Consider the following 55,865-nt stretch of genomic DNA (forward strand, 5'->3'; position numbering starts at 1 on the left):
AAACGCCCGGTTACATTCCGAACCCGGAAGCTAAGCCTCACAGCGCCGATGGTACTGCAGGGGGGACCCTGTGGGAGAGTAGGACGCCGCCGAACAAATTTTGAAAGAAAACCCCCGTACGGGATTCCTGGTACGGGGGTTTTCTGCATTTCCGGACATATTCAAGACGTAGTGCGGGGCTGTAGGCGTAGTGCGGGGCCGTATATGAGGTGTCGGGTGCGGTAGCCGGGTATTACCGTGGCCTGCATGAACCACGTGATCCGTTCCATACGTGCCGAAGAGTGGGCCGAGGTGAAGGCGCTGCGGCTGGCCGCGCTTCAGGATCCCCTCGCGCCTCTCGCGTTCCTGGAGACGTACGAGGAGGCGGCGGTCCGGGCCGACGCGTACTGGCGTGAACGGGCGGCTGGGGCGGCCGCGGGGACGACCGAGCGGCAGCAGTTCATCGCCGAGGGGACCGATGGGGAGTGGGCCGGGTCCGTGACCGTGCTGGTCGAGGCGGCCGGCGGCACGGATCCCTTCGGACACGCGGTCGAGCAGGCACAGGGACATGTGGTCGGGGTCTTCGTACGGCCGGAGCAGCGGGGGAGCGGGCTGATCGGGGCGCTGCTCGACGCGGCTCTCGAGTGGTCCTGGGGACGCGGTCTGGAACGGGTGCGGCTCTTTGTGCACGAGCGGAACTCCCGGGCCGCGGCGGCTTATCGCAAGGTGGGGTTCGTGGCGTCGGGCGCGACCGTGCCGGTGCCCGGTGGGTCCGGGGAGCGGGAGCTGGAGCTCGTGTTCAAGCGGCCGTGAGCCGGGGGCCACGCCAGTCCAGCAGGGACCGTTCGGAGAGGCGGGCGCTCGGCTGCGTACGCGTCGGAGAGGCGGGTGCCTCGGCTGCGTATCGCGGGCAGAGTGCCGCGGTCAGACCGGGAGTTCGTACTGGGGCCAGCGGGCTCTGCCCTGTTCGTGGGAGCGGAGCAGGGCCAGGGTCGGGAGCCCTCGGTCCGCTCCGGTGGCCAGGAGCTCCGGGAACTGGGGGAGCGGGGCGACTGCCGCCACGTCGTCGAGGACGAGGGCAAGTGGTGGGTCGAGGCGACCGTAGGATGACCGTTCGGCCATGCGCCGGCCGCGCTCGACCACGCTTGAGGCGAGGGCCGTCAGAAGCGGCATCGCGCCGGGGTTCGTCTTGGGGTCTTCGATCGGTTCACCGACCACATAAAGCGTGCCCCCTTCGTTGACGAAGGAATCCAACGTGAGTGCATCAGTTCGGTTTGGGGTGCAGGACTCACGGACGTTGACCGTGAACAGGGAGGACAGCGCACGGGCCGTCAACTCCTGTGCGATGTCCCGGCGTTCGGGGTGCGAGGTGAGGGCGGCCTCGAGTTCGCCGGCGGAGCCCGACGCGGCCTTGGGGTTCGTACGGAGGGTTCGTACGGCGTCCTGGACCTGGGTGCCCTGGGCCCAGCGGTGGACGTGACGGAAGGCTCGGCCCTCCACGGCGGCGGCGTGCAGGTAGCTGCGCAGGAGCGTTTCCGCCACGTCTGCCATCGCCTGGTCCACCTTTGCGGTGGGGCGGACGGGGGAGAGCAGGGCTGCCGCCCTTGCGGTGGCTGTTGCCCTGTCTTCGCAGCCGGCTGCGGGGTTCCAGTGGAGGCGGGCCGGGGTGTCGCACAGGTGTGCGGGGTCGTAGAGCAGGACGGGGCCCAGCTTGGCTCGGGCGTCTTTTGTGTCCGACCAGACGGTCGGGTTCGAGGTGATGACGAGGGCGGGGCCCTCTGCGTCTCGGATCGCCTGGGCGGCGAGGGGGTGGCGGGTTTCGGCGGGGCCGAGGATCAGTGGGCCGCGTTGTGGGGGTACCGGGGGTTTCTCCCACGTGGGTGGGGGTTCCGGGGTGTTCCGCGGCTGCGCCGCCTGGGTTTGTGGGGCGCCTTCGGCGCGATTGTTCTCCCACCCACCCACCGGATCGGTCTGTTCCAGCGGCTGCGCCGCCTCCGTTGGGACGAGCGCGCCTTCGGCGCGATGGGTTTCCCGCCCACCCACCCGTTCGGTTGGCCGATCAGGTTGCGGTTGCGGTTGTGGCTCTGCCGCCTCCGCCCTCCGTCTCGCTCTGCCCGCTCGCCAGCGTGCCGCCGTTCCCAGGACGAAGACCGTGAGGACCAGGAGGACCATCAGCTGGCCGATGAACAGCCCCCAGAAGAGGCCGTATCCGGAGAGTTGGGCGGAGGGGGTGTCCGGCCAGGCGCCGGGGATGTCGTGGGGGCGGCCGATGAGGGAGCGCATGGCCAGGGGGGTGTGGGCGAAGGTGACGTGGGCGGGCCAGGCGCCGTGGGTGAACAGGCCGGCGAGGCCCGTCGCCGTCCACACCATCAGCGTCATGCCCAGCAGGAAGGCGAGGACCCCGATCAACAGGCCGTCGGGGATGCCGCCTTCGCCCCCGTGGCGGTGGTCGCGCTCGTCCTGTCTCATCTCACGCCACCGTTCTCACATCACGCGATCTCAAGCCGCGCGTTCCAACATCGCGCGTTCCAACGTCGCGCGTTCCCACGTCACGTCTCGCGTCGCCGCCGGCCACGACTTCGCTCATACCGGTGCTCATACCGGTGCCCATGCCGGTGCTCATACCGGTGTTCATACCGGTGTTCATACCGGTGCGCGCACCGGCGCCCGTACCGCCGCTCATGCCACCGTGGACTCGGACGAGCCGTCCAGGTCGGTCAGGTGTTGTTCCATGAAGGCCGCCGCTCGTTCCTCGGCCTCCAGTTCGGCGGCGCGCAGGGCCTCGTCGGCGAGATGGTGTTCGGAGGACTCGGTCATGGCGCGGTCGGTGAAGACGAGGGGGCGTTCGGTCTCCGTGATCAGGTGCTTGACCACTTGGACGTTGCCGTTGACGTCCCAGACCGCGATGCCGGGGGTCAGGGTCGGGATGATCTCGACGGCCCAGCGGGGCAGGCCGAGGACCCGGCCCGTGGATCGTGCCTCGTCCGCCTTCTGGGCGTAGATCGTCCGGGTGGAGGCCATTTTCAGGATCGCGGCCGCCTCCTTCGCCGCCGCTCCGTCCACGACGTCCGAGAGGTGGTGAACCACCGCCACGAACGACAGGCCGAGGCGTCGGCCGAACTTCAGCAGGCGCTGGAAGAGCTGGGCGACGAACGGGCTGTTGATGATGTGCCAGGCCTCCTCGACCAGGAAGATGCGCTTCTTCCGGTCGGGGCGGATCCAGGTGTGCTCCAGCCAGACGCCCACGATCGCCATCAGGATCGGCATGGCGATCGAGTTCCGGTCGATGTGGGAGAGGTCGAAGACGATGAGCGGCGCGTCGAGGTCGATGCCCACGGTCGTCGGGCCGTCGAACATGCCGCGCAGGTCGCCGTCGACCAGTCGGTCGATGACCAGGGCCACGTCCAGGCCCCAGGCCCGTACGTCGTCTATGGCGACGTTCATCGCCTCGGCCGACTCGGGCTCGGGGTGCCGTAGTTGCTCGACGATGTCCATCAGCACCGGCTGGCGCTCGACGATGGTCTCGTTGACGTAGGCGTGCGCGACCTTCAGAGCGAAGCCGGAGCGTTCGTCGAGGCCGTGCCCCATGGCGACCTCGATGATCGTCCGGAGCAGCGCCAGCTGGCCGGTGGTCGTGATCGCGGGGTCGAGCGGGTTGAGCCGGATCCCCATGTCCAGGGCGGCTGTCGGGTCGAGCCGGATGGGGGTTATCCCCAGCTCCTCGGCGATGAGGTTCCACTCGCCGACGCCGTCCTCGCCCTGGGCGTCCAGGACCACCACCTGGCGGTCGCGGAAGCGCAACTGCCGTAGGACGTACGTCTTCTCCAGTGCCGACTTGCCGTTGCCGGACTCGCCGAGGACCAGCCAGTGGGGTGCCGGGAGCTGCTGGCCGTAGAGCTGGAAGGGGTCGTAGATGTAGCCCTTGCCGGAGTACACCTCGCGGCCGATGATGACGCCCGAGTCGCCGAGGCCCGGGGCGGCGGTCGGGAGGTAGACCGCCTGGGCCTGGCCGGTCGAGGTGCGCACCGGGAGGCGGGTCGTCTCGATCTTGCCGAAGAGGAAGGACGTGAAGGCGTCCGTCGCGGCGGACAGCGGATCCCGCATCAGAACATCAGCCCCTACCTGCGGATTCCGGTGGCGAACGGCAGTGTGTTCACGAAGGCGCGGTGGTGCTCGCGGTCGCACCACTCCAGCTTCAGATACGACTTGCCGGCCGAGGCGCGGATGGTCCGCTTGTCGCGGGCCAGCGCCTCGGGGGTGCGCGAGGAGACCGTGATGTAGCCGACCAGGTTCACGCCGGCGGCTCCGCTCGCGAGGTCCTCGCCGCGCTGGTCGAGGCGGTTGTGCGAGGCGACGTCGCGCGGGTCCACGGTGCGGTTCATCTTGGCGGCGCGGCTGGCCTCGGCGTCGTCGTTCGTCTTCTCGGTCAGCATCCGCTCGATGGCGACCTCGGTGGGTTCGAGGTCCATGGTGACGGCCACGGTCCGGATGACGTCCGGGGTGTGGACGAGGAGCGGGGCAAGGAAGTTGACGCCCACCGGGGTCATCGGCCACTCCTTCACCCAGGCCGTGGCGTGGCACCAGGGCGCGCGGGTGGAGGACTCGCGGGTCTTCGCCTGGAGGTAGGTCGGCTCCATGGCGTCGAGCTCGGCGGGCCAGGCGTTGCGCTTCGTCATCGCCTGGATGTGGTCGATGGGGTGGTCGGGGTCGTACATGGAGTGGACCAGGGAGGAGAGGCGGCCCTGGCCCAGCGGCTGCCGTACGCGGATGTCGGCCTCCTGGAGCCGGGAGCAGATGTCCGTCAGCTCGCGCGCCATGACGACCGCGAGTCCCGCGTCCCGGTCGAGCTTCCGCCCGCCGTGCGGCCGCGCCGCCCGCGCCATGGCCTGGGCCTCGGCGGCGAGTTCGCGGGAGTAGTGCATGCAGGCGATGAGATACGCGCGATGCTGCTCGCTGCTGGTGGAGACCATGGACTGCAGCTGCTCGTACGACTGCTGGAGCCAGCCGGGTGCCCGGTCGTCGCCGCGTACGGAGACGTCCTTGGCGTGCGCGTCCGGGTCGGCGGGGAGGGTGCGGGCGAGCATCTGGAGGCGGGTGACGAAGCCGTCGCCGTTCGCGACGTGCTTGAGCAGGGTGCCGAAGCGGTCGACGAGGGCTTCCTGGTCCTCGCTGTCCCGCAGGCCGACGCCGGGGCCCTCGATCTCGATCGCTGCCGTGACCGTGCGCCGGTCGGCGTGCAGCAGTACGGCGATCTCGTCCGGTCCGAAGGGGGCGGCGAGCCAGTTGATCCGGCCGATCCCGGGCGGGGGGCCGATCTCGACCTCGCGGCCGTCCAGCCGGGTGCCGGCCTCCATGACGTTGGAGCGGAAGGCGGTGCCCTGACGCAGGGAACGCTTGTAACTGCGGTTGATCTCGAACCACTTGTAGAAGGTCCGCCGCTTGTAGGGGACGTACACGGCGGCCAGCGCCAGCAGCGGGAAGCCCATCAGCAGGACGATGCGCAGGGAGAGGACGGGGACGAGGAGTCCGCACATCATGCCCAGGAACGCGCCCCCGATGATGAGCGCGATCTCGCCTGACTCACGGTTCCTGCCGACGATCGCGTTCGGCCGGGCGCGGCCGATCAGATATGTACGGCGGGGCGTGACCGGATGGGACACGTGGGACTCGGTCGTCAACGCCCTTCACCTCCCGAGCGATTGGTACTGCTGTTGCGGGTGTTGCCGGCGTGCGGGGTGTTGACCGGGCTCGAACGCGGCGGGGGTGCGGCGGAGGGGACAGATCCGCCGCCGCCCCCGGGCGTACGGGTGCTGTGCGCGGCCACACCGCCGGAAGCGGGGTTGGCGGGACGCGCCTGGCCTCCGCCGCCGCCTCCGCCCCCACCGCCGTTGCTGTCGGCGCGGGTGCTGTGGGTCTTGATGCCCTGGGCGACGAGGGTCGCCGGGGAGCTGATCACGGCGGCCGCCTTGCCTTCGGCGCCCTGCATGATGCGGTTGTTGCGCGAGTTCGCGACCTCGTCGCCGAAGCCGGGGACGAAGCGGTAGATCATGGCGCTCGCGAAGATGGCGAGCAGGATGATGGCGAGGCCGGAGACGACGGCGGAGAAGGCGTCGGGGCCGCTGTCGGTGGACAGCGCGCCGGCGAGGCCCAGCACGATCACGATGACCGGCTTCACCAGGATCACCGCGATCATGATCCCGGCCCAGCGGCGGACGTGGCCCCACAGGTTCTTGTCGACGAGCCCCGCGTACACGACGGTGCCGAGGAGGGCGCCCACGTAGAGGAGCGCGGCCCGGATGACCAGCTCCAGCCAGAGGACGCCGGCCGCGAGGATCGACACCAGCGAGACGACGATCAGCATGATCGGGCCGCCGCCGATGTTCTCGCCCTTGCTCAGGGCGCCGGAGAACGTGCCGAAGAACGTGTCCGTCTGGTTGCCGGTGGTCTTGGCGAGCACCTCCGTGACGCCGTCCGTCGCCGATACGACCGTGTAGAGGATCAGCGGGGTGAAGGCCGACGCGAGCACGGTCAGCCAGAGGAAGCCGATCGCCTCGGACAGGGCGGTCGTGAGCGGGACTCCCCGCACCGCCCTCTTCGCGACCGCCAGCACCCACAGCAGCAGGGTCAGGATCGTCGAGGCCGCGAACACGACCGCGTACTGCTGAAGGAACTTGGGGTTCGTGAAGTCGACGTTCGCGGTCGCCTTGACGGCCTCGGAGAGCTTGTCGACGGTCCACGCGGCGGCGTCGGCGCAGCCCTTCGCCAGGGAGGAGAGGGGGTCGAGGGTCGAGCCGAGGCCGGTTGTGCCACCGCCGGTGAGTCCCTGGTCGCCGCTGTCGCGTTCGCAGTACTGCTTGGCGGCGCCGCGGATGAGGTCACACGGGTCGTTGCTCTTCGACGGCGAAGGTCTGGGGGCTGCGTAGGCGCGCGTGGTCAGCAGCACCGTGGTGGCCGGGACGGCCATGACAGCGGCGGCGACCTTGAGTACACGATGGTTAGCGGGCATACGTGAACCCTCCGTACTCCTCGACAGCCTTGGTCATGTCGTCAGCGGTGGAGGCCTTCTGGTCGCGACCGACCGGCACGGGACCGTCCTTCTGCGTGAAGTCGGTGACCTTCCAGTCTCCGCTGATCCACTTCAGCTCGTACGTGGTCGTGTACCAGCTCTCGGACACCGGGTTCGTGGAACCCTGGCCGGACAGGCCGAAGAGCGATGTGTACCAGAGCTCAACGGTGGCGCTGTCGGCGGTGGCGGAGGTGACCTTGGTGCCCACCGGCACGACCCGCGAGATGAACGTCTGGCCGTTGGGGGCCGCGCCGTTCTTGTCCAGGCCGATGTTGGTCAGGAACTTCTCGTTGGAGTACGCCTTGTCGAGGTCGGACTGCCGCGCTGCGGCGCCTTCGGGCGCGTACACGGTGTTCACGATCGCGTGCCGCTGGGCGGCGTCGAACATCCCGGTCGAGCCGAGTACCACACCGTAGTTGGTGGCCGCGCTCTGCGCCCCCTGCTCGTCATGTGCGAACCCCGACGGGATGTCCCCCGTCTTCGACTTCACCGGCCGCTGCCCGGACGCAGCCGTCGGCGCGGAGTCCGGTTTGTTGCCGTCGGCCGTTCCGGAGGAACCGTCGTCGCCACGGTTGGCGAAGGCGATCGCGGCGATGAGGAGGACGACGACGCCGACGACGGTGATCAGGCTGCGGGAGGAGGAACGGCCGCGCCGCGCACCGCCGTAGACGTCGCCGGGGCGGTCGGGAAGGCGGGTGCGGGTCTGCCCGGAACCCCCGTATCCGCCGTCGTCACCGCGTGACGAGTCGCCGTATCCGTGATCGTCACCGAGACTCATGCCGCGCAGCCCCCTCGACCTCGTACCGAAACGCGTAGCAGTACGACGGTAGCCGTGCTGGTTCCCGCGCGGGCGCGGTGTGGTGACTCGACATCAGGGAAACGCAACCTCAGCCGGTGGGCACGACGGATGGATGGGGCGGAGGGGAACCGGGCGGGCCCGGCCGGGGCTGGCGAAGTGCCAGGCCGGGCGGCCCGGCCGGCCCTAGACAGCCATGCCGTACACGATGGTGAAGAGCGTGCCGAGGGAGCCGATGATGAAGACTCCGGTCAGGCCCGCGATGATGAGGCCCTTGCCCTGTTCGGCGCTGAAGGTGTCCCGCAGGGCCGTCGCGCCGATGCGCTGCTTCGCGGCACCCCAGATGGCGAGGCCGAGGCAGAGCAGGATGGCGACCGCCATCACCACCTCGATCATCACCTTCGCCTCGTTGCCCAGGCTGCCGAAGGGACCCCAGTCCGGAGCGATCCCGCCGATGATTGTGGTGATGTCGCCCTTATCGGCTGCGAAAAGCATGTAAGTCACCGCCCCTAGTGGGTAGTTCTCTCCACCCTCTGCCGCTGCGCAGAGGTCAGTTCATTCTCGCCGACAATGACGCTGCCGTATGTCGACTTGACGTCATTGGTTGGCGGGATTCCGTACGAATCCCCTGCCGCCGGTTCGCGCGGACCCCGGGTCAGGGGTGCGAAACGGTATGCAAGGGGTCGTATGGTCACTCTGTGTATCACGGCAGGTCACGCCGGGCAATGAAGTCGAACCGGAACCTGTCGTGTGGTTCGGTCGTTAACCCCTTTTACGCCGTGAGCGCCCTCTCGGGTCGCCCGCGCCGCCGACGCCTCCGGCCCGTCTCGTTCCGGGCGGTACCTGTCCGCTGTGAAGGTTATCGCCGGATTCGGCGTCACATGACAACGGACCGCGGCTGGTTGCCGCGGCCCGCTGTGGGTGGCGCCGGGTTCTGCGGGCGGTGCGTCGCAGGGACGCGGGGGTGCTCCGGTGGCCGGGTCAGGCCACGGCGGACGCCAGGGCCCTGGCCGTCTCGGCGACCAGGGAGTCGACGGGCGCGGCGTCCGGGGCGGTCCTGGTCGTCAGTACGGCCAGGACGACGGGGGCGCCGGACGGGGTCCAGGCGATGCCCACGTCATTGGCGGTGCCGTAGCTGCCCGTTCCCGTCTTGTCGGCGATCGTCCAGTCCGCGGGCAGGCCCGCGTGGAAGCGCTTGGCGCTGGTGGTGTTGCCGAGGAGCCAGGCCGTCAGCCGGGTTCGGTCCTCATCGTTCAGGGCGTTGCCCAGGGCGAGTCGGGCGTACGTGCGGCCGATGGCCGCCGGGGTGGTCGTGTCCTCCACCCGCCATGGTTCCGCCGTGTTCAGCTCCGGCTCCCAGCGGTCGAGGCGGGTCGTCGGATCGCCGACCGAACGGCAGAGCCGGGTGACCGCCGCGGGGCCGCCGAGTTCGCGGAGCAGCAGGTTGGCGGCGAGGTTGTCGCTGAAGCGGATCGCCGCGTCGCACAGTTCCTCGACGGTCATGCCGGCGGCCAGGTTCTCCGGCTTGACCGTGACCGACCCGCCGCCCGCGGCCGTCCACTCCGCCTTCGTGTAGTGGATGCGCTTCGCGAGCGTCTCGCCGTGGTGGTCGAGATCCCGCAGTACGGCCGCGACCGCCAGCGTCTTGAACACCGAGCACATCGGGAACAGTTCCGACGCCCGGTAGCGGGCTCTCGCCCCGGTGGCCAGGTTGTGCGCGAACGCGCCCACCCTGGCCCCGTGTTGTTCCTCCAGCTCCCGCAGGCGGGCCCGCGTGTCCCGGCCGCGGGTGTCCGCGTACGCCGGTCCCGCGGCCAGTACGAGGGTGGCGGCGGCGCCGGTCGTCAGCAGGGCGCGGCGCGTCGGGGTCGACTTCCTTGAGCCTAAGATCGTTCTTCCTCCAGTCCCGCAACGAAGTGGTCGAACTCACCTGCCCGTACACCGAGTACGAAGGCGTCCCACTTCTTCCGGGTTGTAGTGACGACGGTGGCGGGGTCGCCGGTTTCACACAGCTGTACGGAGTCGTCCGCGCCGAAGGTGAGCTCGATCCGGGGGCCGCGCGTCACGGGGGCCCCGGGGGCCTCCTTCAGCAGGCGCAGGAAGTCGTGGAAGGCGCCGGGGGCGGCTCCGAGTATGGCTCGACGGGGGTCGCCGCTCTCCGTGAGACGGATCGTTCCGGCGCCGTCTCGGGCTACGTGTACGCATGAGTTGCCCTCAGCGCAGTAGGACGACTTCTGCCAGGGGGATGTGAGCATCGTGAGCTCCCTCAGAGGTCCTTGATGATGTTGTGGATGAAGCTCGCAGACGCCTCAGGGTCGAGGGCCGCGGACTCCATGCGGTCCAGCAGTACGCGGTACTTGTTCAGTTGCGCCTCGGCATCGAGGAACACCGGGCCGTGGGACTGGTCGAGGTTCACGGTGTCGAGTTGCGGTACGGCGCCCTCGACGTAGTAGATCGACTGGCCGGAGCCGGGGAAGACGCTGGCGTCGAACGGGATGACGTGAATCGCGACGTGCTCCCGCTCGTTCAGGTCAAGCAGGTACTTGAGCTGGTCGCGGGTCACGCGGGGGCCGCCGAACTTCATGCGCAGGGCGGCCTCGTGGACGATGACCTGCTGCGGGGTCGGTGGATCCCGGAAGAGGATGGCCTGCCGTTTGACCCGGAAGGACACCCGGTGTTCCACGTCCGGGGGCGGTAGCTCCGGCACGGCCTGGCGGAAGATCTCGCGAGCGTATTCCGTGGTCTGGAAGAGACCCGGGATGTGGACGGTCACGGCAGTTCGCAGCCGTGTGCTGTGGTGTTCGAGCTCGGCGAGGTCCAGCATCCCGGTCGGCAGGATCTCTCGGTACTCCTCCCACCAGCCACGTCTGCGATCCGGGGTCAGGGCGGCGAGGGCTTCGACGAGGGGCTTGTCGGAGCAGTCGTAGTGACAGGCGATGGTGCGCAGGCGCTCGGGGCTTACACCGTGGCGACCGGCCTCCATGTTGCTGACCTGGTTCTGCTTGATGCCAAGGAGCTGCGCGGCTTGCGTCGACGTCAGACCCGCCCGCTCACGCAGCTTGCGCAGTTCGGCACCCAGCCGTAGTTGACGCCCGGTGGGGGTGCTTCTCATGGCCAACCCTCGACTCCCTCGGCACTGCTGTGTCACCCACAAGCGTGAATACTGAAGCAGTTCATGTATCTAGGTCTAACAACTTACAACTTCGCGCTACCTTTTTCTCGAGGCGCCTGCCCCAGAAGCACCCCGCTCGACGGAGCGGCCGCGGTCACTGGGCACCGTAACCAAATCACCCAACTCCCCTCCGAACCGGGAGACTTCCGATGGCAACCGTATCCCCGTCCTGGGCCTACACCCTGCAACTTCCGCATGATCCCCGCGCCCCGGGGATCGCGCGGGCCACCCTGCGGACGATCCTGGCCGCCCACGGTCTGAACGACCTCACCCCCACCGCGGAACTGCTCGCGGCCGAGCTGCTCACCAACGCGCACCTGCACACCAGCGGCCCCTACGCCCTGCGGATCCGCTCGACCGCGCCGGAACGGCTCGTGGTCGCCGTATGGGACACCGACCCGAAGGTGCCGCCCGGCTTCACGGAGGGCGCCTCCACCGCCGTACTGCCGCCGCAGGACGCCGAGAACGGCCGGGGGCTGCACCTCGTGCGGGCCTGCGCGGACGCGTGGGGCGCCTCCGTCCTGCGGGAGCTGGGCGCGTCGAAGGGCGGGAAGCTGCTGTGGGCCGAGTGCACGGGCCGGACTGTCAGTGGGGTGACCTAGAGTGAAATGGCGTGATCGGAGTGTGAGGGAGGGGTCGGGGTGACGGATGTCGAGCAGCGCGCCAGGGGTGCGGTCCGCAGGGCCGCGGGGTGCGGGACAGAGGCGGCGGCGGAGGAGGCGGCACAGTACGGTGGATTCACTGCGGAGCGGGATGTCGGGCCTCCCACCGATGCCGCTCGCGCAGCCGAGGAACCGGAGCCGGAAGGGCGGAGGTCGCGCGTCGTGACGATGTCGTCGGTGCCGCCGATCCGGCCCAAGCCCCGCCCGGGGAACCTGCGCGAGGTCGCCGAAAAGATCGAGGAAGCGACGGGTCTGCGTGTGCAGGTTCTGGGAGGAACACTCGTGATGTCCCCGACCCCGCGTGGCAAGCACGCGGGAGTGATCCATCTACTTGAGGGGATCATCAGGCCGCAGCTGCGGCCGGAGCTTGTCGCGGTGGAGGTGTCGTCCATCGCGATGCCGGATGAACCGGACGACTTCGTGACACCGGATCTCCTGGTCTGCCCCAGGGACTTCCTGGAATCGGACGACTGGCTGCTCGATCCACACGACGTCGAAGTCGCCGTCGAGGTCATCTCCAAGTCCGAGAAGTCCAGGGAGATCAGAGACAAGGCCGACTGGTACGCGGTCGCGGGGGTGGCCGTTCTCCTTGTCGTCGACCCCCGGAAAGGCACCTGGGCCCTGCACACCCGTCCCGACAACGGCGCCTACCGTGACGTGCTGCCCGGCAAGTACGGAGAGCCTGTAGCCCTGCCGGAGCCACTCGGCTTCGAGGTCGCGACGGACGGATTCCCGGTGTACGGGAGCTGAGTCGCGGTGAGTTGCTGTCCGGGTGCGCCCCGGCGCCGGGGGGCCGGGGCGCACTGAGGGTGCGTCAGGGATTCTGTGTCAGTGCCGTATGCGGGGTGAGGATCATGGTGACGTGGTCCAGGCGGGAGATCACGCGGTACAGGTGCTTGGGGTCCGGCCCTGGCGCCGGCGTCAGGTTCCAGCGGGACAGGATCGCGGCGAGGATGACGACCATCTCGGCCCAGGCGAACGTGTTGCCGATGCACTGCCGGGCGCCCTCTCCGAACGGGAGATAGGCGCCGCGGGGGAGATCCTTCACCGAGTGCCGCAGCCAGCGGTCCGGGTCGAAGGCGAGCGGCTCGTCATAGACGGCGGGATCGCGGTGCAAGGTCGAGATGCTGAACAGGACCTCGCTGCCGGCGGGCAGTTGAGTCGTGCCCAGCGTGACGCCGGCCGTCGTGCGGCGCATCAGCAGCCAGGTCGGGGCGTGCAGACGCAGGGCTTCGGTCAGCACGCGCCCGGTGTACTCGAGCTTCGGGAGATCCTCGGCGGTGACCGGACGGCCCTGGAGTACGCGGTCCAGTTCGGCGCGTACGCGGGCCTGTACGTCCGGGTGGCGACCCAGTTCGTGCAGGACCGAGCCGACCGAACTGCCCACGGTCTCGGCACCGGCGAGCATCAACGTGACCAGCTCGTCGCGTACCTGCAGATCGGTCATGCCCTGTCCCGTTTCGGCATCACGGGCGGCGAGGACGAGGGACAGGAGGTCGTCGTGGTCGGTTCCGTCGGCGCGGTACGCGGTGATCACCTGGTCGATGACCTCACGGATCCGCTCGTGAGCGCTGTCGAAGCGCCGGTTCGCCGGGGTGGGCAGCCGGTGCAGGACATCGACCGGCAGGAGTGTCCGCCGGGTGACGCCGTCCACCACGATCGGCAGGCTCTTCTGGATCTCGTCGACCGCGTGCCGGCCGAGGTCGGTGGTGAACAGCGTGGCGGTGACGATGGCCAGCGCGAGCTCGTCGAGACTCCTCATGAGTTCGACCGCCTGTCCGGGTTTCCAGCTCTCCGCGAGTTCCCGGGCCTTTTCGTCCATCACCGTGAAGTAATGGCTGATTTTCTGCCGGTGGAAAGCGGGCTGCAGGAGACGGCGCTGGCGGCGATGGAATGCACCGCCGGACGTCATGATGCCGTTTCCGAGGAAATGCCGGGCCTTGTCGAACAGTTGGCCCTTTTCGAAGCTGTCGGCCTTGGTGACGAGGATTTCGTGCAGGAGTTCGGGCCGGGTGATCACGTACACAGGCAGCGGTCCGAGGTGGACCTGGACGACGGAGCCGAGTTCTCCCAGCTGAGCGAGAAACCGCATGGGGTCTCGCTGAAGAGGTACGGCATGTCCGATCAGGGGGAGCCGTCCCGGGGCGGTGGGTACGGCGGTGGTCGCGGTCATGCCGGCCTCACTTCGTCGAGAGCGTCGACGCTGTTGTAACGGCGCGTCTCCAGGGACCAGTCGAGGTTTCCGGTCATCCAGAACCTCAGGTCGTCGAGATAGCGGTGCAGTTGCGGACCGGCGTGCGCCCGGGCGGTGGTCTCCTGCTCGAGGTACTGGCGCACCGCGTGGTCGTGCATCTGCCCCGCCCGGTGCAGCGCCTCGGGCATGTCGATGCCGTACTGCGCGGAGAGAATGGGAGGCAGGCTGTGCACGCTCCGGCTGCGGGCCACCTCCTTGGGATAGGAGAGGATGTCGTTGGCCCAGCAGGCGATGTTCGTGGCCTGCTGGGCCAACGACATCACGTGGGGATTCGCGAAGTCCTCCTGCGGCAGAACGAACCCTCCCGCCACGTCGATGAGAGCCATGCAGGTGGGGACGGCGCCGCTGTGGCGACGCATGTGGAGGTACTCCACCAGGGTCGGAGCGGTCCGCCGGCTTCGGTTCGCGGCCTCCCAGCACTGGGAGAGGAAGTAGCCGGTGACCGAATGCACGAAGCGCATCCACTGCATGGGGCTCGCGTGGGCGAGAAGGCGGTCCCTGAGGTCGGCCAGTGCACCCATGAACGGATCGGCGTCGTCCGGCACTTGGCCGGGATCCTCGATGATGCGCAGGTAGTCGACGACGGTCCGGGCCAGCAGTTCGGGATCCTCGCCCGTGGCGGACTCGTCGCAGTAGGCGTCGTCGAAGGCGAAGAGCCATAACTGCCAGTCCGCGAGCAGTTGGAGGCCGGCCCGCTCGCTGCGCGGACTGGTTCGGCCGGCCAGGCGCCCGACGCGCAGCCCTGAGTACTGCGCTGTCATCGCGGAGTCGAGGATGTTCATCTGCCTGGCCCAGCCGAAGGCCTGAGCGTCGACCTCGTTCGCGTGCGGGCTGATCTCTGATGCGAACGGGTAGCTCAACTGGGGCAGGGCGAGCGGGGCCCGCAGTTTTCCTTGCATGAGTTCTCCACACAGATCGTGGGCCGGTGGGGGGCAGGACGTGCCGTCGGCACGCCAAGTCGGGTCGTACGGGCTGCCGGTGGCTCTGTGCGGCGGGAGTGGGCAAGCGGAGGCCGGAACGCCTCACGTTCCGTTGGCAGTTGTGGCTTTGCCGACCGATATCTGCGGGATCGGCATGGCGCCATCCCGGCGACTTGATGATCACACGCCTTCACGAATCGCCACAACGGCTCTTCCATTAAGTACGGGGTCAGTACACTTAAAAGTTGATAGTCGATCGGTAAAGAATCGATTCATGGCACATGTGGCGGTGTCCGGGACGGTTCGAGATGCCCCGTCGGCCTCGTACTCATAGGCTCTTCCCAGTGTGCTCCCAGGATTTTTCTCGGATCCGGGGGAAAGGTGTCAGCTGATGAAGCGCACCCCGCGTCCCCTCGGCACCCTGCGCCCGGCCCTGCTCGCCGTGGCCCTGCTGCTGGCCGCCACCACGTCCTCGGTGGCGGCAGCGGACGACGGACCCGGCCCGCTGGGCGTGACCGTGCCGGCCGCCGCCACCGCGGGGAGCGCCCGGGTGGGCGCCCTCTTCAGCGGCGGCAGCGACAGCGGCAGCGGTGGCCTGGACGGCGCGCACTTCTGCACGGCGTCGGTGGTGCACAGCGCGGGACGGAACCTGATCGTCAGCGCCGCGCACTGTCTGGACGGCGGCGGAACGCTCCGCTTCGTGCCCGGCTACCGGGACGGCACGGCGCCGTACGGGATCTGGGAGGTCAAGAAGACCTACGCGGCCGACGCGTGGACCACCGGCCAGGACGAGGACAGCGACGTCGCCTTCGCGGTGGTCGGCGATGTGGGCGGCAAGGCCCTGGAGGACGTCGTGGGCGGCGACACGTTCGCCACCGGGCGGGCGACCGGGGCGACCGCCGTGACCGTCACCGGATACCCCAAGTCCCTTGAGGCGCCGATCACCTGCACCAACAAGCCCACCGTCCAGAGCCCCACCCAGCAGCGCATCGACTGTCCCGCGTTCACGGGCGGGACCAGCGGCAGCCCGTGGGTGAACGGGGACGGCGAGGTCGTCGGGGTGATCGGCGGCTTCGAGCAGGGCGGGAACACCGCGGACATCTCGTACAGCGTCGTCCTCGGCGACGAGGCCGCCGCGCTCTACCGCACGGCGACCGCCGGCTCGTGCCCCCCGACCTCCTCCGCTAGCTCGTGAGCCCCACGGCGAGGAGGGTGACGAGCCAGCCCACGGGGATCAGCGCCAGATAGGCGAGCGGGCGGTGCAGGACGGGCTTGCCCTGGTCGACGGCGATCCCGGTCGGGGACGGCATCGGGTGCGGCAACTTCTTGAGCTTCGTGTGGGCGTACAGGTTCCACAGGAGCGTCAGCGGGGTGAAGAGGACCAGGGACACCGGGCTCCACCAGCCGCCCGCCAGAGTCTTCGTCGTCATGTCCCGGTGGATCGCGGTGGCGCAGTTGCGGCACAGCGGGCCCTCCATCTTGGAGAACCGCATCGCGATCAGCAGGCCCGTGTGCTGACGGATCGTGATGTCGCCGGCGGGCTGCGCGCCACAGGTCCGGCACCCTATGGACGGGCCCTGGCCGTACTGGGGGCCCGGGGCCTGGCCGGGCTGCCCGTACGCGGAGTTCTGCGCGCCGTACGGATTCTGGCCGTACGCCGGATCCTGGGCGTACGGGTTCTGGCCGGGGGCCGGATTCGGTGCCGCGTAACCGGGCTGGGGAGCGGCGTAACCGGGCTGCGGGGTCGCGTAGCCGGGCTGCGGTGCCGCGTTCGGGGCGTAACCGCCCGGTGCGGCAAAGGGGTTGCCGCCGGGCTGGTTCGGATGCTGGGGCGGGGTCGACACGTGAGGATTCTCCTTGTGCGTGATCATCCCGCCGCGCCTGAGCCGCCTCTGCACCGACGTCGGCGGACTCCTGGGCGGCGAGGAGCGGTTGACGTGCGTAGGGCATGGATCGTAGCGATCGCCGCCGACAGGACGGGGCGCGCCCGTTCTCTCTTTGTGCGTGATCATCCCGTCGCGCAGGGTGCGCCTCTACACTGACCTCGGCGGACTCCTGGGCGGCGAGGGGCGGTTGACGGTGCGTAAGGCATGGATCGTGGCGACCGCTGCCGCCGGGACGGGGCTCGCCTTCGTGATGCTGCTCGTCGTCGGCGTCTACATGGTCGCCGGGAACCTCGCCAACGGCATCGGGGGCGGGGCGGTCGGACTCGCCAAGGGTGCCGTTCCCGCCGCGTACCAATCGCTCGTGCAGAAGTGGGGCAATCTCTGCGGCGCCATCAACCCGGCACTGCTGGCCGCCCAGCTCTACCAGGAGAGCGGCTTCAATCCGAACGCGAAGAGCCCGGCCGCGGCCGAGGGAATAGCGCAATTCATTCCCGGGACCTGGGCCACGCACGGAGTCGACGGTGACGGCGACGGCGACCGGGACGTCTGGGACCCGAATGACGCGATTCCATCGGCCGCGTCCTACGACTGCAAGCTCGCCTCGTATGTGAAGGACGCGCCGGGAAACCAGACCGAGAACATGCTCGCCGCGTACAACGCGGGGGCCTACGCGGTCATCAAGTACGGAGGCGTTCCGCCGTACAAGGAGACCCAGAACTATGTGAAGACGATCACCACCCTGGAGAAGAGCTTCGCCCGGCCCGTGGACCGGGTCGACCCCTCCAAGCAGGCGGCCGCGGCCATCTACTACGCGCAGAAGAAGCTCGGCACGCCCTATCTCTGGGGCGGCAACGGCACCGCTGACCAGGGCGGACGGTTCGACTGCTCGGGGCTGACGAAGGCCGCGTACGAGAGCGTGGGGGTCACCCTGCCGCGGGTCGCCAACGACCAGTACAACGCCGGCGCGCACCCCTCGCGGAGCGAACTCCTGCCGGGGGATCTCGTCTTCTTCTCGGACAACCTCACCGACTCCCGGACCATCCGGCACGTCGGAATCTATGTGGGCGGCGGATACATGATCGACGCTCCGCGCACGGGCGCCGTGATCCGCTTCGACCCCATCGACACCCCGGACTATTTCGGGGCGACCCGGGTCACCGAGGATGGCGCGAAAGCATTGCCCACCTCGGTGTGAAACCCTCATCAACCCACCCCTGAGCTGGGGCGATGAGTCTCTCTTCGATAACGTCTGAGTGATCATTCGGTGGAGGGTGGAACGTACTGAAGGGGAGTGTGCGTTCCTGTTGATGTAGCGCGTGCCGGAAAGCGGAACGTGGTTCATCCACCACGGGGGTGGCACTGAGCGGCGCACGAACGTGTGCGGTCGCGGGAAATGACGACGAAGGGGCCTCAGCGCAATGGCTGGACTCGCCGAATCCGGTTCCAACCCCGACGTCGGTCTGCTGTACGACATCAATGGCCTGGCCAAGGACGCGCCGCAGTGGTTCGACCGCGGCATGGAGTTCGTGGGTGAGTACGGACTGCTGCTCGCCATGGTGCTGCTCGTGCTGTGGTGCTGGCGGGGCGTGCGGCGGCAGGGCGGCGAGGACGCGGCGTCGTCCGTGGCCGCGCTGGTCTGGGCGCCGCTGGCGGCCGGGATCGCCGTGCTGGTGAACGTGCCGATACGCGGCTTCGTGGAGCGGCCCCGGCCCTTCGTCGACCATCCGGGGCTCGACGTCCTGGTGTCCGGCAAGAACGACTTCTCCTTCGTCAGCGACCACGCGACGCTCACCATGGCGATGGGCGTCGGCCTCTTCGTCGCCCACCGCAAGTTCGGTCTCGCCGGCATCGGACTCGCGCTGCTCGAAGGCTTCTGCCGGGTCTACATGGGCGTGCACTACCCGACGGACGTCATCGGCGGCTTCGCCCTCGGTACCGCGGTCGCCCTGCTGCTCTCCCCGCTCGCCATGGCGCTGCTGACGCCGGTCACCAAAGCGGTGGAGCGGTCGGCGCGGGCGGGGTGGCTGATCCGGGCCCGGGGCTCGGTCCCCGCCGAGCGGGACCTGCTGATCCCGGGCACCTCGACGGAGCTGCCGGAGGACCGGGACCTGGCGGCTTAGGCTCCGGCCCTCGCCGCCACCGGGTCCCGGGGAGCTACAGCGCCTGCGGGTACGTGAAGAAGTGGTTCGGGTCGTACTGCTTCTTCAGCGTGGCCAGGCGGGTCGCCGCATCGCCGTAGTACGCCTTGCGCCAGTTCGTGAGCGTGGGGTCCGTGTAGTTCTGGTACGCGGCGCCCGAGGCGTGGCCGCGCATCGCCGTGTGGGCGGAATCCAGCCACGACTGAGCGGTCGTTCCTGACGTGCCTGCCTGCCACGAGGCGATGTACTGGGCGAGCATCCGGGAGCGGCGGTGGACGAAGGCCGTCGCGGTGGGCGAGACCCGGTTGACCGCTCCGCCGAGCGCGGTGAGCGCGATGCTTCCGGCGCCGCCGCGGACCCCCGACATCTGCTTCAGGAGCGTCTGGATCCCGGCCGCCGAGATCGACCGGTCGAAGAAGTCCGAGCGGGCCGCGTAGGTCTCCCGGCCGAGGGCGCCCTGCGGGGAACGGCCCGGGGTCGAGCCCGGCAGATGGCACTGGGCATCCGTCGCGAAGGACGAGCAGCCCGCGTACACCTCCATCGAGTCCTCGTACGACCGCCTCTTCAGCGACACACTGCGCGCGGGCGCGCCGATCCGGTCGGCGAGCCGGTCCACCGCGTTCTGCAGTTCGCCGTAGGTGCCGAGGGAGAACGCGGCGACGGAGATCGTGGGGGTGCCGCCCGCCGCGTTCGCGAGATGGCACGAGGACCAGATCTCGTCCGGCTGGTCCGGGCCCCACTCCTGCCACGCCTTCACCACGGCCGCTGCCTTGGACCACGGCCAGCTCATGTACGCCGAGACGGCCTGGGGCGCGGGGTGGGTCTTGAACTGGAGCTCGGTGACGACACCGAAGTTGCCGTTGCCCGCGCCGCGCAGGGCCCAGAAGAGGTCCTTGTTCTCCGTCGCGTTCGCGGTGAGCTGCTTGCCGTCGGCGGTGATCAGCGTGGCCTGGGTGAGGCTGTCGCAGGTCAGGCCGTACGCGCGGGAGACCACGCCGTGGCCGCCGCCGAGCGTCAGACCGGAGACGCCGACCGTCGGGCAGGAGCCGGCGGGGATCGTCACGCCCTTCGCGGCGAGCGCGCGGTAGACGTCGATCAGCTTGGAGCCGGCGCCGACGACGGCCGAGCCGCCGGAGGACCGGATCTTGTTCAGCTTGGAGACGTCGATGACGAGGCGGCCGTTCCCGGAGGACCAGCCGGCGTAGGAGTGGCCGCCGTTGCGGATCGCCACGGTGACGTGGTGCGCGCGGGCGTAGGAGAGCGCGGTGCGTATGTCGTCGGTGTGCGACACATAGGCGACCGCGGCGGGCTTCAGGGAGTCGAAGCGGGTGTTGTAGAGCTGGTGGGCGGCCGCCCAGGAGCGGTCGCCCGGGCGTATCAGGGCGCCGTCCAAGTCCCGTGCCAGCGCGGTCCAGTTGGCAGCGGCGGCGGCACCGGTCGTGGTGGCCGACTGCAGATTCGTCGCCGTGGACGCGGTCTCGCCGGCGCCCGCGGCGGCACTGCCGCCGCCGCTCCCGCCGCTGCACGCGGACGTGGCCGCCGCCGCGATTGCGGCGGTTGCTCCGCCGATGAACGTACGCCGTTGCATGTGCGCCTCCCGTTGGTTCCCGTGGAACGAGACGGGTGCCCGGGCCCGAGGGTTCCACGGGGGCGCCGACGTGACCAGCGGCGGACGGAACCGCTACAGGACCGTGATCCCGAGCATACGTGCGCCCGTCTCCGTGCGGGGGCGGTGGCTGCTGCCGGGCGCGAAGACCACGTACGTGCCGGGGCCGTGGCGCTCCGGGCCCTCAATGACCTCGCCGGAGAGCACGAAGTAGCGCTCCTCGGAGGCGTGGACGTCGATCTCCGGCCACTCGGTGCCGGGTTCGAAGTCGATCAGCCAGGCGCGGGCCCGGTCGGTCCGGGGGAGGCGGCGGCGGAGGATGCCGGGAGCCACCTCGTCGGGCGTGATGTCGTCTATGTGCACGACGGTCGCTTCCGGGGTGCTCTCGCTTGCGTTGTGGTCGGTCATGGCGCCCACTCTGGCCGGGGCGGGCCGGGGTGCACGAGAGTCTGGAATGACATCCCTGGGTATATTCCTGCCATGCCACCGCACCGGGTCGTCGCGCTGCTCAACGAACCGCAGTCCCCCTTCGAACTCGCCTGCGCGGCCGAGGTGTTCGGTGGGGTGCGGCCGGATCTGCCCACGCACTACGACTTCCGGATCTGCGCCCAGCGGCCCGGCCCGCTGCGCACGACGGTGGGGCACGCGCTGGTCGCGGAGGCCGGCCTGGCCGCCCTGGAGGACGCCGACACCGTGGTGATACCGGGCTGGCAGCCGCCCGGCGCGGACGTCCCGGCGGCCGTCCTGGACGCGTTGCGGGCGGCCCACCGGCGCGGGGCACGCATCGTCTCCATCTGCACCGGGGCGTTCGTCCTGGCACGGGCCGGACTGCTCGACGGGCGCCGGGCCACCACGCACTGGCGGCGCACGGAACAGTTCGCGGCCGCGTTCCCGGCGGTCGAGGTCGACCCGGACGTGCTGTTCGTGGACCACGGGGACGTCGCCACGAGCGCCGGGACCGGCGCCGGGGTGGACCTGTGCCTGCACCTCGTACGACGTGACCACGGCGCCTCGTACGCCGCCGCGGTGGCCCGGAGCATGGTGCTCCCGCCGCGCCGGGAGGGCAGCCAGCTGCAGTACGTGGCACCGCCCGCCACGCCCGCGCCGCCCGATGTCTCCCTGGGGCCGGTCCTGGAGTGGGCTCTCGGACGGCTCGACGGCGCGTTGACGGTGGACCGGCTCGCCGAGCGGGCCGGCGTCTCGGCGCGCACCCTGGCCCGCCGCTTCGCCGAGCAGCTCGGGGTCAGTCCCGGCCAGTGGCTGCTGGCCCGCCGCCTCGACGTGGCGCGGCAGCTCCTGGAGGAGACCGGCCTGCCGGTCGAGACCGTCGCCCTCCGGGTCGGGCTGTCCTCCGCCGTCAATCTGCGCCGGCACTTCCGGGCCGCGCTGGGCACGACACCGGGGGCGTACCGGCGCGTGTTCGGCCGGGACGGGGCGGACGGGGTCCGGGCCGCCGGGTGAGCATGCGGCCGGGCAGGTCCTAGGTGAGGGGGCCGCCGGCGTGGGTCGCCGCGTCCGTGCGGGCCAGGCTGCGGGCCCGTCTGGCCGGGCCACGCCAGCCGCAGGTACAGCGGGCCAGACAGAAGCGGCCCTGCTCGGTCGTCGTCGTGCGGTGTTCCTGGGGAGGGGTCACCTCGTCCTGCTGCGCCACCCTGACAACGTTACCCAGCCCAAGTGAACGCCCGGTGTGCGCGTGACGGGGACTTCCAGCCGTCGTTAAGCCGAACGACAGGGGGCCCGTGGACGGACGGACCGGCTTGGGGGTAGGCAGGCGATGGTGGAGCGGGAGCACAGGCGTACCGGGCCGGCGGTCGTCGCCGTCGTCACCGCGCTGGGGGTCATGGCCGGCGGCACGGGCTGTGCGGGCGGCGGGGCCGCGGCCGAGGACGCGCGGACCGGCGCCGATTCCGTCGAGGTGGTACGCCAGTCCGCCGCCGCACTGCAGCGGGCGGGCAGTTCCAAGGCCCGTACGTCCATGGAGATGGCCACCGGCGGCACCCGGGTCACCATCCGCGGCGAGGGTGTCTACGACTACGAGGAGCGCCTCGGGCAGCTGAAGGTGATGCTCCCTCAGGACCCGGCCGGCGCCGCCGAGCACCGGCCCATCACCGAACTCCTCGCCCCGGGCGCCCTGTTCATGAAGAACCGCGGCGCCGGTGTGCCCGCCGACAAGTGGGTGCGCGTCGAGACGGCGACGCTCTCCGACGGGAACCTCGTCACGGGCGGTGCCACCGACCCGTTCACGGCCGCCGAGTTGCTGCGCGGGACGCGCACCGCGACCTATGTCGGCGAGACCGAGGTGGCGGGGACCGCGGTACGGCACTATCGCGGCACCGCCGACCTGGAACTCGCCGCGCGGCGGGCCTCGGCCGGCCACCGGGACGCGTTGAAGGCGGCGGCCAAGGGGTTCGCCACCGCCGTCGTCCCGTTCGACGTCTACCTCGACGACCAGGGGCGGATCCGCAAGGTCCGGCACCGGTTCAGCTTCGTCAACGGCCAGCGGAAAGGCACCGTCGTGGTCGCCTCGACGACGCTGCTGTACGACTTCGGGGCGCCCGTGGACGTACGGCTTCCGGGGGCCGCGGACATCTTCGCCGGGAAGATCGCCGAGCCGTAGAGCACCGATCGAGGGGCGGGAGCGGCCGGAATGTGCGGGGCCGGAAATGGTCCGTTGGTGCCATGCGCGGGGTGTGGGGCGCTCCCTACTCTAGGAAGTCGGTGACGGCAGGAAGAGGTGATGCACGTGGCTCCGCTCGGCGGTACGGCAGTCCAGGACCACGTGGCGCTCGCCGAGATCGAGCTGTGCGGGGACCTGATCATCGCCGCGTCGGCCGCCGGCGAGGACCGGCTCAGCCTGGAGAGCATCGACGAGGTGCTGAAGGTGACCGAGGAGCGGGGGCGGGAGCGGGACGCGGGCGCGTAGTCCGGGTTTCGTAGTCCGGGTATCGGGTTCGCTTCGTCCGGGGTCCGGCCGGTTGGGTTCCGCTTCGTGCGCTGTCCGGCTGTCCCGGCCGGTGCCGTTGTGTTCCGGGGTCCGGCTGTCCCGGCCGTTCCGTTGTGGTCCGGTGCCCGGGCCGTCAGGTGCGGAGCAGGCGGCCGATCGCCTTGGTGGCCTCTTCGACCTTCGCGTCGATCTCCGCGCCGCCCTTGACCGCCGCGTCCGCCACGCAGTGGCGCAGGTGCTCCTCCAGGAGCTGGAGCGCGAAGGACTGCAGGGCCTTCGTGGACGCGGAGACCTGGGTGAGTATGTCGATGCAGTACACGTCCTCGTCGACCATGCGCTGCAGACCGCGGATCTGGCCCTCGATCCGGCGCAGCCGCTTGAGGTGCTCGTCCTTCTGGTGGTGATACCCGTGCACGCCGCGGTCGTGGTCCGTCACGATCTCCTGCGGCTGGCCGGAGGGCGCCGTCGCGCCGGCCTCGGTGGTCGTCATCGCGTCCTCCTGCTGATCCGGTCGGCGAACCTGTCGGGTTCGCCGGTTACATATACCCCTGGTGGGTATATGGTATCGAATTTCGCTGGGTATGGAGCCCTTGCCCGCTGCTGGGGCCGGACCCTGTGCTGAGCACTGTGCCCGATGGGCGACACTGGGAGACGGCCGGTTAGCCGTGGCCGGATGATGCGCCTAGCATCAGCCTGACCGAACCAAAAGGACCCCGAGGACCCCACGTGCGCTTTCGTCTGACCCCCAGGGAGACGAGCTTCTACGACATGTTCGCCGCATCCGCGGACAACATCGTCACGGGCTCGAAGCTCCTCATGGAACTGCTCGGGGCGGACACCGCCGGCCGGGCCGAGATCGCAGAGCGTATGCGGGCCGCGGAACACGCCGGTGACGACGCCACGCATGCGATCTTCCACCAACTGAACTCCTCGTTCATCACGCCCTTCGACCGCGAGGACATCTACAACCTCGCGTCGTCCCTCGACGACATCATGGACTTCATGGAGGAGGCCGTCGACCTGGTCGTGCTGTACCAGGTCGAGGAGCTTCCCAAGGGAGTGGAACAGCAGATCGAGGTGCTGGCCAGGGCGGCCGAACTGACCGCCGAGGCCATGCCGAACCTGCGGACCATGGACAACCTGACCGAGTACTGGATCGAGGTCAACCGCCTCGAGAACCAGGCCGACCAGATCCACCGCAAGCTGCTGGCCCAGCTCTTCAACGGCAAGTACGAAGCCATCGAGGTGCTGAAGCTCAAGCAGATCGTGGACGTGCTGGAGGAGGCGGCGGACGCGTTCGAGCACGTGGCGAACACGGTGGAGACCATCGCCGTCAAGGAGTCCTGACCCCTTCATGGACACCTTCGCTTTGATCGTGACCATCGCGGTCGCGCTCGGATTCACGTACACGAACGGCTTTCACGACTCGGCGAACGCCATCGCGACCTCGGTGTCCACCCGGGCACTGACGCCGCGGGCCGCGCTCGCCATGGCGGCCGTGATGAACCTCGCGGGTGCCTTTCTCGGCAGTGGCGTCGCTCACACCGTCAGCAAGGGTCTGATCCAGACACCCGAGGGCTCCAAGGGCATGGGGATCCTCTTCGCGGCGCTGATCGGCGCCATCGTGTGGAACCTCGTCACCTGGTACTTCGGCCTGCCGTCGTCCTCCTCCCACGCCCTGTTCGGCGGCATGGTGGGCGCGGCGCTCGCGGGCGGCACCACCGTCTACTGGTCCGGCGTCCTCGACAAGGTCGTCATCCCGATGTTCATCTCGCCGGTCGTCGGTCTGGTCGTCGGCTATCTGGTGATGTGCGCGATCATGTGGCTCTTCCGGAAGTCGAATCCGCACAAGGCCAAGCGGGGATTCCGGATCGCGCAGACGGTGTCGGCGGCCGGGATGGCGCTCGGGCACGGTCTGCAGGACGCGCAGAAGACGATGGGCATCGTGGTGATGGCTCTGGTCATCGGGGATGTCCAGGGCGCGGACGCGCCGATTCCGGTGTGGGTGAAGATCGCCTGTGCACTGATGCTGTCGCTGGGCACGTATGCCGGTGGGTGGCGGATCATGCGGACGCTGGGGCGCAAGATCATCGAGCTGGATCCGCCGCAGGGGTTCGCCGCCGAGACGACGGGGGCGTCGATCATGTTCGCCACCGCGTTTCTGTTCAAGGCGCCCATCTCCACTACGCATGTGATCACTTCCGCGATCATGGGTGTGGGGGCCACGAAGCGGGTGAACGCGGTGCGGTGGGGTGTTGCCAAGAACATCATCCTGGGCTGGTTCATCACGATGCCCGCGGCCGGGCTCGTGGCGGCTGTCAGCTTCTGGATCGTGAACGTGGCTGTGCTGTAGGGCGGCGCCACAGGGGGGTGCCGCAGGGCTTTTTTCGCCCCCTCCGCCCCTTCCCGTCGGATCCAGCCGCACCTTCCGGTACGGCTACCGATCCTGGGGGCTCCGCCCCCAGACCCCCGTATCGCGCTGCGCGCTCGTCCTCAAGCGCCGGACGGGCTGAAAACCAGCTGGGCCCGCCCCCGTAGCCGGGGGCGGGCCCTTTTTCCTCGCGGTGGCACCGCCATGCAGCACCGCGAGGAGTCGGGGAGGCGAGGGGCTCAGCCGAAGCGGCCCGAGATGTAGTCCTCCGTCGCCTGGACCGACGGGTTGGAGAAGATGCGCTCCGTGTCGTCGATCTCGATGAGCTTGCCGGGGCGGCCGACCGCGGAGAGGTTGAAGAAGGCGGTGCGGTCGGAGACGCGGGCGGCCTGCTGCATGTTGTGCGTCACGATGACGATCGTGAAGCGCTCCTTGAGCTCCCCGATCAGGTCCTCGATCGCGAGGGTGGAGATCGGGTCGAGAGCCGAGCAGGGCTCGTCCATGAGGAGGACCTGGGGCTCGACCGCGATGGCGCGGGCGATGCACAGGCGCTGCTGCTGACCGCCGGACAGGCCCGAGCCGGGCTTGTTCAGCCGGTCCTTGACCTCGTTCCAGAGGTTCGCGCCCTTCAGGGACTTCTCGACGACGTCGTTCAGCTCGGACTTCTTGTACGAGCCGTTCAGGCGCAGGCCCGCCGCCACGTTGTCGAAGATCGACATGGTGGGGAAGGGGTTCGGGCGCTGGAAGACCATGCCGACCGTGCGGCGTACGGCGACGGGGTCGATGCCCTGGCCGTAGAGGTCCTCGTCGTCCAGGAGGACCTTGCCCTCGACGCGACCGCCCGGGGTGACCTCGTGCATCCGGTTCAGGGTGCGCAGGAACGTCGACTTGCCGCAGCCGGAGGGGCCGATGAAGGCCGTCACCGAGCGGGGCTCGACGGTCATGGAGATGTCTTCGATCGCCTTGTGGGCGCTGTAGTAGGCGGTCAGACCGCTTACGTCGATTCGCTTGGCCATGTCACTCACTGCTTCTTTCAAGGGGTTCGGGTCGCTGAGTGGCCGCTTCAGCGGCCCATCTTCGGGGCCTTCCAGCGGGCGATGCCGCGGGCCGCCAGGTTCAGGATCATGACGAAGGCGATGAGGGCGAGTGCCGCCGCCCAGGCCCGGTCGTAGGCGGCGCCGGAGCCGGCGCTGTTCGCGTACTGCTGGTAGATGTACAGCGGCAGCGAGGCCTGTGGATCCTTGAACGGATTGGTGTTGATGAACCCGGTACCCCACACCAGCAGGAGTACCGGAGCGGTCTCACCCGTGATGCGCGCGACCGCGAGCATCACGCCCGTGGTGATGCCGCCGATGGAGGTCGGCAGGACCACCTTGATAATCGTGCGCCACTTCGGGACGCCCAGCGCGAGGGAGGCCTCGCGCAGCTCGTTCGGTACGAGCTTGAGCATCTCCTCCGTGGAGCGGACCACCACGGGCATCATCAGGATCGCCAGAGCCAGCGAACCGGCGAAGCCGGAGTAGCCCATGTCCAGGATCAGGATCCAGAAGCTGAGGACGAACAGGCCGGCGACGATCGACGGGATGCCGGTCATCACGTCGACGAAGAAGGTGACGGCCTTGGCGAGCTTGCCCCGGCCGTACTCGACCAGGTAGATCGCGGTGAGGACACCCACCGGCACGGCGATCAGGGTGGCGATGCCGACCTGCTCCAGCGTGCCGATGATCGCGTGATAGATACCGCCACCGGGCTCGGTGTCGGCGACCACGCCCATCGAGTGGGTCAGGAAGTAGACGTCGAAGACCTTCACGCCGCGCTTGGCGGTCTCCCAGATCAGGGAGGCCAGCGGGACGACGGCGACGAGGAAGCAGACCCAGACGAGGCTGGTCGCGATCCGGTCCCTGGCCTGCCGGCGGCCCTCGACGCGCGCCGCGATGACGAACGTACCGAAGACGAAGAGGAGCGCGGCGATCAGGCCCCACTGGACGCGGCTGTCGAGGCCGCCGGCCAGGCCGATGCCCACGGCGAGGACTACGGAGCCCACGGCGATCGCCCACGGTCCCCACTTGGGCAGGCGCGCGCCCTGCAGGGAGCTGGGGCGCTTTTCGGTGCCGACTGCGTTGCTCATGCGTTGGCCCCCGAGTACTCCTTGCGGCGGTTGATGATGATCCGCGCCGCGCCGTTGACCACCAGCGTGATGACGAACAGGACGAGACCGGAGGCGATCAGCGCGTCCTGGCCCAGCTCGGTGGCCTCGCTGAACTTGCTCGCGATGTTCTGGGCGAAGGTGCCGCCGCCCGGGTCGAGCAGGCTCGCGTTGATGTCGAAGGTCGGGGAGAGGACCGTGGCGACGGCCATCGTCTCGCCGAGCGCGCGGCCGAGACCGAGCATCGAGGCGGAGATCACACCGGAGCGGCCGAAGGGCAGCACCGACATGCGGATGACCTCCCAGCGCGTGGCGCCGAGGGCGAGAGCCGCCTCCTCCTGCATGAGCGGGACCTGACGGAACACCTCGCGGCTCACGTTGGTGATGATCGGGAGGATCATGATCGCGAGCAGGATGCCGACGGTGAGCATCGAGCGCGGGGCGCCGCCCTGCCACTCGAAGATGCCGGTCCAGCCGAAGTAGTGGTCGAGCCAGCCGAAGAGGCCGTTCATGTGCGGCACGAGGACGAGGGCGCCCCAGAGGCCGTACACGATGGACGGGACGGCGGCCAGCAGGTCGATCACGTACGCGATGGGTCCGCCGAGCTTGCGCGGGGCGTAGTGCGTGATGAACAGGGCGATGCCGACCGCGACCGGGACCGCGAGGGCCATGGCGATGATCGCCGAGACGACCGTGCCGAAGGCCAGCACCGCGATGCCGAAGACCGGCGGGTCGACGGTGGTGGTCCACTCGAAGGTGGTGAGGAAGTTGCCGTGGTCCTTGCCGATCGCGATGGTCGCGCGATAGGTGAGGAAGACCGCGATGGCGGCCATGATCACCAGCAGGAAGATGCCGGACCCGCGGGAGAGACCGAGGAAGATCCGGTCTCCGGGGCGGGTGGCGCCCCGGCTCGCCCGCTTCTGCTCGGCGGCGGGCGCCGGCGCGGGGGGAGGTGCTGCAGGATTCTGTGTCGATATGTCCATCAGGAGTCTCCGGTCTGCGGAGCCGTGGTGGGTGGCGGCTCCAGGCGGCGGTGCACCGGACGGTGCGGCCCGCCTCGGCGAGGCGGACCGCACGCTCAGGTCAGCTCAGGCCCGAGATGGTCTCGCGGACCTTCGTGATGATCTCGTCGGGGATCGGCGCGTACTTCGCCGTGGCCAGCTGCTGCTGGCCGTCCTCGCTCGCGATGTAGGTGAGGAAGGACTTGGTGGCGGCCAGGGTGCCGGCCTTGTTGCCCTTCTCGCAGACGATCTCGTACGTGACCAGGGTGAGCGGGTAGGCGCCCTCCTCGGTCGGCTTGTAGTTCAGCTCGAGCGACAGGTCCTTGCCGGTGCCGGCGACCTTGGCCGTCGAGATCGCCTTGGTGGCGTTCTCCACGGTGGCCTTGACCGGCGTGGCGGCCCCGGTCTTCAGGTCGACGGTGTTGATGCCGTCGCCGGCGTAGGAGAGCTCGAAGTACGAGATCGCGCCGGTGGTCTGCTTGACCTGCTGCGCCAGACCGGAGGAGCCCTGCGCGGACTGGCCGCCGGAGGCCTGCCAGGCCTTGCCGCCCGAGTACTTCCAGTCGGACGGGGCGACGGCCTTCAGGTACTTGGTGAAGTTGTCCGTGGTGCCGGAGTCGTCCGAGCGGTGGAACGTCTGGATCTTGGTGCTGGGGAGCTTGGCCTTCGGGTTCAGCTTCTTGATCGCCGCGTCGTCCCAGGTCTTGATCTTGCCGTCGAAGATCTGGGCGATCGTCGCGGCGTCCAGGGTCAGGCTGTCCACGCCCGGCAGGTTGTAGCCGATCGCGATCGGGCCGCCGACCATGGGCAGATCGATCGCCTTGTTGCCGCCACAGGCCTTCTCGGCGGCCGTGACCTCTTCGGGCTTCAGCGGCGAGTCCGAGCCGGCGAAGGCGGTCTGGCCCTGGGTGAACGCCGTGACACCGGCGCCGGAACCCGTCGGGTTGTAGTTGATCTGCACGCCCTTGCAGGAGGCGGAGTACGCCTTGATCCAGGCGTCGATCGCGTTCTTCTGCGCGGAGGACCCGGAGGCCTGCAGCTGCCCCTTGGCGTTGTCGCACTTGATGGCGCTGTTGGCCGCGGCCGAGCTGGAGCCACCGTTGCTGTTGCCGGTGTCGTCCGAGCCGCACGCCGTGAGGGCCAGGGCGCCGGAGACGGCGACCGCGCCGAGCGAGAGGGCGCGAAGCCGGTTCTTGCGCTGAAGCTTCACTTTCGGGAGTTCCTTCCAAGAGCCGCCGTCGGGGGGCGGCGTGCGAAGTCGGTGTCATGCGGGCGCCACGTCCGTGCAGCGGCCCACACCGCGTAAGGCCGAAATTAGGCAGAACAGGTGAAGGCGCCTATGGGTGAAGGTGAACGCGGGGTGAACCCCTGCGGACGGTGCGGTGAGGTCACGGAACGCTTACGTCGAGGACACGGGTCGGTTTCCGGCAACTCGGGTCACACGGGTCACTTTAGGCAACCGGGCGCAGTCGCTCGGGTTTCCACGCGAGAGGGGCGAAGCCGTATACGGCCGGGTGGTCGCCGTACGGGGTGGCTGAGGCGATCTAGGCCAGGTGCAGGGCGGTGAGCAGGGCGGCGACCAGATCCCGGTCCCTGGGCTGGGTGAGGCGGTGCCGGGCCGCCGAGGGGGTGAGCCACAGCACGCGGTCCACCTCGCGGTTCGGCGTGAAGTGACCCTGCGTGGCCTCGGCGGCCCAGTAGCGGACCTCCTTCGGGCGGCCGCCGGTGACATAGCCGAGGGTGGGCAGGACGGCGCCGGGCGCGGCCGCGTACCCCGTCTCCTCGCCGACCTCGCGCAGCGCGCCGGTCAGGGCGTCCTCGCCGGGCTTGAGCTTGCCTTTCGGGTGGGACCAATCATCGTATTTCGGGCGATGGACCAGGCAGATCTCCAGCTCCCCGTGAACGGGGGAGTGGCGCCACAGGACGCAGCCGGCGGCCAGGATCGTGGTCTCGTCGGTCATGGGGTGCCTCCCTCCATGTGTGGCCGGATCTCGCGGTGGGGCGCACGCCTGTTTTTGGGGCGCCCGGCGGTTCACGGGGTGCGCACGGTCTCCTTCGCCCAGGACTGCTGGAAGGCGAACCGGGCGGCCTCCACCTCGTGCCGCTGGTCGGCGTGGAGCACTCCGAGGGCGTACGCCGTCGCCGGGGCGATGCGCGGGGTGCGGGCCGCCGACGCCGCGGCCGACGCCGCCTCCGCCGCGTCCCGGTGGTGGTGCAGGGCGCGGCCCGCGTGCAGCAGGTGGACGTCCACGGGGGCGTCCTCGCCGTACAGGACCTCCCGGGCGTAGCGGTGCAGGCGCAGCAGCAGGCGGACCTGGTGCCAGGGGGAGTCCTGCGGCTGGGGTGCCGTATCCGCGGAGAGGCCGTGCACGAGGGCCTCCGCGTTGTAGGGGTGGCCCGCGGTGATCAGTGGCAGGGCGGCGACCGCGTCGCCGAGGCGCTCCTCGGCCGCGGCGGCCGGCGGGCGCAGGTCGGCGCCGGCCGCGGCGGGGGCCAGGGGGACCTCGCTGGCCAGTACGGCGACACTGTCGGCGACCGCGTGGAAGCGGGAGGAGCCCAGCGCCTGGAGAGCGGCCGAGTGGGCGCGGGTGCGGGCCAGGGTCAGCTGGCGCTCCAGGAGCGCGCCCGCCTTCGCGGCGCCCACGGTCAGCTGGCCCCGCTCAGGGATGCCGGTGGGCCGGTCATGCGGGCCGGCGCCGGGTTCCGTCGTGCCGACGACTGCTGCCGTACGGCCGCTCAGGGGCGGCCGGGCCGGGAAGGCGGACGAGCCCGAGAGCCGGTGCAGGGCCAGCAATAGGCGTTCCAGCCGGGCCGCGTAGGCGTGCTCCCGTGCCAACGTGCCGGACAGCCACGCCAGTTCGGGGCGCATGGCCTCGGACCAGTCGGTGTCGAGCAGTGGCCGGAAGGTGTGCAGGGTGCCGCTGATCCGGCGGGCCGAGCGGCGCAGGGCGCGCGCCGCGTCGCCGGCAGCCACCGCGGAGTTCTCCCCCGGCCTCGCCTTCGTCCGGGCGGCGGGGCTTCCCTCGCCGCCGGTCTCCCGGTGCTGGCGCAGCGCGCGGAGGAACTCCGTGGCCTGGGACCGCAGGTAGCCCGCGAGGGCGTCCCCGGACACCGGACCGGCCAACGGGTCCGTGGGGTCAAGGTGTTGCTGTGCCACGCCGGCGCCTCCGGGCGTCTATGAGCATCTCCTGGACGTTGCGCAGGGGCTGGCCGTCCGGGTCGGTCGCGTGCCGGGTCCACTCGCCGTCGGAGCCCAGGTGCCAGGAGGAGGTGGTGTCGGACATGCCGGTCTCCAGGAGCCGGCTGAGGGCGGCACGGTGGGCCGGGTCGGTGACCCTGACCAGTGCCTCGATCCGGCGGTCGAGGTTGCGGTGCATCATGTCGGCGCTGCCGATCCACACTTCGGGTTCGCCGCCGTTGCCGAAGGCGAAGAGCCGGGAGTGTTCGAGGAAGCGGCCGAGTATCGAGCGGACCCGGATGTTCTCGGAGAGGCCGGTGACACCCGGGCGGACCGCGCAGATGCCGCGGACCCACACGTCGACCGGGACGCCGGCCTGGGACGCGCGGTACAGGGCATCGATGATCGCCTCGTCCACCATGGAGTTGACCTTGATGCGGACGTAGGCGGGGCGGCCCGCCGCGTGGTGCTGGGCTTCCTTGTTGATCCGGGCGATCAGGCCGTCGCGCAGGGACTTGGGGGCGACCAGGAGCCGGCGGTAGGTCTCGCGGCGGGAGTAGCCCGAGAGCCGGTTGAACAGGTCGGACAGATCCGCGCCGACCTGCGGGTCGGCGGTCAGCAGCCCCAGGTCCTCGTACAACCGGGCCGTCTTCGGGTGGTAGTTGCCCGTCCCCACGTGGGAGTAGCGCCGGAGGGTGTCGCCCTCCTGCCGGACCACCAGCGACAGCTTGCAGTGGGTCTTCAGGCCGACGAGCCCGTACACCACGTGGCAGCCCGACTCCTCCAGCTTGCGGGCCCACTTGATGTTGGCCTGCTCGTCGAAGCGGGCCTTGATCTCGACCAGTACGAGGACCTGCTTGCCGGACTCGGCCGCGTCGATCAGCGCGTCGACGATCGGTGAGTCGCCCGAGGTCCGGTACAGGGTCTGCTTGATGGCCAGCACGTCCGGGTCGCCCGCCGCCTGCTCCAGGAAGGCCTGGACGGAGGTGGAGAAGGAGTCGTACGGGTGGTGGAGCAGGACGTCCCGCTCGCGCAGGGCGGCGAAGATGTCGGGCGGCGACGCCGACTCGACCTCGGCGAGATCGCGGTGGGTGCCCGCGATGAACTTGGGGTACTTCAGCTCGGGCCGGTCCAGGGCGCCGATGCCGAACAGGCCCGTGAGGTCCAGGGGACCCGGCAGCGGGTACACCTCGGCCTCGCTGATCTTCAGCTCGCGGACGAGGAGATCGAGGACGTACCGGTCGATGGACTCCTCGACCTCCAGGCGCACCGGCGGTCCGAGGCGGCGGCGCATGAGTTCCTTCTCCAGGGCCTGGAGCAGGTTCTCGGCGTCGTCCTCCTCGACCTCGAGGTCCTCGTTGCGGGTGACGCGGAAGGTGTGGTGCTCCAGGACCTCCATGCCCGGGAAGAGCTCCTCCAGGTGTGCCGCGATCACGTCCTCCATGGGGACGTAGCGGTTGGGGGAGGCCTCCAGGAAGCGGGAGAGGAGCGGCGGGACCTTGACGCGCGCGAAGTGGCGGTGGCCGCTGACCGGATTCCGTACGACGACCGCGAGGTTCAGCGAGAGACCCGAGATGTACGGGAAGGGGTGCGCGGGGTCGACCGCCAGCGGGGTCAGCACCGGGAAGATCTGGTGGCGGAAGAGGGTGAAGAGGCGGGCCTGCTCCTTCTCGGTCAGCTCGCTCCAGCGGACCAGGTGGATGCCCTCCTCCGCGAGCGCGGGGGCGACGTCCTCCTGATAGCAGGCCGCGTGCCGGGCCATCAGCTCACGGGAGCGGGCCCAGATCATCTCCAGCACCTCGCGGGGCTGGAGTCCCGAGGCGGACCGGGTGGCCACGCCGGTGGCGATACGGCGCTTCAGGCCCGCCACCCGGACCATGAAGAACTCGTCCAGATTGCTGGCGAAGATCGCCAGGAAGTTCGCTCGTTCGAGGAGGGGTGTGTTCGGGTCCTCGGCGAGCTCCAGCACCCGTTCGTTGAAGGCGAGCCAGCTGCGCTCCCGGTCCAGGAACCGGCCCTGCGGCAACTGGGGGCCGTCGTGGTCCGCCTCCTCGTACGCGTCGAGGTCGGCGTCGATGTCGGGTTCCAGGTCGGAGACCGCCGCCGCCACGGTGTGCGGGCGGTGGGCGGCTATGGAGCCCACGGAGGGCTGCGGGTGCTGGACCTGTGCCTGAGCGCTGGGCTGGTTCATTCCCCCATTCTTCCGCGCCGGGGGCGAGACAGGCGCGTCGGACAGGGCGGGCGGGAGGGCGGTGACGAAGCGACCGCTTCCCCCGGCCTTCCCGTTCTCCGGGGGCGGCGAGTGCTCGGGCACGGCGGGGTTCATTCGCCGAGGGTCGCAAGCTCGTCTGAATCGATGGTTACGGCGACATGACGTGCGGGATATCGGGGGGCGGCTCGCGGGGGTCCGGGCGGACGGGGAAGGGGTGGCGCCGCGGGCCCGGGTGGACGGGGAGGTGGCGGCTCCGGGTGTCCGGCCGGACGTGAGGGGACGGCCCTCGGGCGTTCAGTCGAACGCATGTACGTGCGATGCATGCCCGAAAGCCGGTACGTCCCGCCCCCCGCGTGGGACGTACCGGCCTGGGCTCGCGCCCCCGTGCGACGGGACGGCCGGGATCAGGCCGTCCGGCGCCTCAGCACGGCGTACGCGGCGAGCACGGTCAACGCGGCGAGCGCGAGGACGACGCCGGACTCCGCCAGCTGGAGCGGCCAGAAATGGGACCGCGGGTGGTAGTCGACCCAGAAGTCGCTGATGTGGCTGTCGGTCATGCAGCGCTTGATCCCGGCCGCATCGCTCTGTTCCACGCAGGCCGTGTTGTTGCCGATACGGATGCCGGCGGTGGTGATCACGCCGTGCTGGAGCGTGAGGGCGTCCTCCGGCGGGTTCAGGGCCCTGGCGCCGGTCACGGTGACGACGGGCCACAGGCTCGGGCGGTACTGGTTGCCCAGGACGTACACGACGAGCAGGGCGGCGAAGGCGGCGCCCAGGGCGGGCAGCGATCGGCGCAGCAGCAGGCCGGCGAGGGCGCCGAAGGCCAGGCCGCACAGGGCGTAGGCCACGGTGACCGGGCCGTCGGCGTGGTAGACGTCCGCTTCGTACCAGGGGGCCCAGGCGTAGTCCTGGCCGCCCTTCCACATCAGCCGGTGCAGCGGTACGAGGACGGCGGTCCCGGCGGTGACCAGCAGCGCCGGGACCGCCAGCTTGGCGGTCAGCCAGCGGACCGGTGAGACGGACTGGGTCCAGGAGAGCGCGGCCGTCCCGCTCTCCAGCTCGCGGCCGGTCAGGGTCGCGCCCGCCCAGACGGTGACGAGGAACGGCAGATAGGCGATGACGAGGGTGCTGAGCGCCACGACCTGGTCGTAGCGGTCCCACCAGTTGGCGCCGGTGTCGCAGTTGTCCGTGGTCAACAGGCAGTACGTGCGCGAGGTCGCGATGTCGAGCCCCGGGCCGTACGCCCACAGCATCAGCGCGGAGATCACGACGACCAGCGCCAGCCAGAACCGCAGCGCGGGGCGGTGCACGCGCAGCACGGCCCAGGACAGGCCCCGGACGGTGCCCTTGACGGCGAGTGCGCTCATACGGCGGCCTCCTTGGCTGCGGTGCCCGCGCGGCCCGGGCCGGTCGTGTGCCGCTTGAGCACCCGGAAGGCGACGAGAACCGTGAGCGCGGTGAGGGCGAGGACGGCCCCGGTCGCGGTGAGCTGGAGGGGCCAGTAGTGGGAGGCGGGCTGGATGTTGCTGTAGAAGCCGGTGATGTGGCGCCGGTCGAAGGTGTCGGCGCAGGCCGTGGAGGTGATCCAGGCGGTGGCGCACGGTGGGACCGGCAGCTGGGCGCCGGAGGCGTCGACGACCCCGCGGCCGGTGGCGAGGCCGCCGTACCAGGGGCCCTCCTTGAGGGGCGTGATGATGGTGACCGTCGGCCAGAACCAGGCGCGGAACCAGTTGAGGACGGACCACAGGGCCCCGGTGACCAGGAACGTGACGGCCAGGGCGGGCAGCGGGCGGCGCAACAGCAGACCGGTGAGGGCGCCGGCGGCCAGGCCGAACAGGGCGAGGGCGACCGTGGTCGGGCCGTTGGCCTGGAAGACCAGGATGTCCTGCCAGGCAAGGCTGTTGGCGCCCCGGCCGGCGTCCCACATCAGGTGGTGCAGCACGACGAGCGGGGCGGTGCCCGCGGTGATCACAGCGGCCGCCACCGCGAGTTTCGCGGCCAGCCAGCGGGCCGGGGAGAGCGACTGGGTCCAGGCGAGCTGTGCGGTGCCGGTCTCCAGCTCGCGGGCGGTGAGCGTGGCGCCCGCCCAGAGGGCGACGAGCAGGGGCACGAACGTGACGGCGTAGTGCGCGTACAAGGAGTAGTCCTTGAAGGCGACATACGACGTGCTGTCGTACGCACAGGAGTAGTCGCACGCCTTGAGGCGCTGGTAGGCCGTGACCGCGGGTGCGGCGAGCGAGCCGTACGCCCACAGCATCAGCGCCGCGGCGACGGCCACCGCGACCGCCCAGACGTACAGGGCGGAGCGGTGCAGCCGCAGCATCGCGCGCAGGATGCCGAGGCGCGCGGGCGTGCCGCGGACGGGTGCCCGGGTGCCGGGAGAGGTGAGCGCGGTCATGCGGCGGGCTCCTGGGCCTCGGTGCGGGAGGTGTCGTCGAGGATCAGGTCGGGGGCCTGTGGGTTGCGCAGATGCGCGAGCACCAGCTCTTCGAGGGAGGGGGCGGTGGTCTCGCCGCCGTCGGTGAGCGGGCCCCGCGGTCGCACGAGCGCGGTCAACTGCCGTCCTGTGGTGCGGGATTCGACGACGGTGTGCGGGGCGAGGTCGCGGTTCGGGCCGGTGGTGAGGGTGTGCGCGGCCAGCAGGCCGTCCAGGTCGCCCGCGAGGCGCACTCGTCCGCCGCCTATCAGGATCAGGTGGTCGCAGGAGTTCTCCAGTTCGGCGACCACGTGCGAGGACATCACCACGGTGGTGCCCCGCTCGGCGGCCTCCGCCAGCAGGATCCCCATCAGTTCGTGCCGGGCGAGCGGGTCGAGGTCGGCCATCGGCTCGTCCAGGAGCAGGAGTTCGGGGCGTTTGGCGAGCGCGAGGGCGAGCGCGACACGGGTGCGCTGGCCGCCCGAGAGGGAGCGGATCCGGGCCTTCGGGGGGAGCTGGCCTGCGGCCGTGATCCGCTCGGCGGTGGCGGTGTCCCAGCGGGCCGGGTTGAGTTCGTGGCCCAGCCGGAGGGTCTCGGCGACGGTGAGGTGCGGGTAGAGCGGCTTGTTCTGGGCGACGTACGCCACGCGCTCGCGGGCCGCGCCCGGGTTTGTGCCGAGCACGGTGAGCGTGCCCTCGGTGGGCGCCAGTACGCCGGCCGCGAGGGCGAGCAGCGTGGACTTGCCCGCGCCGTTCGGCCCGACGACGGCGCATACGCGGCCGGCGGGGAGCCGGAATCCGCACTCCCGCAGGGCCCAGCCGCCCCGGCGTCCGAACCGCTTGCCGAGCGCGGCCGCCTCCATGGCGGTGTCCGTCATTCCGTGTCTCCCTTGAACTGTTCGTCGAGTACGGCGGTGAAGAGTGCGGCCACGTCGTCCCGGTCGAGCCCGGCCGCCCGGGCCCGGGACGCCCACGCGGTCAGCTCCACCCGCAGCGGTGAGTCGGCCGGGGTGGCGCCCAGCGACTTCCGTACGAAGGTGCCGAGGCCGCGTCTGGCTTCGACCAGGCCCTCCCGCTCCAGCTCGCGGTAGGCCTTCAGGACCGTGTTCGGGTTGATGGCGGTGGCCTCCACGACCTCGCGGGCCGTGGGGAGCTTGTCGCCCGGTTCGAGCAGACCCAGGCGCAGGGCCTGCTTCGTCTGCTGGACGATCTGGACGTAGGTGGCGACGCCACTGCGCCGGTCGATGCGGTACTCGACCACTCGGACAACCACCCTTTCACTAATTGAGTAGTGAAAGGGTGGTGCAAGGGGGTGGGAGGTGTCAAGTGACGGGGGAGGTGGGCACAGAGGTGCGCGGTAACCTCCGTGCTTCGCCGTTGAGTTGACGTGCGCATGTGATGAAGGGGGACTCCGTGTCCACGCCTCCGCCGCCGCAAGGTGGCTATCCGCCCTATGGGCAGCAGCCGTACCAGGGCTCGCCGCAGCAGCCCTACCAGGGTCCGCCGCAACCGCCGTACCAGGGGCAGGCCCCGTATCAGGGGGCGCCGCAGTTCCAGGGTCCGCCGCAGTACCAGGGCGCGCCTCCGCATCAGGGCGCGGCTCCGTATCAGGGGCAGCCGCCGTACGGTCAACCGCCTTACGGGCAGCCGCAGTTCAACCAGCAGCCCGTGCCGCCCGCCCGGACGCGGTCCCCGTTCAACTCGCGCTCGCCGCTCTTCAGGGTCGCCACGTTCGCCGTCGCGGCTGTCGCCGTGGGCGCCTACTACCTGGTGAACGGGTTCGACCACAAGACGCCGAGCACCTCCGCGGACACCAGCGAGTGGACCGCGTCCGTCGGCGACTGCCTGACGAACAACGGCTCCGAGTCCAGCCCGGACATGGAGGTCGTCGGCTGCTCCAGCAGCAAGGCGGAGTACCGGATCGAGCAGACCGGCTCCACCAGCGAGTGCGAGGACGGACAGCTCAAGTACACGAAGACCCGGCGCACCACGACGCTGCTCACGATGTGCATCTCGGAGATCGAGAAGTAGGTCCCGCGGACCGTCGGCGAGTCCCCCGTGAACCGATCCGGGGGGCTCGTCCGATGATGGGGCGTGAGGGATACGAGAAGCGACGGGGAGCTGCTGCGGGTCATCGCGGCGGACGGGGACCGACGCGCCTTCGAAGAGCTGTACCGGCGGTATGCGCCTTGGCTGACCGCGCGGCTGCGCGGCCGCTGCGCCGACGCCGGGGTGGTCGACGACGTGGTGCAGGAGACGTTCCTCGCCGTGTGGCGCGGCACCGCTCGCTACCGCGAGGAGGGTGACGCGGCCGGCTGGCTGTGGCGCATCGGCTCGCGCCGGCTGATCGACGTGCTGCGCGGCGACGGGGCACGCGGGCGGCTGCGCCAGACGCTGGCCCGTCTGCGGCACCGGGACGAGGCCTCCGCCGAGGAGCGGGTGCTGGCCGGTGTCGAGCATGGCGATCTGGCCGGCGCGCTGACCCGGCTCTCACCCGACCTGCGGGCGGTTCTCCAGGCCACGGTCCTCGACGGCCTCACCACCCGGGAGGCGGCCGTCCTGCTCGGCATTCCGCCCGGCACGGTCAAGACACGGGCCTCACGCGCCCGCAAGCAGCTGCGGGAGGCGTTGGCATGAGGACGGACGAGAACGACGGACGGGACGAGCGCGACGGGCGCCGTGATCGTGCAGGGCGGGACGAGCGCGACGGGCGCCGCGAGCGTGACGGGCGGGACGGGGGGTCGGCTTCACGCGATGGGCGTGACGGGCGGGACTCGGGACTGGCTTCGGGCGGTGCGGCGGGTGCGGCCGGTCCGGGTGGGCGGGGCGCCGCCGACGAGGGTCGCGAGGGCGCGGGTGTCACCGACAGGGGTCGCGAGGGCGCGGGTGTCGCCGACGGGGGTCGCGAGGGCGCCGGTGCCGGCTGGCATCTGGACGAGGACGACCTGCGGGCCTACGCGCAGGGCGAGTTGACGGTGCCGCGGCTGTGGTCCGCCGACACCCACCTCGCCGCGTGCGCGCGCTGCCGGGAGGAGCTGGCCGGTGTCAGCGACCCGGTCGCGCTGGACTCGGGATGGGCACGGCTGGACGCCGAGCTCGACGCGCCGCGGCCCGGGCTCCTGGAATCGGTGCTGGTGCGGACCGGGGTCGCCGACCACACGGCGCGGCTGCTCGCCGCCACACCCGTGCTGCGGCGCGCCTGGCTCGGTGCCGTGCTCGCCGTCCTGACGATGACGGTCGCGGCGTCCTACGCGGTCCAGGGCGCCGAGTCGCCCACGCTGTTCCTCGCCCTCGCGCCGCTCCTCCCGCTCGCCGGGGTCGCGCTGTCCTACGGACCCGTGCTCGACCCGACGTACGAGATGGCCGTCGTCTCGCCGACGCACGGCTTCCGGCTGCTGATGATCCGCACGGTCGCCGTGCTGGCCACCGGAATCGCGCTCAACGGCCTGGCCACGCTCGCGCTTCCCGCGTACGGGCTGCGGGCGGCCGCCTGGCTGCTGCCCGCGCTCGCCCTCACCGCGCTCGCCCTCGCGCTGACCCCCCGACTGGGGCCGGTCCTCGCACCCGCCCTGGTCGGCGGGGCGTGGCTCGGGCTGCTGCTGGCGGCCGACCACCGGAGCCAGGGGACCCTCGTGCCGTTCACCGCGGCCGGACAGGGTGTCGCCGCGGCGGTGGCGGTGCTCGCCGCCGCGCTGCTGTACGCGGTCCGCGACCGTTTCGACTCCACCACCGCCTTCATCGACAGGAGCGCCGCATGACCTCCGCCTTCCCGGGGGCCGCCCCCACCGTCTCGGCCGCAGGCCTGACCCTTCGCTACGGCGGCACGCCCGCCCTGGACGACGTGTCACTGCGCCTGGAGGACGGCGTGACCGGCCTGCTGGGGCCCAACGGCGCAGGCAAGACGACCCTGTTGCGGGTGCTCGCGACCGCGCTGCCCGCCGACCGCGGGGCCTTCACCGTGCTCGGACACGACCCGGGGACGAGCGCCGGACGCCAGGACGTACGGCGCGCGCTCGGCTATCTCCCGCAGACCCCCGGATTCCACCCGGACTTCTCGGCCTTCGAGTTCGTCGACTACGTGGCGATCCTGAAGGAGCTGACGGACCGCGGCGCGCGGCACGCCGAGGTGCGCCGGGTGCTCGCCGCCGTCGACCTGTCCGACGTCCGCGGCAAGCGCATCAAGAAGCTCTCCGGCGGCATGCGGCAGCGGGTGGCGCTCGCCGCCGCCCTCGTCGGCGACCCCGGGTTCCTCGTCCTGGACGAGCCGACCGTCGGACTCGACCCCGAACAGCGCATGCGCTTCCGGGAGTTGATCGCCCAGGCGGGGGAGGGCCGGACCGTGCTGCTCTCCACCCACCAGACCGAGGACGTGGCGATGCTCTGCCACCGGGTGATCGTCATGGCCAAGGGGCGGATCCGCTTCGAGGGCACCCCGGCCGAGCTGACCGCACGGGCGACAGGGCGGGTGTGGAGCAGCGGCGCACGCGACCCGGGCGCGAAGGCCGGATGGCGTACGGGCGCCGGCACCTTCCGCAACGTCGGCGACCCGCCCCAGGGCGCCGACCTCCTCGAACCCACCCTGGAGGACGGCTACTTGCTCACCCTCGACGGCGAGCCCGCGGAGGTGTCGGCATGAGCGGCACGGTCATGACCGCACCCGTGGACAGAGCCCTGTCCACGCAGACGGGCCGACGGCCCCGAGCGGCGGCCGTGCTCGCCCTCGCCCGCTTCGAGGCCCGCGAACTCGTCCTGCATGTACCGGTCTTCGTCTTCTTCGTCCTGTACGTCGCCTACACCTGCTGGCGGCTGTGGTCCGGCCGCGAGGGCATGGACGCCTTCCCGGCACTCCAGGACGCCGACCGGGCCACCCAGGACCGGCCGATGCTCGTCGGCATAGCGCTGTTCGTCTGCGCCAACCGGGCGGCCCTGCGCTCCCGCCGGCGCGGCACCGACCGGCACTTCGACACCCTGGTCATGGAACCGTGGCGGCGTACGGCGGCGCACGCGCTGTCGGCCGTGCCGCTCGCCGCGGCCTGCGCCCTGGTCGTCGTCTTCGACTTCACCTGTACGGCGCTGAAGCCGGGCGCGGTCGGCCACGGCTCGGTCGCCGAACTGGCCGTGGGCCCGCTCGGGGTCCTGCTGTCCGGTGTCCTCGGCGTGCTGACGGCGCGGCTGATCCCCTCCGTGTTCGCCGTCCCGCTCCTCGCGCTCGGCGGCTTCGTCTTCGCGATCTTCGTGGCCAACGGCACGGACAACGCGCGCTGGGGACAGTGGCTGTGGCCTGCCGTCAACGAGACCCGGAGCGATCCGCTGCCCTCCGACCTGATCGGCCGCCCCGCCGCGTGGCACGTGCTGTATCTGATCGGGCTCATCGCTCTGCTGGTCGGTACGGCGGTCCTGGTCAGCGGCGGCCGTACGCGGCTGATCAAGGCCGGCACCGCCCTCGCCGTCGCCGCCACCGTCGCGGGGATCGCGGGGCAGAGTGCCGGTGACCCGGCCGGCCTTGCCGACGCCCGCGAGACGGCGTCCGTCACGCCCGAGAAGGTGCAGTCCTGCGTCCCGCACGGGTCGTCGACCTACTGCGCCTACCCCGAGTGGACCGACCGGACCGCCGACTGGGCCGCGGTCGTCGGACGCGTCCAGTCCCTCGCGGGGGGCTCCGCCGGGGGTGCGCGGCTGACCGTACGGCAGCGCGTCGACGCCCGGTACGGGCTGAGCGGGGACGCGGCGCTCGAACCGTCCGGCAAGCCGGGACAGGTGACCGTCGGTACGCGCTGGGGCGGCAACCGGGTCCCGGAGTTCGCGGTCGCCGTCGCCTCCGTCCTGGTGGCGGGCGACGAGCGGAGCGGCGGGCAGGTGTGCGGGGCCCGCGGGGTGACGACCATGTGGCTCGCGCTCGGCACGGACGCCGACCCGATGGCCGCGTTCCGCCAGGTCCGCCTGGACGACAGCACCAGCGGCTCGGCGATCGCCATCACCCCGACGGACTCCGTCGGGATGACCGCCCGGCAGACCACGGTCGTACGGCAGCTCCTCCAGCAGCCGCGCTACGGCGTCACCGCCAAGGTGAAGGCCCACTGGACGGAGCTGACCTCCCCGAGGACGACCACGGCTCGGGCCGCGGAACTGCTGGACCTGCCTGTGCCCAAGGGCGAGGACGACTGCGGTGAGTGAGCCGGGGCGAGAGGGCCGGGGCATGCGGGGCATGACCCGGGATCTGGTCCGGCCCGTGTGGCGGTCGTTGCCGTGGGGGGCGCTGGGGACGGGGGCGGGTGCGGGGCTGCTGCTCGCGGGTGTTCCGCGGGGGCTCTTCGGACAGCCGGATCCCTGGCTCTCCCTCACCTTCCTGCGGGCCGCGGCGCTGGCCGGTGCGCTGGGGCTGACGTTTCTGCTGGACGATCCGGCGCGGCACACGACCGCGGCGGTGCCGGTGGGGCGGCCGGTGCGGGTCGCTCTGCGGGTGGGGCTTGTCGCGCCCCTGGTCGTGGGCTGGTGGACCCTCGCCCTCGCCCTCGTGCCGGCCGGGGTGCGGCCCCCGGTGGGGGCGGTGTCCCTCGAGGCCGCGGCCGTCGTCGTCCTCGCACTGGCCGCCGCGGCGGCGGGCGTCCGCTTCTCGGACGAGGCCGAGCCCGGGGTGGGGGCGGCTGCGGCCCTTCTCGGCCTCGGGGTGTCGGCACCGCTGCTCGTCCCTGAGCGGTGGACTCCGTTCGTCGCCGTGGACGACGCGCGATGGGGGGTCGCGCATCTGCAGTGGGCGGCCCTGCTGCTCGCGCTGGCCGCTGCGTGTGCAGCCTGCACGCTGGAACCCCGCCGACGGGGGTTCCAGCTCCGCCACCGGCCGACCTGATGGTGCGCCGGCGCTCGGGTGGGCCCAGTCCCCTTCTTGCCCAATCACCGGGCGCGGGGGCCGGCGCCCGGGTGGGTCGAGTCCCCTCCTTGCCCGGCCACCGGCGCGGGGGCCGGTGTCTGGGTGGGCCCAGTCCCCTTCTTGTCCAATCACCGGGCGCGGGGGCCGGCGCCCGGGTGGGTCGAGTCCCCTCCTTGCCCGGCCAACCGGCGCGGGGCCGGCGCCCGGGTGGGCCCAGTCCCCTTCTTGCCCAATCACCGGGCGCGGGGGCCGGCGCCCGGGTGGGTCGAGTCCCCTCCTCGCCCGGCCACCCGGCGCAGGGGCGTCACGTCTCCGTGCGGTACATCAAGTCCGTCTCGTACGTGCGGAAGCCCAGGCGTTCGTAGACCGTGACGGCCGGCAGGTTGTCGGCGTCGACGTAGAGCATCGCGGTCGGCAGGCCCTGGGCGGCCAGGTGGCGGAGGCCGATCGCGGTGAGGGCCTTGCCGAGGCCGCCGCCCTGGGCGCCGGGCCGCACCCCGACGACGTACACCTCGCCGAGCCCCTCCTCGGCATGCACCTTCGTCCAGTGGTAGCCGACCAGTTCCTCGCCCCGGAAGGCGAGGAAGAAGCCGGCCGGCTCGAACCACGGCTCAGCCATCCGGTCGTCCAGGTCCCGCTGGGTGAGGGACCCCTGCTCGGGGTGGTGGGCGAAGGCCTCCGCGTTCGCCGCGAGCCACGCCGCGTCGTCCCGCCCCGGCTCGAAGGAGCGGACGGAAACCCCGGCCGGCAGCACCGGCTCGGGCAGCTCGAGGTCGGTCAACGACCGCCGCATCTGGCGCAGTTCACGAAAGAGCGACAGCCCGAGGACCTGCGCGAGATGACGCGCGGCGGAGTGCCCGCCGTGCGCCCAGACCCGCAGCCGCTTGCCGGACGCGGCCAGCAGCGCCGAACCCAGCGCCCGCCCGTGCCCGTGTCCGCGATACGCCGGATGCACCACCAGCTCGGCGGCCGGCGCCTCCACGGGGTCGGTGTCCTCCAACTGCGCGTACCCCACGAGCGTCTCGCCCAGGGTCAGCAGCAGATGCCGTACGCCGTCGCGCTCGCCGCCGCGCAACTGCAGCCGTCCCTGCTCGGACACCGCCTGCTGCCCGTCGGTCCGCGCGGCCTCCGCGAGCAGTTCGAGTACGGCCTCGGCCTGGTCGGGAGAGAGCGCGGAGAGGGTCTCGACGGAACGGGAGATGGCGGCGGGTGCGGTGTCGTCGCTGGTCATGGATACGAGGGTACGGCGCGACGATTTCCGGACAAGGAGCCGGGCAGGACCGGCACGTCTTCCTCGCGGCCGCCCCGAACAACCGATGGCAACCAGTCCGTAACCCAGAACCCCCTGTTGCGCTACGCGCGTTGATTCTAGGCTGCGCGCTAGCCACAGCCGTAGCACAGCTCCCACAGGGGGGAACCATGCCGCCGACGCCCCGGCACAGACGTACCCATCGCCTTCTCGCCACCGCCGCAGGACTCGCCACCGTCGGCGCGCTGGCCGCCGCGATGCCCGCGAGCGCGGGACAGGACACGGCGACCGCCGGCCACCACCACGGCAGCGGCCGCTACCAGGACGTACAGCTGCTGTCGTTCAACGACCTGCACGGCAACCTGGAGCCGCCGACCGGCTCGTCGGGCCGGGTGACCGAGCAGCAGGCCGACGGCACGACCAAGACGATCGACGCGGGCGGTGTGGAGTACCTCGCCACGCACCTGCGTGAGGCCCGCAAGGGCAACAAGTACTCGATCACGGCCGCCGCGGGCGACATGGTCGGCGCCTCGCCGCTGATCTCCGGCCTGTTCCACGACGAGCCGACGATCGACGCGCTGAACAAGCTCGACCTGGACGTGACGAGCGTCGGCAACCACGAGTTCGACGAGGGCGCCACGGAACTGGCCCGCCTCCAGAACGGCGGCTGCCACCCGAAGGACGGCTGTTACGACAGCAGTGAGAAGTTCGAGGGCGCCGACTTCCCCTACCTCGCCGCGAACGTGACGAAGGAGAAGACCGGCAAGCCGCTGCTGAAGCCCTACTGGGTCTGGAAGAAGAACGGCGTCAAGGTCGGCTTCATCGGCGTGACGCTGGAAGGCACCCCGAACATCGTGTCGGCCGACGGCGTCAAGGGCCTGAAGTTCGGTGACGAGGTCGAAACGATCAACAAGTACGCCAAGGAGCTCCAGCACCAGGGCGTGAAGTCGATCGTCGCGCTGATCCACGAGGGCGGCGCGCCCGCCTCGCAGGCGTACAACTACGACTGCGACAGCCCCGGCGCCGGTGACGGCATCTCGGGCCCGATCGTCGACATCGCGAAGAACGTCACGCCGGCCGTGGACGCGCTCGTCACCGGCCACACCCACCAGGCGTACGCGTGCACCATCCCGGACCCGGCGGGCAGGCCCCGCATGGTGACGTCGGCCGCGTCCTTCGGCCGTCTCTACACGGACACCACGCTGACGTACGACCGCTGGACCGGCGACATCGCGCGGACGGCGGTGAAGTCCGCGAACCACGTGGTCACCCGTGACGTGCCGAAGGCCGCCGACATGACCGGCCTGATCACGAAGTGGAAGACCCTCTCCGCTCCGATCGCCTCGCGCCCGATCGGCTACATCGCGGGCGACATCGGCAACACCGGTACGGAGTCCCCGCTCGGCGACCTGATCGCCGACGCGCAGCTGGCGTACGCCAAGTCCCTGGACCCGGAGGCCGACCTCGCGCTGATGAACCCGGGCGGCATCCGCGCCGGGCTCACCTACACCGCGAGCGGCGGTGAGGGCGACGGGGTGGTGACGTACGGCGAGGCGTACACGGTCCAGCCGTTCGCCAACACCGTCAACCTGGTGAACCTCACCGGAGCCCAGCTGGTCACCGCGCTCCAGCAGCAGGTCAGCGGGGCGAACGAGGCCGCGCCGAAGATCCTGCAGATCTCCAAGGGCCTGACGTACACCCTGGATCTGACCAAGTCGGGCGCCGCGCGGGTGGTGGCCGGCTCCGTCAAGCTGAACGGTGCGGCGATCGACCCGGCCGCCACCTACCGCGTCGCGATGAACTCGTTCCTCGCGGGCGGCGGCGACGGCTTCGCCGAGCTCGGCAAGGGCACGAACGTGCTGGTCGGCGGGGACGACCTGGCGGCGTTCGAGGGCTATCTGACGGCCGGCTCGTCCGCCGCGGCGCCGTACCCGGTGCCGGCGGCGGACCGGATCACGATCGTGAAGTAGGAGGTGCCGCTCGGACCGGCCCGGGTCCGGACCGGTCCGAACGACGCCCCGGCCGTGAGGAAGATCGCATACCGGCGACAGCGGTTGCGGGCAGGGGTGGTACGCATGGTCGGATGAGACGATGCGTACCCCCCACCGCATGACAGCGCATCCCCCTGCCGACCCCCACCGCATCACCACGCATTCCCCTGCCGGCCCCCGCCCCTATATCGACCCGTACGAAGAGCTCGGCGCGCTGGACCACGGCCCGCTGGAGGAGTTCCTCCACGAGGACCTGCCGCAGGACGCAGCGGCGTACGAGGACGCGGAGGAGTGGGCCCCGCCCAACCACCGCCGGGGTTCCCGGCGTCGCCGCAGGCGTTTCGCCGGACTGCCCCTCGCGGCCAAGGCCCTCGTCGGTGTCCTGGTCCTCGCGGCCTTCCTCACCCTCGCCGACCGGTGGGCCCTGCTCTACGCCGAACACAGCGCGGCGGACGGGCTCAAGGACCAGCTGCGGCTGACCGCGGCACCCGAGGTCGACATCGCCGGCTTCCCCTTCCTCACCCAACTCGCCGACCAGCGCGTCCACTCCGTGCGGGTCACCGTGCCGGACGTGGCCGCCGACCGGGTCTCCCTGGCGAAGGTGTCGGCGACCGCCACGAACGTACGGATCATCGGCGGTCCCACCTCCCCGCGCGGTGCCCGGATACCGGAGCTGCACGGCGAGGTGCTGCTCGCCTTCGACGACCTCAACCGTGAACTCGGCGCGTCCCAGGTCACGTTCACCGGTCACGGCCGCGACCAGGTGCGGGCGCGCGGCACCCTGCCCGTCGCCGGCCACGACCTCAAGCTCCGGGCCGACGCCAGCATCCGGCGCGACGGCGAGCGCGGCATCGCCACGCGGATCGGCGGCATGCGCCTGGACATCGGGGACCTGGCGACGTACCGGCCGGGCGTCCGCGCGTCCGAGGGGCTGCACCTCACCCCGAGCGCGGCGGCGCGGCTGAGCAAGGAGCGGCGCAACGCGCGGGCGCTGCTGTCGGTCCCGGCCCTCGTGCGCCGGCTCGGCGTACCGGACGCGGCCGTCCAGGGCGCGCTGCGGGACGACACGGAGCTGGCGAGGCTGACGGGTTCGGCCGGCTTCGCCCGCCAGGCCATGCGGCTGAACCTCCTCGACGAGGCGGTCGGCCACCCGGAGCTCCTCAAGCTCCTCGGGCTCGACCCCGCGCTCCTCGACGGCCTCACCCGGCTCACCCGCCCGGTCCTCGCCGATCAACTCTCCCTGGGCTTCCGGCTGCCGCGTCCGGCGGCCGGCGAGCTGCGGCTGCGGGACGTGCGGGTGGAGAAGGACGGCATCCGCGTGCGGCTGACGGGTTCGTCCCTGTCGGTCGGGCATTGACCGTACACCGCTCAATTCCCTATGCCTGGCAATTGCCTTGGTAAATTCCAGGTGAGTGGCGTAATAAATCCTGTGTGAGAGATGGTTCGGTTCCGCGGATGTCCTGAATATTTGTCTTACCCGCAATTCATCGAGGTCTCAGGCGAATTGGCCATTTCCGGGTTCTGCCTCCCGTAGTGTTTTCCTTGTCGAAAGCGAACAGCGCAAACGACAAAGGGAATCCACCCGCAGGGAAGAAGGAGAACGCCATGAGCTTCCACAAGGTCACCCCGGTCAAGAAGAGCCGCCAGCCCGCGAAGCCCGCTCCGAAGCAGGAGAAGAAGAAGGCTCCGAAGCGCCCGGTGAAGCACGGTCGCTAGGCCTGGTCGTCCGCCACGAGGCGGGGCCCCCGGAAGTTCCGGCGGCCCCGCCTCGGCCATGTTCGGGACCGGTTCCTCAACTCAGGTTCCGGAAAGGGGAATTGTCATGCGGGACGTCCGGGAGGCGTTCGCCCGCTTCTGGCCGCTGACGCGTGGCGACCGCGGCCGGCTGGTGCTGATTATCGGCTGTGTGATCGTGGCCGCGCTCGCCGAGACGGCATCGATCCTGCTCTTCGCGGAACTCACCGACCACGCGCTCAGGCACGGTGTGCTCGCCGCGTTCTGGCGGCCCGCCGGCGCCTGGCTCGGGGTCGCCGTGCTCGGCGCGGTCGTCGGATATCTCGGCAATTCACTGGCCGTGTGGACCGCCGAGAGATTCGTGCTGCGGCTGCGCGCCAGTGTGTTCCGTCATGTCCAGGACCTGCCGCCGCACTTCTTCCAGCAGCACCGCCAGGGCGATCTGGTCGAGCGGCTCACCGGCGATGTCGAGGCCATCGAACAGATGGTGGTCTCCGGCGTCGTCGGCACCGTGTCCGCCGCCTTCTCGGCCGTCTTCTACGCCGTCGCCGCACTCTGGCTGCGCTGGGACCTCGCCCTCGCCACCTTCGTCCTGGCCCCGCTCTTCCTCATCGCCGCCCGCCGCTTCGCCGGCCGGATCAAACAGGCCTCGCAGGACGAACGGACCGCCGACGGCGCGATCACCTCGGTCGTCGAGGTCACTCGGCAACGTCGTGCTGACCCAGGCCTACAACCGCCGGCGGGCCGAGGAGAAGCGGCTCGACCGCGAGGCACGTGCGTGGATGCGGGCGTCGGTGCGCGGGGCACGGACCAGCGAGCTGTACGAGCAGTTCGTCGAGGTCGTCGAGACGCTGTGCGTGCTCGCCGTGATCGGACTCGGCGTCTGGGAGATCTCCCGGAACCGTATGACGCTGGGCCAGTTGCTCGCCTTCGCGGCCTTCCTCGGCTACCTCTACCCGCCGATCCGCAATCTCGGCCAGCTGGGCCTGACCCTCTCCGCGGCCACCGCCGGCGCCGCCCGCATCCAGGAGATCCTGGGCGCCGAACCGGCCGTGCGCGACCCAGCGCATCCCGTGCGGCCCTGGCCCGTCCGCGGCTGGGTGAGCTGCCACGACGCGTCCTTCCGCTACCCCGGCGCCGACCGCGGGTCCCTGCACGACGTCACCTTCACGGCGAACCCCGGCGAACTCGTCCTGGTCACCGGCCCGAGCGGCGCCGGGAAGTCGACGCTCGCCAAACTCCTGACCCGTTTCTACGACCCGACGGCGGGCGTCCTCTGCCTGGACGGGGTCCCGCTGACCCACGTACGCCTGGAGTTCCTGCGCGAGAACGTCGCCCTGCTGCCCCAGGAGACGCTCATCCTGCACGGCACGATCCGCGAGAACATCGAGTGCGGCCGGCCGGGCGCGAGCGACACCGAGATCGAGCGGGCCGCCCGGGACGCGGCGGCGCACGAGTTCATCGACGCCCTGCCCGAGGGCTACGGCACCGAGATCTCCCCCGGCACCGCCACCCTCTCCGGCGGCCAGCTCAAACGCATCGCCATCGCCCGCGCCATGCTGCGCGCGGCCCCCGTCCTCGTCCTCGACGAGCCGACCGCCGGCCTGGACTCGGTCGCCGCCCGACGGATCGTGCAGCCGCTGCGCCGCCTGATGACCGGCCGGACGACGATCATGATCACCCACGATCTGAGCCTCGCCCCGGACGCGGACCGGATCCTGGTCGTGGACGGCGGGCGGCTGGTGGAGACGGGCACGCACGACGAGCTGATGGCGCGCGCCGGGACGTACGCGCGCCTGGCGATGCCCGGTCCGGCGCAGGACCTGCTGCCGGCGGCCGGGTGACCGAGCCCTGCTGCCGGCGGCCGGGTGAGCGCGCCTACTTGTCGGCGCGGAGCGTGTAGCCCAGCCCTCGTACGGTGTGAATGAGCCGGTGCTCGCCGTGCCGCTCCAGCTTCCGCCGCAGGTACATGACGTACACGTCGAGGGTGTTGGACGTCGGCTCGAAGTCGAAGCCCCAGACCTCCTTGAGGATCTGGGCCCGGCTGAGCACCTTGCCCGGGTGGCGCATCAGGTACTCCAGAAGCGCGTACTCGGTCTTCGTGAGGTCGAGGGACCGGCCGGCGCGGGTGACCGCACGGGTCCGCAGATCCATCGCGACCTCCTCGAACCCGAGCCCGGTGGCCGCCGTGCCCCTGCCGGGCTTCGACAGCAGACTGCGGCGCAGCAGGGCCCTGACCCGGGCCAGCAGTTCCTCCGCCGCGAAGGGCTTGGTGAGGTAGTCGTCGGCGCCGTTGTCGAGCGCGACGATACGGTCGCCCACGGCGTGCCGGCCGGTGATCATGAGGATGGGCAGCGTGTGTCCCGACGCCCGGATCCGCCGGGTCGCGGCCAGCCCGTCGAGCCCCGGCATGGTCACATCCATCAGCACCAGGTCGGGCCGCTGCTCCGGGCAGGCCATCAGGTCCAGGGCCTCCCTCCCGTCCCCGGCGAGAACGGTCTCGTACCCCTCGAACCTGAGCAGCCGACCCAGCCCCTCACGCACAGCCGTGTCGTCATCGGCCAGCAGAATCTTCCGCGCCATCCGTCCAACGTGTAACGCGAGCCTGTGGCACGGCTTGGAGAGGCGTGTGCGCAGACTGGGGAGCGCGGGCCAGGTGCGGATACGCGGGTCGAGAGGGCCTAGTCCAGAGCGGGCGGAGGAGTCGGCGCGCCCGGCAGGCGGATCGCGGCGAGGGTGCCGCCGCCCTCGGCCCGGGTCAGGGAGATCTCGCCGCCGGACTGCTGGACCGTGCGGGCCACGATCGACAGACCGAGACCCGAGCCCGGCAGGGCCCGCGCCGACGGGGAGCGCCAGAACCGGTCGAAGACGTACGGGAGTTCGTCGGCGGGGATGCCGGGGCCGTGGTCGCGGACGGTGAGGACGCCGTCGGCCAGCGCGACCTCGATGGTGCCGCCCTCGGGGCTGAACTTCACCGCGTTGTCCAGGATGTTCACGATGGCCCGCTCCAGCGCGGAGGGCTCCGTCCGGACGAACCAGGGCTGGAGGTCCGCCGAGATCGTCAGCTCCGGGCCGCGCAGCCGGGCCCGGCGCAGCGCCGCGTCCACCGTGTCCTGCAGCGCCACCACCTGGACCCGGTCGCCCGACTGGCCCGCGTCCGACCGCGACAGCGTCTGCAAGTCGCCGATCAGCGCGGCCAGTTCCGTCATCTGTGCGGTGACCGACGAGAGGAGCGCCTTGCGGTCCGCCGGGGGGATCGCCCGGCCGGTCTCCTCACTGCGCGCGAGCAGTTCGATGTTGGTACGCAGGGAGGTGAGCGGGGTGCGCAGCTCGTGACCGGCGTCCGCGATGAGCTGCTGCTGCACCTCACGGGAGTTCGCCAGCGACGTGGTCATCGAGTTGAAGGAGCGGGACAGCCTCGCGATCTCGTCCTCGCTGTCCTCCTCGACCGGGATGCGGATGGTCAGGTCCTCGGTGCGGGCGACGTGCTCCACGGCGTCGGTGAGCTTGTCGACGGGACGCAGACCCGCACGCGCCACGGCCAGGCCGGCGGCTCCGGCGCCGATCACTCCGATGCCGGAGACGAGGAGGAGGATGAGGGCGAGGTCGTTGAGGGTCTTTTCGGTGCTCTTGAGCGGGACGGCGACGACGAAGGCGGCGTCGCTGTACAGCACACGGCGCCCGGGATCCGGGCCGGGGACACCGGTGACGATGAGCGGCGTGGTCAGCACCCGCACGGCGTTCCCGTCGGTGTCGCTCCCGTTCCGGAACACGTCGACGTCCGTGTCCGGGTCCTTGGCCACGTCCGCGTCGCCGGACGTGACCTTCACCGTGCGAAAGCCGTCGAAGGCGCAGATCGTGCCGTCCCCCCGGACCAACTGCGCATAGGGCTCGGACCGTCCGCGGAGGCTGTTGGTGTCGGCCTTGGGGTTCTCGCCGCAGTTGGTGATCGCGTTCTGGACCGCGGCGTAGGGCACGGCACTCTTCTGTGACGTCAGGTCGGCGTTCAGCTCGCCGTACAGCTTTCCCTCGACGATGAACCAACACGTCACCGAAACCGCCGCCACCGCGAACGCCACCGCCGCCGCGACGAGGAGGGCGAGCCGGGACCGGATCGGCAGGGACCGGAACCGCTTGATCACTCCGCGCCGCCCGAGCGCAGCACGTACCCCACACCCCGCACCGTGTGGACGAGGCGCGGCTCGCCGCCCGCCTCGGTCTTGCGGCGCAGATACATGACGTACACGTCGAGGGAGTTGGAGGACGGCTCGAAGTCGAAGCCCCACACGGCCTTCAGGATCTGCTCGCGGGTCAGGACCTGGCGCGGGTGGGCGAGGAACATCTCCAGCAGGGTGAACTCGGTGCGGGTCAGTTCGACCGGCCGCCCGGCCCGGGTGACCTCGCGGGTCGCCAGGTCCATGCGGAGGTCACCGAAGGTGAGGGCGTCGTCCTCCTGCGCGCCGACCGCCGTCGCCGCGTACGAACTGCGCCGCAGCAACGCGCGGATCCGGGCGAAGAGTTCGTCGAGCTCGAAGGGCTTGACGAGGTAGTCGTCGGCGCCGGCGTCGAGGCCGGTGACCCGGTCGCCGACGGTGTCGCGGGCGGTGAGCATGAGGATGGGTGTGGTGGTACCCGCGCCCCGGATCCGGCGGGCCGCCGTCAGGCCGTCCATCCGGGGCATCTGGATGTCGAGCACGACCAGATCGGGCTGGTAGGCCGTCGCCTTCTCCAGCGCGTCCGCGCCGTCGACGGCGACCAGGGTGTCGTACCCCTCGAAGGCGAGAGAGCGCTGCAGAGCCTCACGTACCGCGGGCTCGTCGTCGACGATCAGGATGCGCTGGGTTTCACGGTCGCCTTCGGCGGGGCTCATGGGCGTGGGTTCCTCGGGGTGCGGGTGGAACGGGGCTGAACTCATTCAGCCTCGCACGTTTCCTGACGGGGACGGAGTGCAACGGCCGGGAAGGCCGGCTCAGCCCCGCAGCGAGCCGAGCCTGCTCAGCGGGACCTTGCGGTGGTGCGGACGCGCGGCGGACGTACGCAGGCCCATCAGCTCCGGGACCGCCACCGCCACCTCCGGCGCACGTGCCGTCGGCGGGTGCAGCTCGCGGGCCACCGCGAGGGCCAGGGTGAGCCCGGCCGGGCCGTCGTCCGCGGCCGGGTGGGAGACGAGAGTGATCATGTCGACCTCCAGGGTGGTTCAGGGTCAGTCGGAGCCGCCGGCCCGCAGGGTCGCCAGGTCGGACTTGACGGTGTTGATCGGGATGGCGAAGCCGAGCCCGACGCTGCCCGCGCTCGACGAGGACGTGGCGTCCGCAGCCGAGTACATCGCCGAGTTGATGCCGATGATGTTGCCGTTCATGTCGATGAGCGCGCCCCCGGAGTTGCCGGGGTTGAGCGAGGCGTCGGTCTGCAGGGCCTTGTACGTCGTGGTGGACGAACCGGTGTCGCCGTTGAACTGCCGGCCACCGAACTCGAACGGCCACTGACCGCTGCCGCCGCCCTGCTGGCCCTGGCCCTGCTGTCCGCCCTCGTCGGTGGAGACGGTGACGTCGCGGTCGAGCGCGGAGACGATGCCGCTGGTGACGGTGCCGGTCAGACCCTCGGGGGAGCCGATCGCGACCACGCTGTCGCCGACCTTGACGGCGTCGGAGTTGCCGAGCGTGGCGGTCTTCAGACCGGAGGGCGCGTTCTCCAGCTTGACCAGTGCGAGGTCCTTCTTGCTGTCGGTGCCGACGGTCTTCGCGGTGTACGACTTGCCGTTGCTCGTCGTCACCTTGATCGAGGAGGCGCCGGAGATGACGTGGTTGTTGGTGAGGATCTCGCCGCCGGTGGTGAGGATCACGCCGGAGCCGGTGGACGTGCCGTTGGAGAGGGTCGCGGTGATCTCCACGATGCTCGGGCTGACCGCCGCGGCGACACCGGCGACGGTGCCCTTCTGGGCGGCGGGCACGACGGTGGTGCTGGTGCTGCTCGACGCGTTGTCCGTACCGGTGAGCTCCTGGAACGCGTACGCGGTGCCGCCGCCCACGGCCGCGGCCGCTATCGCCACGGCGGCGAGCAGGGCCAGCGGGCCCTTGGCGCGCTTCTTCGGCGCGTGCGCCGGGCCGCCGGGGAGGGGCTCCGCGGTGAGGACCGCCGTGGAGCCGGCGGGCGGCTCGGCACCGTAGGCGCCCGCCGGGGCACCGCCGTGGCCGTCATGACCGCCACCGCCCGCACCCTGACCGGAGCCCGGCCACACGGTGGTGCCCGGCTCGACGGCGACCGGCTGGACCGGCTGGTAGGCCGGCGGGGCCGGCCACTGGGGGTCGACGGGGGAGGAGGCGTGCTGCTGCTGCTCGGGGTACGCGGGCCGCTGGTCGCTGCCCTGGACGTACCCGGACTGGTCGCCCTGCTCGTGGTGCTCGTACTCGCCGCTGCGGCGGAAGCTCTCGGTCATGGAAAAAAGACTGGCGCCCCATCATGAGAGCTCCCTGAGTGCCCGCTGAGAAGCCCGACAGAACCGCGTATGCCCGATATAAAGACGCCGGGGCCCAGGAAACAGGGGGTGGGGCCGTACCCCGTCAGGGGTGCGAGGCGCTGCGGGACCGGCCACAGCCGGCCCACAGGTCCCGTTCTACGCGCAGCCGCAGGACCGCCGCACAACCAGCCGTGACGGGAAGAGCTTCAGACGCTCACGACGCGAGCCGGCCACCCGGAGGCCGTCGTCCAGGACGAGATCAACGGCCGCGCGGGCCATCGCCGACCGGTCGGAGGCGATCGTCGTCAGCGGCGGATCCGTCAGCGCCGCTTCCTTGACGTCGTCGAAGCCGGCCACCGCCAGCTCGCCCGGTACGTCGATGCGCAGCTCGCGTGCGGCCCGCAGTACACCGATGGCCTGGTCGTCGGTCGAGCAGAAGATGGCCGGCGGGCGGTCCGGTCCCGCCAGCAGCTGGAGGCCGACCTGATAGGCGTCGTAGCGGTTGTAGGGGGCTTCGAAGAGGCGTCCCTCGGTGGGGATGCCGGCCTCCTGCATGGCGCGCCGCCAGCCCTCGACGTGGTCGGAGACCGGGTCGCCGACCGCGGGGGTCTCGGCCGTACCGCCGAGACAGGCGACGTACTCGTACCCGTGCTCCAGGAGGTGACGGGTGGCGAGCTGGGCGCCGCCGATGTCGTCCGTGACGACCGCGACGTCGTCGATGGCCTCGGGCCGCTCGTGCAGCAGCACCACCCGGGCGTCCCAGGCGTCGATCTCGGCGGCAGCGTTGTCATTGAGCGCGTGGCTGACGAGGATCAGCCC

General features: G+C 70.8%; 53 protein-coding genes, 1 rRNA gene and 1 pseudogene (1 of these 55 running past the window's edge). 21 read left to right on the forward strand and 34 right to left on the reverse strand.

What is annotated here, in order from left to right; genetic code table 11:
• Positions 1–95, forward strand: a 5S ribosomal RNA gene (rrf, locus tag ACFVYF_RS26725); the annotation flags it as partial.
• Positions 96–246: 151 nt separating this feature from the next.
• A complete protein-coding gene (locus ACFVYF_RS26730; protein ID WP_389459351.1) occupies positions 247–792 on the forward strand; it encodes a GNAT family N-acetyltransferase in 546 nt (181 codons plus the stop codon).
• Between the two features lie 111 nt (positions 793–903).
• On the opposite strand, the gene ACFVYF_RS26735 is transcribed toward ACFVYF_RS26730, so the two are convergent.
• The 9 genes from ACFVYF_RS26735 to ACFVYF_RS26775 form a co-directional block, all read right to left on the reverse strand.
• Positions 904–2,448, reverse strand: coding sequence for a type IV secretory system conjugative DNA transfer family protein (locus tag ACFVYF_RS26735; RefSeq protein ID WP_389459353.1), 1,545 nt, complete (start codon positions 2,446–2,448; stop codon positions 904–906).
• Between the two features lie 210 nt (positions 2,449–2,658).
• The gene (locus ACFVYF_RS26740; protein WP_389459355.1) at positions 2,659–4,083 is read right to left on the reverse strand and encodes an ATP-binding protein; all 1,425 of its coding nucleotides are present in this window, start codon (positions 4,081–4,083) and stop codon (positions 2,659–2,661) included.
• Positions 4,084–4,097: 14 nt separating this feature from the next.
• A complete protein-coding gene (locus tag ACFVYF_RS26745) occupies positions 4,098–5,657 on the reverse strand; it encodes an SCO6880 family protein (protein ID WP_389459357.1) in 1,560 nt (519 codons plus the stop codon).
• Positions 5,654–6,985: a hypothetical protein gene (locus tag ACFVYF_RS26750; RefSeq protein ID WP_389459358.1), complete on the reverse strand. Its 1,332-nt coding sequence runs from the start codon at positions 6,983–6,985 to the stop codon at positions 5,654–5,656. Before ACFVYF_RS26750 ends, ACFVYF_RS26745 begins: the two co-directional genes overlap by 4 nt.
• Positions 6,975–7,823, reverse strand: a complete 849-nt coding sequence (locus tag ACFVYF_RS26755) for a hypothetical protein (RefSeq protein WP_389459360.1) — start codon at positions 7,821–7,823, stop codon at positions 6,975–6,977. Before ACFVYF_RS26755 ends, ACFVYF_RS26750 begins: the two co-directional genes overlap by 11 nt.
• Positions 7,824–8,027: 204 nt before the next feature.
• Complete coding sequence (locus ACFVYF_RS26760) at positions 8,028–8,336, reverse strand: hypothetical protein (protein ID WP_383276565.1); 309 nt, start codon at positions 8,334–8,336, stop codon at positions 8,028–8,030.
• Positions 8,337–8,822: 486 nt separating this feature from the next.
• On the reverse strand, positions 8,823–9,731 hold the full coding sequence (gene bla / locus ACFVYF_RS26765; protein ID WP_389459624.1) for a class A beta-lactamase: 909 nt from the start codon (positions 9,729–9,731) through the stop codon (positions 8,823–8,825).
• Positions 9,725–10,096 carry a DUF397 domain-containing protein gene (locus ACFVYF_RS26770; RefSeq protein WP_389459362.1) on the reverse strand — a complete coding sequence of 124 codons (372 nt, stop codon included), beginning with the start codon at positions 10,094–10,096 and terminating at the stop codon, positions 9,725–9,727. The genes bla and ACFVYF_RS26770 overlap by 7 nt, the downstream gene beginning before the upstream one ends.
• Before the next feature lie 11 nt (positions 10,097–10,107).
• On the reverse strand, positions 10,108–10,953 hold the full coding sequence (locus ACFVYF_RS26775; protein ID WP_389459363.1) for a helix-turn-helix domain-containing protein: 846 nt from the start codon (positions 10,951–10,953) through the stop codon (positions 10,108–10,110).
• A gap of 209 nt (positions 10,954–11,162) precedes the next feature.
• Between ACFVYF_RS26775 and ACFVYF_RS26780 the strand changes: the two genes are divergently transcribed.
• Positions 11,163–11,615, forward strand: coding sequence for an ATP-binding protein (locus tag ACFVYF_RS26780; RefSeq protein ID WP_389459365.1), 453 nt, complete (start codon positions 11,163–11,165; stop codon positions 11,613–11,615).
• Between the two features lie 228 nt (positions 11,616–11,843).
• The gene (locus ACFVYF_RS26785) at positions 11,844–12,425 is read left to right on the forward strand and encodes a Uma2 family endonuclease (RefSeq protein ID WP_389459626.1); all 582 of its coding nucleotides are present in this window, start codon (positions 11,844–11,846) and stop codon (positions 12,423–12,425) included.
• A 64-nt stretch (positions 12,426–12,489) separates the two neighbouring features.
• Here the strand turns inward: ACFVYF_RS26785 and ACFVYF_RS26790 are convergent, their stop codons facing one another.
• On the reverse strand, positions 12,490–13,848 hold the full coding sequence (locus ACFVYF_RS26790) for a cytochrome P450 (RefSeq protein ID WP_389459367.1): 1,359 nt from the start codon (positions 13,846–13,848) through the stop codon (positions 12,490–12,492).
• The gene (locus ACFVYF_RS26795) at positions 13,845–14,828 is read right to left on the reverse strand and encodes a hypothetical protein (protein ID WP_389459369.1); all 984 of its coding nucleotides are present in this window, start codon (positions 14,826–14,828) and stop codon (positions 13,845–13,847) included. Before ACFVYF_RS26795 ends, ACFVYF_RS26790 begins: the two co-directional genes overlap by 4 nt.
• A gap of 412 nt (positions 14,829–15,240) precedes the next feature.
• Here ACFVYF_RS26795 and ACFVYF_RS26800 point away from each other — a divergent pair, with 412 nt between their 5' ends.
• A complete protein-coding gene (locus ACFVYF_RS26800) occupies positions 15,241–16,044 on the forward strand; it encodes a trypsin-like serine peptidase (protein WP_389459371.1) in 804 nt (267 codons plus the stop codon).
• On the opposite strand, the gene ACFVYF_RS26805 is transcribed toward ACFVYF_RS26800, so the two are convergent.
• The gene (locus tag ACFVYF_RS26805) at positions 16,034–16,693 is read right to left on the reverse strand and encodes a hypothetical protein (RefSeq protein WP_389459372.1); all 660 of its coding nucleotides are present in this window, start codon (positions 16,691–16,693) and stop codon (positions 16,034–16,036) included. The genes ACFVYF_RS26800 and ACFVYF_RS26805 overlap by 11 nt on opposite strands.
• Positions 16,694–16,922: 229 nt before the next feature.
• Here ACFVYF_RS26805 and ACFVYF_RS26810 point away from each other — a divergent pair, with 229 nt between their 5' ends.
• Positions 16,923–17,930: an NlpC/P60 family protein gene (locus ACFVYF_RS26810; protein WP_389459627.1), complete on the forward strand. Its 1,008-nt coding sequence runs from the start codon at positions 16,923–16,925 to the stop codon at positions 17,928–17,930.
• 223 nt (positions 17,931–18,153) lie between these two features.
• The gene (locus tag ACFVYF_RS26815; RefSeq protein ID WP_389459374.1) at positions 18,154–18,855 is read left to right on the forward strand and encodes a phosphatase PAP2 family protein; all 702 of its coding nucleotides are present in this window, start codon (positions 18,154–18,156) and stop codon (positions 18,853–18,855) included.
• 34 nt (positions 18,856–18,889) lie between these two features.
• Here ACFVYF_RS26815 and ACFVYF_RS26820 read toward each other — a convergent pair whose 3' ends face one another.
• Positions 18,890–20,461 (reverse strand): FAD-binding oxidoreductase, encoded by a 1,572-nt coding sequence (locus tag ACFVYF_RS26820; protein ID WP_389459376.1) that lies wholly within the window; start codon positions 20,459–20,461, stop codon positions 18,890–18,892.
• A gap of 93 nt (positions 20,462–20,554) precedes the next feature.
• Positions 20,555–20,887, reverse strand: coding sequence for a cupin domain-containing protein (locus ACFVYF_RS26825; RefSeq protein ID WP_389459377.1), 333 nt, complete (start codon positions 20,885–20,887; stop codon positions 20,555–20,557).
• Positions 20,888–20,959: 72 nt separating this feature from the next.
• Here ACFVYF_RS26825 and ACFVYF_RS26830 point away from each other — a divergent pair, with 72 nt between their 5' ends.
• Positions 20,960–21,940, forward strand: a complete 981-nt coding sequence (locus ACFVYF_RS26830; protein WP_389459380.1) for a GlxA family transcriptional regulator — start codon at positions 20,960–20,962, stop codon at positions 21,938–21,940.
• A 19-nt stretch (positions 21,941–21,959) separates the two neighbouring features.
• Here the strand turns inward: ACFVYF_RS26830 and ACFVYF_RS26835 are convergent, their stop codons facing one another.
• Positions 21,960–22,130 (reverse strand): hypothetical protein, encoded by a 171-nt coding sequence (locus ACFVYF_RS26835; RefSeq protein WP_389459381.1) that lies wholly within the window; start codon positions 22,128–22,130, stop codon positions 21,960–21,962.
• A 123-nt stretch (positions 22,131–22,253) separates the two neighbouring features.
• Between ACFVYF_RS26835 and ACFVYF_RS26840 the strand changes: the two genes are divergently transcribed.
• Both ACFVYF_RS26840 and ACFVYF_RS26845 read left to right on the forward strand, forming a co-directional pair.
• Positions 22,254–23,096 carry a hypothetical protein gene (locus ACFVYF_RS26840; protein ID WP_389459383.1) on the forward strand — a complete coding sequence of 281 codons (843 nt, stop codon included), beginning with the start codon at positions 22,254–22,256 and terminating at the stop codon, positions 23,094–23,096.
• A gap of 120 nt (positions 23,097–23,216) precedes the next feature.
• Positions 23,217–23,402, forward strand: coding sequence for a hypothetical protein (locus ACFVYF_RS26845; RefSeq protein WP_389459384.1), 186 nt, complete (start codon positions 23,217–23,219; stop codon positions 23,400–23,402).
• A 154-nt stretch (positions 23,403–23,556) separates the two neighbouring features.
• On the opposite strand, the gene ACFVYF_RS26850 is transcribed toward ACFVYF_RS26845, so the two are convergent.
• On the reverse strand, positions 23,557–23,913 hold the full coding sequence (locus tag ACFVYF_RS26850; protein ID WP_389459386.1) for a metal-sensitive transcriptional regulator: 357 nt from the start codon (positions 23,911–23,913) through the stop codon (positions 23,557–23,559).
• Between the two features lie 236 nt (positions 23,914–24,149).
• Here ACFVYF_RS26850 and ACFVYF_RS26855 point away from each other — a divergent pair, with 236 nt between their 5' ends.
• Entirely contained in the window at positions 24,150–24,770 is a 621-nt protein-coding gene (locus tag ACFVYF_RS26855) for a DUF47 domain-containing protein (RefSeq protein ID WP_389459387.1), read from the forward strand.
• A gap of 7 nt (positions 24,771–24,777) precedes the next feature.
• Positions 24,778–25,776, forward strand: a complete 999-nt coding sequence (locus ACFVYF_RS26860) for an anion permease (protein ID WP_389459389.1) — start codon at positions 24,778–24,780, stop codon at positions 25,774–25,776.
• 257 nt (positions 25,777–26,033) lie between these two features.
• Here the strand turns inward: ACFVYF_RS26860 and pstB are convergent, their stop codons facing one another.
• From pstB to ACFVYF_RS26915, 11 genes are all read right to left on the reverse strand, one after another.
• On the reverse strand, positions 26,034–26,810 hold the full coding sequence (gene pstB / locus ACFVYF_RS26865; protein WP_383276622.1) for a phosphate ABC transporter ATP-binding protein PstB: 777 nt from the start codon (positions 26,808–26,810) through the stop codon (positions 26,034–26,036).
• A gap of 47 nt (positions 26,811–26,857) precedes the next feature.
• Positions 26,858–27,922, reverse strand: a complete 1,065-nt coding sequence (gene pstA, locus ACFVYF_RS26870; protein WP_389459391.1) for a phosphate ABC transporter permease PstA — start codon at positions 27,920–27,922, stop codon at positions 26,858–26,860.
• Positions 27,919–28,923 carry a phosphate ABC transporter permease subunit PstC gene (pstC, locus tag ACFVYF_RS26875; RefSeq protein ID WP_389459392.1) on the reverse strand — a complete coding sequence of 335 codons (1,005 nt, stop codon included), beginning with the start codon at positions 28,921–28,923 and terminating at the stop codon, positions 27,919–27,921. The genes pstA and pstC overlap by 4 nt, the downstream gene beginning before the upstream one ends.
• Before the next feature lie 100 nt (positions 28,924–29,023).
• Positions 29,024–30,151: a phosphate ABC transporter substrate-binding protein PstS gene (gene pstS, locus ACFVYF_RS26880; RefSeq protein ID WP_389459394.1), complete on the reverse strand. Its 1,128-nt coding sequence runs from the start codon at positions 30,149–30,151 to the stop codon at positions 29,024–29,026.
• A gap of 334 nt (positions 30,152–30,485) precedes the next feature.
• Complete coding sequence (locus ACFVYF_RS26885) at positions 30,486–30,902, reverse strand: NUDIX hydrolase (protein ID WP_389459395.1); 417 nt, start codon at positions 30,900–30,902, stop codon at positions 30,486–30,488.
• Positions 30,903–30,973: 71 nt separating this feature from the next.
• Positions 30,974–32,098 carry a CHAD domain-containing protein gene (locus ACFVYF_RS26890; RefSeq protein WP_389459397.1) on the reverse strand — a complete coding sequence of 375 codons (1,125 nt, stop codon included), beginning with the start codon at positions 32,096–32,098 and terminating at the stop codon, positions 30,974–30,976.
• A complete protein-coding gene (locus ACFVYF_RS26895) occupies positions 32,079–34,445 on the reverse strand; it encodes an RNA degradosome polyphosphate kinase (RefSeq protein WP_389459399.1) in 2,367 nt (788 codons plus the stop codon). Before ACFVYF_RS26895 ends, ACFVYF_RS26890 begins: the two co-directional genes overlap by 20 nt.
• Positions 34,446–34,735: 290 nt before the next feature.
• Positions 34,736–35,698: a hypothetical protein gene (locus ACFVYF_RS26900; protein WP_389459400.1), complete on the reverse strand. Its 963-nt coding sequence runs from the start codon at positions 35,696–35,698 to the stop codon at positions 34,736–34,738.
• Positions 35,695–36,729 (reverse strand): ABC transporter permease, encoded by a 1,035-nt coding sequence (locus ACFVYF_RS26905; RefSeq protein ID WP_389459402.1) that lies wholly within the window; start codon positions 36,727–36,729, stop codon positions 35,695–35,697. Before ACFVYF_RS26905 ends, ACFVYF_RS26900 begins: the two co-directional genes overlap by 4 nt.
• On the reverse strand, positions 36,726–37,625 hold the full coding sequence (locus ACFVYF_RS26910; protein ID WP_389459403.1) for an ABC transporter ATP-binding protein: 900 nt from the start codon (positions 37,623–37,625) through the stop codon (positions 36,726–36,728). Before ACFVYF_RS26910 ends, ACFVYF_RS26905 begins: the two co-directional genes overlap by 4 nt.
• A complete protein-coding gene (locus ACFVYF_RS26915; RefSeq protein ID WP_389459628.1) occupies positions 37,622–38,008 on the reverse strand; it encodes a GntR family transcriptional regulator in 387 nt (128 codons plus the stop codon). The genes ACFVYF_RS26910 and ACFVYF_RS26915 overlap by 4 nt, the downstream gene beginning before the upstream one ends.
• A 152-nt stretch (positions 38,009–38,160) precedes the next feature.
• Here ACFVYF_RS26915 and ACFVYF_RS26920 point away from each other — a divergent pair, with 152 nt between their 5' ends.
• The 6 genes from ACFVYF_RS26920 (at position 38,161) to ACFVYF_RS26945 (ending at position 43,594) form a co-directional block, all read left to right on the forward strand.
• The gene (locus ACFVYF_RS26920; RefSeq protein WP_389459405.1) at positions 38,161–38,778 is read left to right on the forward strand and encodes a hypothetical protein; all 618 of its coding nucleotides are present in this window, start codon (positions 38,161–38,163) and stop codon (positions 38,776–38,778) included.
• 63 nt (positions 38,779–38,841) lie between these two features.
• Positions 38,842–39,384: an RNA polymerase sigma factor gene (locus ACFVYF_RS26925; RefSeq protein WP_389459406.1), complete on the forward strand. Its 543-nt coding sequence runs from the start codon at positions 38,842–38,844 to the stop codon at positions 39,382–39,384.
• A 293-nt stretch (positions 39,385–39,677) separates the two neighbouring features.
• The gene (locus ACFVYF_RS26930) at positions 39,678–40,505 is read left to right on the forward strand and encodes a zf-HC2 domain-containing protein (RefSeq protein WP_389459629.1); all 828 of its coding nucleotides are present in this window, start codon (positions 39,678–39,680) and stop codon (positions 40,503–40,505) included.
• Positions 40,502–41,383, forward strand: coding sequence for an ABC transporter ATP-binding protein (locus ACFVYF_RS26935; protein ID WP_389459408.1), 882 nt, complete (start codon positions 40,502–40,504; stop codon positions 41,381–41,383). Before ACFVYF_RS26930 ends, ACFVYF_RS26935 begins: the two co-directional genes overlap by 4 nt.
• Positions 41,380–42,921, forward strand: coding sequence for an ABC transporter permease (locus ACFVYF_RS26940; RefSeq protein ID WP_389459409.1), 1,542 nt, complete (start codon positions 41,380–41,382; stop codon positions 42,919–42,921). Before ACFVYF_RS26935 ends, ACFVYF_RS26940 begins: the two co-directional genes overlap by 4 nt.
• The gene (locus ACFVYF_RS26945) at positions 42,914–43,594 is read left to right on the forward strand and encodes an ABC transporter (protein WP_389459411.1); all 681 of its coding nucleotides are present in this window, start codon (positions 42,914–42,916) and stop codon (positions 43,592–43,594) included. The genes ACFVYF_RS26940 and ACFVYF_RS26945 overlap by 8 nt, the downstream gene beginning before the upstream one ends.
• A 325-nt stretch (positions 43,595–43,919) precedes the next feature.
• Here the strand turns inward: ACFVYF_RS26945 and mshD are convergent, their stop codons facing one another.
• Positions 43,920–44,846 carry a mycothiol synthase gene (gene mshD / locus ACFVYF_RS26950; RefSeq protein WP_389459412.1) on the reverse strand — a complete coding sequence of 309 codons (927 nt, stop codon included), beginning with the start codon at positions 44,844–44,846 and terminating at the stop codon, positions 43,920–43,922.
• Between the two features lie 188 nt (positions 44,847–45,034).
• Here mshD and ACFVYF_RS26955 point away from each other — a divergent pair, with 188 nt between their 5' ends.
• The 3 genes and pseudogenes from ACFVYF_RS26955 to ACFVYF_RS26965 all read left to right on the forward strand — a co-directional run bounded on the left by ACFVYF_RS26955 (position 45,035) and on the right by ACFVYF_RS26965 (position 50,433).
• Positions 45,035–46,834 (forward strand): bifunctional metallophosphatase/5'-nucleotidase, encoded by a 1,800-nt coding sequence (locus ACFVYF_RS26955; RefSeq protein ID WP_389459414.1) that lies wholly within the window; start codon positions 45,035–45,037, stop codon positions 46,832–46,834.
• 121 nt (positions 46,835–46,955) lie between these two features.
• Complete coding sequence (locus tag ACFVYF_RS26960) at positions 46,956–48,212, forward strand: DUF2993 domain-containing protein (protein WP_389459416.1); 1,257 nt, start codon at positions 46,956–46,958, stop codon at positions 48,210–48,212.
• Between the two features lie 465 nt (positions 48,213–48,677).
• Positions 48,678–50,433, forward strand: a pseudogene (locus ACFVYF_RS26965) (ABC transporter ATP-binding protein).
• 34 nt (positions 50,434–50,467) lie between these two features.
• Here the strand turns inward: ACFVYF_RS26965 and ACFVYF_RS26970 are convergent.
• The 6 genes from ACFVYF_RS26970 to ACFVYF_RS26995 form a co-directional block, all read right to left on the reverse strand.
• Positions 50,468–51,172: a response regulator transcription factor gene (locus tag ACFVYF_RS26970; RefSeq protein ID WP_389459418.1), complete on the reverse strand. Its 705-nt coding sequence runs from the start codon at positions 51,170–51,172 to the stop codon at positions 50,468–50,470.
• 98 nt (positions 51,173–51,270) lie between these two features.
• Complete coding sequence (locus ACFVYF_RS26975; RefSeq protein ID WP_389459419.1) at positions 51,271–52,731, reverse strand: sensor histidine kinase; 1,461 nt, start codon at positions 52,729–52,731, stop codon at positions 51,271–51,273.
• The gene (locus ACFVYF_RS26980; RefSeq protein ID WP_389459421.1) at positions 52,728–53,459 is read right to left on the reverse strand and encodes a response regulator transcription factor; all 732 of its coding nucleotides are present in this window, start codon (positions 53,457–53,459) and stop codon (positions 52,728–52,730) included. The genes ACFVYF_RS26975 and ACFVYF_RS26980 overlap by 4 nt, the downstream gene beginning before the upstream one ends.
• Positions 53,460–53,558: 99 nt before the next feature.
• Entirely contained in the window at positions 53,559–53,768 is a 210-nt protein-coding gene (locus ACFVYF_RS26985; RefSeq protein ID WP_389459422.1) for a hypothetical protein, read from the reverse strand.
• Positions 53,769–53,792: 24 nt separating this feature from the next.
• Positions 53,793–55,025: a S1C family serine protease gene (locus tag ACFVYF_RS26990; protein ID WP_389459424.1), complete on the reverse strand. Its 1,233-nt coding sequence runs from the start codon at positions 55,023–55,025 to the stop codon at positions 53,793–53,795.
• A 177-nt stretch (positions 55,026–55,202) separates the two neighbouring features.
• Positions 55,203–55,865, reverse strand: partial view of a LacI family DNA-binding transcriptional regulator gene (locus ACFVYF_RS26995; protein WP_389459426.1) — the 3' portion only. 360 nt of this gene lie beyond the right edge of the window; the window shows 663 of its 1,023 coding nt (coding positions 361–1,023); its start codon lies beyond the right edge, outside the window — the gene reads right to left on this strand; the stop codon is at positions 55,203–55,205.

The organism is Streptomyces sp. NPDC058274 (assembly GCF_042881375.1).
In the GTDB taxonomy this organism is placed as follows: Bacteria; Actinomycetota; Actinomycetes; order Streptomycetales; family Streptomycetaceae; genus Streptomyces.

Bases quoted from the DNA above. Each gene is read 5' to 3' on its own strand.
- ACFVYF_RS26885 (WP_389459395.1), bottom strand. From the start codon at position 30,902: ATGACCGACGAGACCACGATCCTGGCCGCCGGCTGCGTCCTGTGGCGC.
- ACFVYF_RS26755 (WP_389459360.1), bottom strand. From the start codon at position 7,823: ATGAGTCTCGGTGACGATCACGGATACGGCGACTCGTCACGCGGTGAC.
- ACFVYF_RS26900 (WP_389459400.1), bottom strand. From the start codon at position 35,698: ATGAGCGCACTCGCCGTCAAGGGCACCGTCCGGGGCCTGTCCTGGGCC.
- ACFVYF_RS26955 (WP_389459414.1), top strand. From the start codon at position 45,035: ATGCCGCCGACGCCCCGGCACAGACGTACCCATCGCCTTCTCGCCACC.
- ACFVYF_RS26815 (WP_389459374.1), top strand. From the start codon at position 18,154: ATGGCTGGACTCGCCGAATCCGGTTCCAACCCCGACGTCGGTCTGCTG.
- ACFVYF_RS26940 (WP_389459409.1), top strand. From the start codon at position 41,380: ATGAGCGGCACGGTCATGACCGCACCCGTGGACAGAGCCCTGTCCACG.
- ACFVYF_RS26910 (WP_389459403.1), bottom strand. From the start codon at position 37,625: ATGACGGACACCGCCATGGAGGCGGCCGCGCTCGGCAAGCGGTTCGGA.
- ACFVYF_RS26935 (WP_389459408.1), top strand. From the start codon at position 40,502: ATGACCTCCGCCTTCCCGGGGGCCGCCCCCACCGTCTCGGCCGCAGGC.
- ACFVYF_RS26850 (WP_389459386.1), bottom strand. From the start codon at position 23,913: ATGACGACCACCGAGGCCGGCGCGACGGCGCCCTCCGGCCAGCCGCAG.
- ACFVYF_RS26760 (WP_383276565.1), bottom strand. From the start codon at position 8,336: ATGCTTTTCGCAGCCGATAAGGGCGACATCACCACAATCATCGGCGGG.
- ACFVYF_RS26730 (WP_389459351.1), top strand. From the start codon at position 247: ATGAACCACGTGATCCGTTCCATACGTGCCGAAGAGTGGGCCGAGGTG.
- ACFVYF_RS26895 (WP_389459399.1), bottom strand. From the start codon at position 34,445: ATGAACCCCGCCGTGCCCGAGCACTCGCCGCCCCCGGAGAACGGGAAG.
- ACFVYF_RS26985 (WP_389459422.1), bottom strand. From the start codon at position 53,768: ATGATCACTCTCGTCTCCCACCCGGCCGCGGACGACGGCCCGGCCGGG.
- mshD (WP_389459412.1), bottom strand. From the start codon at position 44,846: ATGACCAGCGACGACACCGCACCCGCCGCCATCTCCCGTTCCGTCGAG.
- ACFVYF_RS26775 (WP_389459363.1), bottom strand. From the start codon at position 10,953: ATGAGAAGCACCCCCACCGGGCGTCAACTACGGCTGGGTGCCGAACTG.
- ACFVYF_RS26980 (WP_389459421.1), bottom strand. From the start codon at position 53,459: ATGAGCCCCGCCGAAGGCGACCGTGAAACCCAGCGCATCCTGATCGTC.
- ACFVYF_RS26960 (WP_389459416.1), top strand. From the start codon at position 46,956: ATGCGTACCCCCCACCGCATGACAGCGCATCCCCCTGCCGACCCCCAC.
- ACFVYF_RS26770 (WP_389459362.1), bottom strand. From the start codon at position 10,096: ATGCTCACATCCCCCTGGCAGAAGTCGTCCTACTGCGCTGAGGGCAAC.
- ACFVYF_RS26785 (WP_389459626.1), top strand. From the start codon at position 11,844: ATGTCGTCGGTGCCGCCGATCCGGCCCAAGCCCCGCCCGGGGAACCTG.
- pstB (WP_383276622.1), bottom strand. From the start codon at position 26,810: ATGGCCAAGCGAATCGACGTAAGCGGTCTGACCGCCTACTACAGCGCC.
- ACFVYF_RS26780 (WP_389459365.1), top strand. From the start codon at position 11,163: ATGGCAACCGTATCCCCGTCCTGGGCCTACACCCTGCAACTTCCGCAT.
- ACFVYF_RS26970 (WP_389459418.1), bottom strand. From the start codon at position 51,172: ATGGCGCGGAAGATTCTGCTGGCCGATGACGACACGGCTGTGCGTGAG.
- ACFVYF_RS26800 (WP_389459371.1), top strand. From the start codon at position 15,241: ATGAAGCGCACCCCGCGTCCCCTCGGCACCCTGCGCCCGGCCCTGCTC.
- ACFVYF_RS26825 (WP_389459377.1), bottom strand. From the start codon at position 20,887: ATGACCGACCACAACGCAAGCGAGAGCACCCCGGAAGCGACCGTCGTG.
- ACFVYF_RS26735 (WP_389459353.1), bottom strand. From the start codon at position 2,448: ATGAGACAGGACGAGCGCGACCACCGCCACGGGGGCGAAGGCGGCATC.
- ACFVYF_RS26795 (WP_389459369.1), bottom strand. From the start codon at position 14,828: ATGCAAGGAAAACTGCGGGCCCCGCTCGCCCTGCCCCAGTTGAGCTAC.
- ACFVYF_RS26860 (WP_389459389.1), top strand. From the start codon at position 24,778: ATGGACACCTTCGCTTTGATCGTGACCATCGCGGTCGCGCTCGGATTC.
- ACFVYF_RS26740 (WP_389459355.1), bottom strand. From the start codon at position 4,083: ATGCGGGATCCGCTGTCCGCCGCGACGGACGCCTTCACGTCCTTCCTC.
- ACFVYF_RS26845 (WP_389459384.1), top strand. From the start codon at position 23,217: ATGCACGTGGCTCCGCTCGGCGGTACGGCAGTCCAGGACCACGTGGCG.
- ACFVYF_RS26990 (WP_389459424.1), bottom strand. From the start codon at position 55,025: ATGACCGAGAGCTTCCGCCGCAGCGGCGAGTACGAGCACCACGAGCAG.
- ACFVYF_RS26820 (WP_389459376.1), bottom strand. From the start codon at position 20,461: ATGCAACGGCGTACGTTCATCGGCGGAGCAACCGCCGCAATCGCGGCG.
- ACFVYF_RS26750 (WP_389459358.1), bottom strand. From the start codon at position 6,985: ATGCCCGCTAACCATCGTGTACTCAAGGTCGCCGCCGCTGTCATGGCC.
- ACFVYF_RS26840 (WP_389459383.1), top strand. From the start codon at position 22,254: ATGGTGGAGCGGGAGCACAGGCGTACCGGGCCGGCGGTCGTCGCCGTC.
- ACFVYF_RS26830 (WP_389459380.1), top strand. From the start codon at position 20,960: ATGCCACCGCACCGGGTCGTCGCGCTGCTCAACGAACCGCAGTCCCCC.
- pstC (WP_389459392.1), bottom strand. From the start codon at position 28,923: ATGGACATATCGACACAGAATCCTGCAGCACCTCCCCCCGCGCCGGCG.
- ACFVYF_RS26905 (WP_389459402.1), bottom strand. From the start codon at position 36,729: ATGACCGCGCTCACCTCTCCCGGCACCCGGGCACCCGTCCGCGGCACG.
- ACFVYF_RS26790 (WP_389459367.1), bottom strand. From the start codon at position 13,848: ATGACCGCGACCACCGCCGTACCCACCGCCCCGGGACGGCTCCCCCTG.
- pstA (WP_389459391.1), bottom strand. From the start codon at position 27,922: ATGAGCAACGCAGTCGGCACCGAAAAGCGCCCCAGCTCCCTGCAGGGC.